A 56935-nucleotide genomic window follows, 5' to 3' on the forward strand; every position below is an offset into this window, starting at 1 on the left:
CAAGAGGCCTTTGCCGAGGGTTGAGGCAGGTTTGCTCTGTTCAGGCTATCATCATGTGGCACTTAATGATATCAGCGACGGGCTTGCCAGCGAATTAAATGAAATTGCCGAAGCGAGCCGTGTTTCCATTGACATATATAAAGAGATGATTCCGGTCCATTCGGATTTACATACACTGAACACAAAATGGGAAGAGTGGGTCCTTTTCGGCGGCGAGGATTTTGAACTCGTCGGTACGATTTCTAATGATCAATGGGAACGTTTTAGTCAGGAATGCTCTGAACGTCATGTGCCGGTTTATCAAATCGGCCGCGTCACACAACAAGGGCAGGCGGACGTGTTTTATCATAATGGACAGGACCGCGTTCTTCTCGAAAAAAAAGGATATAACCATTTTAAATAAGACAGGTGACAAGTAAAGTGAAAACGTTAGAGTGGAAAACGACAGAGCCTGAAGAGACAAAAAACATTGCCAGACTGGCAGCAAAGTATGTTCTGCCCGGTGATGTCATCACATTGGAGGGCGACCTTGGAGCAGGCAAAACGACTTTTACAAAAGGATTTGCCGAAGGGCTCGGAATCAAGCGGGTTGTCAGCAGCCCGACTTTTACCATTATCAAAGAATACCGGGACGGCTCTCTTCCGCTGTTTCATATGGATGTTTACAGAATGGAAGATGAAACGGAAGATCTCGGATTAGATGAATATTTTGAGGGAGACGGCGTCTGCCTTGTGGAATGGGCGCATTTGATTGAGGAGCAGCTTCCGAAAGAGCTCCTAGAGGTGGTCATTAAGCGGCTTGGCGATGATGAACGAAAGCTGACCTTTACCCCTAAAGGCAGCCGCTACGAAAATCTTTGCGAGGAGATCAGCAAACATGACGATACTTGCGATTGATACATCCAATTTAACGCTCGGCGTGGCATTAGTTAAAGACGGAAAAGTGATAGCCGAGCATATATCCCACTTAAAGAAAAACCATTCAGTCAGAGCTATGCCGGCGATCGACGAACTCCTTAAAGAGTGTGGTTTAGAGCCGAATGACCTGACCCAAATTGCAGTTGCCAAAGGTCCGGGTTCATATACAGGCGTGCGGATCGGTGTTACGATTGCAAAAACGCTTGCATGGTCATTAAATATTCCGATTAAAACCGTTTCAAGCCTTGAAGTGCTGGCGGCAAACGGCTGTTTTTTCCAAGGCTTGATTTGTCCGTTGTTTGATGCCAGACGCGGTCAGGTTTATACGGGACTATACCAGTATAGGGACGGTAAACTGCATGGCTTGGAAGAGGACCAAAACATTCTGCTTGAGGATTGGCTTAAAAAACTGAAAGCCATGGATCAGCAAGTCCTTTTCATAGGAAGTGACACAGAGATTCATCAGGAGATGATCGAACAGATTCTCGGTGAACAAGCGGTCATTTCTGGCCCTGCCCTGCAGCTTCCACGACCTTCAGAATTGGCTTTAATCGGAGAACTTAAAGAGGCCGAGCCTGTGCACAGCGTTGTTCCAAACTATATTCGTCTGGCCGAAGCCGAGGCCGTCTGGCTTGAAAAACAAAAGTAAACGGGTGAAGCCATGAACACGCAAATGGTCATACGCGATATGAATCCAAAAGATTTGGACCAGGTTTTTGAAATTGAAAAAAGCTCTTTTTCTTCTCCGTGGAAAAAAGAATCTTTTCATCATGAGCTTTTTCACAATATGTATGCTCATTACCTCGTTCTCGAAGTTGAGGAGCAAGTTGTCGGCTACTGCGGGATTTGGATCGTCATGGATGATGCCCAGATCACCAACATTGCCGTTTCACCTGCATATCGGGGCCGCCGTTTAGGAGAAGCTCTTTTGAAAGCCGCGATGAAGCTTTGCCGGATGAAAAAGGCGGTTCAGCTTTCTTTAGAGGTAAGGGTATCGAATCATATTGCACAAAGCTTATACAAAAAGCTCGGCTTTGAGCCGGGAGGAATTCGCAAAAATTATTATACCGATAATGGGGAAGATGCATTATTAATGTGGGTGAGACTAAATGAATCATAAAAAAGATCTGTATGTATTAGGAATCGAAACAAGCTGTGATGAGACGGCCGCCGCGATTGTCAAAAACGGAACGGATATCATTTCAAATGTCGTAGCGTCGCAAATCGAAAGTCATAAACGGTTTGGCGGCGTTGTTCCCGAGATCGCATCAAGGCATCACGTGGAACAGATGACGATCGTGCTTGAGGAAGCCTTTGCACAAGCGGACATGACATTTGATGACATTGATGCCATCGCAGTAACGGAAGGACCGGGGCTTGTCGGCGCTTTATTGATCGGCGTGAATGCCGCGAAAGCGCTCAGTTTTGCCCGGGGCATACCGCTCGTAGGCATTCATCACATTGCCGGTCACATCTATGCCAACAGACTTGTTCAGGACATTCAATTTCCGGCGATTGCCCTTGTCGTCTCAGGCGGCCACACCGAACTCGTGTATATGAAAGAGCACGGCTCATTTGAAGTCATCGGAGAGACGCTCGACGATGCGGCAGGCGAAGCCTATGACAAAGTGGCGAGAACGATGGGGCTTCCTTATCCGGGAGGACCTCACATTGACAAACTTGCGCAAAAAGGCGAGGCAAATGTGCCGCTGCCGCGCGCATGGCTTGAAGAAGGCTCTTATCATTTCAGCTTCAGCGGATTGAAGTCTGCAGTCATCAACACGCTTCACAACGCTTCACAAAAAGGTGAAACGATAGCTCCGGAAGATTTGTCAGCCAGCTTTCAGGAAAGCGTCATTGATGTCCTCGTCACAAAAACGGAACGCGCTGCGAAAGCTTATGGCGTCAAACAGGTGCTGCTTGCCGGAGGAGTTGCTGCAAACAAAGGGTTGAGAGCGGCGCTTGAAAAAACGTTCAGCAGCCATCCGGAGATTGAGCTTTTGATCCCGCCGCTTTCGCTGTGTACGGACAATGCCGCGATGATTGCCGCCGCAGGTACGGTTGCTTTTGAAAAAGGAATCAGAGGAAAATATGATATGAACGGTCAGCCCGGCTTAGATCTGACGTCTTATTAAAACCTCACGCTCTGTGAGGTTTTTTTGCCCGGGAATAGTTATTAACAGGTTATTAACATATATCCACAGTCTTGTGTATAATGTTAAAAACCTTAATTTACAGACCTTTTTTACCTGTTAATAATGTGTATAAATATTATGTTTTTTGTGGATATTGTGGGTAAATCGCTTTCTTTCTTTTAAATAAAGGATTTTAATTGTGGACAAAAAAACCGCTCCGGCTTGGAGCGGTTCATCCTTTATTCATTTGCAGAGAGTGTTTCCCATTCTGTTAACAGTTGTTCAAGCTCCTCATTCAGCCGTTCATTTTCAGAGTGGATTTCCTGGACCTTCTCATGGTCTTGGAAGACGGCGGGGTCACACAGGAGCTCCTCATTTTTTTCGATCTGTTCTTCAATGTCCGTAATTCTTGTTTCGATTTCTTCAATCCTTCGCTGCCGCTGGCGTTCTTTTCTTTTCAGCTCTTTTTCTTCCTCATAGCTCTTTTTTGCGCCAGGTTTTTCGGAAGCGTTTTTCTGATGCTCTTCCGTCTGTTTTTCTAGTTCTTTCAGTTCAAGCTGCTGCGCTTTTTTTTCTGTGTAATAATCGTAGTCGCCTAAATATTCTTCTGCTTTGTCGCGGGAAAGCTCCAGTACTTTTGTCGCGATCCGGTTGATAAAATAGCGGTCATGGGACACAAATAATATCGTTCCCGGGTAATCGATCAAAGCGTTCTCCAAGACTTCCTTGCTGTCCAGGTCGAGATGGTTTGTCGGCTCATCAAGAATAAGGAAGTTCGCTTTTTGGAGCATCAGCTTGGCGAGGGCAAGCCTTGCTTTTTCGCCGCCACTTAACGCGTGTACAGGTTTTAATACGTCTTCTCCCGAAAACAGGAAGTTGCCGAGGCAGGTCCGGATATCCTTTTCATTCATTTCCGGATAATCGTCCCAAAGCTCGTCAAGCACGCGTTTTGACGACGTCAATTCAGCCTGTTCCTGGTCATAGTAGCCGATTGAGACATGGGAGCCTGTCGCGATTGTTCCCGATACCGGCTGCAGCTTTTGAATCAATGCTTTTAAAAGGGTTGACTTGCCGATTCCGTTCGGTCCGACCAGTGCAACGCTTTCCCCGCGGGTAATGCGAAAGTTCAATGAACGGAGCAGCGGGGGCTGCTCCTGATAGCTTACTGTCAAGTCTTCCACCCGCAGTACATCGTTTCCGCTTTGCCTTGTAATTTCAAAGCGGAAAGACGCCGACTTTTCATCTCCGAGCGGTTTATCCATGATCTCCATCCGTTCAAGCTGCTTTCGTCTGCTCTGCGCCCGTTTCGTCGTCGAAGCTCTGGCCAGATTCCGGTCGACGAACTCCTGCAGCTTGGCGATTTCGTCCTGCTGCTTTTCATAAAGCTTTGTTTCCTTTTCCAGCTGTTCGGCTTTTAATTGGAGATAAGAGCTGTAGTTCCCGGTATATTTTTTGCTTTGGGACCGGCTGATCTCGTAAACTTGGGTAACCACTTTGTCAAGAAAGTACCTGTCATGGGAAACGATTAAAATCGCTCCGCTGTAATTTTGCAAATATTGTTCAAGCCATGTCAGGGTATCGATATCCAAGTGGTTTGTCGGTTCGTCCAAAATGAGGAGGTCGGGTTTTGTCAAAAGCATTTTTCCGAGGGCAAGCCTTGTTTTTTGACCTCCGCTTAAGTCCTGGACGCGGACGGAGTCGTCAAATCCCGCAAAGCCGAGCCCGTGCATGACGGATCTGACCTCTGCCTCATATTGGTAGCCGCCTTTGTCCTTGAACTCCTGCTGAAGCCTGTCATACGTCTTCATCAATGATTCAAGCATGTCCGGTCCGGCCTGCGCCATCTTTTCCTCGATCGCGCGCATTTCTTTTTCCATTTTTTTTAGAAAATCAAATACCGACAGCAATTCCTCTTTGAGCGTCAGCTTGGAATCGAGGCCGGAATGCTGGTCAAGGTAGCCCATCGTCAAATCTTTCGGCTTGATGATGTCCCCCTTTTCATATGAAAGTTTTCCTGCGATAATCTTTAGAAGAGTCGATTTTCCGGCGCCGTTGCGTCCGACGATCGCAATCCGGTCCCGAGATCTGACTTCGAGTTTTATATTCGTTAAAATCGTATCGGCTCCAAACGATTTTGAAAGTTGGTTCACTTGTAAAATCATCATGATCTTTCACCTCTTGTCTGCTATTTTAAGTGTAGCCTATCACTGCGCAGTCAGCAAACAATTAAGTGAAGTCTGGAAGATTTTAGCCAAAGAAAAAGACAGAATGAAAAAAATAGTGTATGATCGTTATAAGGAGAGTTCAGAACATGAATGAGTTTACACATTTTAATGAACAAGGCAGAGCCAAGATGGTTGATATAAGCGAAAAGGAAGCTTCAGTACGCACAGCTGCGGCTGTTTCAAGCGTGTCTATGAATCGAACAGTACATGAAAAAATCAAAAACCGGGAAATCGGAAAGGGCGATGTATTGGCGGTGGCGCAAGTGGCCGGAATCATGGCCGCAAAACAGACATCCGCCATCATCCCGATGTGCCATCCGATCGCTCTGAAAGGAGTCGACATCGCCTTTCGCTGGGAGGAGAAAGAACAGAAGAGCATCCTGCATATTCAATCTAAAGTGAAGACCAAAGGGAGCACAGGTGTGGAAATGGAAGCGTTAACTTCGGCCTCCGTATGTGCGCTGACCGTATATGACATGTGCAAAGCGGCGGATAAGGGAATGGTGATAGGACCGACCTTTCTTCTCGAAAAGACAGGCGGGAAAAACGGTGACTATAAAAGGGAAAAAGCTGATGTAGACATGGAGGATTAGTTTATGAACATGGATCATTCAAAAATTCCGCAAGCGACAGCGAAACGGTTGCCATTATATTATCGTTTTTTAAAAAACCTTCATGCATCCGGAAAACAGCGTGTATCTTCCGCTGAGCTGAGCGATGCCGTCAAAGTCGATTCTGCGACCATCCGCAGGGACTTCTCGTACTTCGGCGCGCTCGGAAAAAAAGGATACGGCTACAATGTCAATTATTTGCTGTCCTTTTTCAGAAAGACGCTTGATCAGGATGAAATGACGAACGTAACGCTCATTGGCGTGGGGAATTTGGGGACAGCCTTTCTCCATTACAATTTTATCAAAAATAATAATACAAAAATCGCCATGGCGTTTGACATCAATGAGGAAAAAATCGGAACCGAGGTCGGCGGTGTTCCCGTCTATGATCTGAATAGACTTGAAGAGCATATGACGGATGATATCCCCGTCGCCATTTTGACGGTACCGGCTCAAGCCGCACAGTCGATTACAGACAGGCTGGTGGAGCTTGGCATTAAAGGCATTCTTAATTTCACGCCGGCCCGCTTGAATGTGCCGGAACACATTCGCATTCATCATATAGATTTGGCGGTTGAACTTCAGTCGCTGGTGTATTTCATGAAACATTATTCAATGCAGGAAAAGTAAAACGGAAAACGAAAAATAAATAAAGGAAAGGGGGCAGGCTTTATGCCAATCGGTCCTGGAAGCTTTATTTTAATTGTCGTGGTGGCGCTTTTGATATTCGGCCCGAAAAAACTTCCCGAGCTGGGAAGAGCGGCGGGAAACACGCTGAGGGAGTTTAAGAATGCGACAAAAGGTTTGGCTGACGACGATTCCGATAAAAAGAAAGAAGATCAGTAGGATAGGATGACATTTATGAAGGAAAGAGAAATGTCGCTGATAGAACATATCACAGAACTACGCAGACGGCTTGTGATCACTTTTTTCTTTTTTGTTTTATTTGTTGTGGCAGGCTTTTTATTGGCAAAGCCGCTGATTATCTATCTGCAGCAGACGGATGAAGCGAAGCTGCTGACGCTCAACGCGTTCAAGCTGACCGATCCTTTATTTGTGTACGTGCAGTTCGCTTTCATCATCGGCGCCGTCTTGACTTCGCCGCTTGTTTTATACCAGCTGTGGGCTTTCATTAGCCCGGGGCTGTATGAAAAGGAACGAAAAGTGACGCTCAGCTATATTCCGATATCGATTATTCTTTTTTTAGGCGGCATTGCCTTTTCTTACTTTATTTTATTTCCGTTTGTCGTGGACTTTATGACGAGAGTCTCAGATGATCTGAATGTCAACCAGGTCATCGGAATACACGAATATTTTCAGTTTCTGCTTCAGTTGACGCTTCCTTTTGGCTTATTGTTTCAGATGCCTGTGGTCATCATGTTTATCACAAGGCTCGGCCTCGTGACGCCGATGTTTTTGGCGAAAATCAGAAAATACGCATATTTTGTGTTGTTCGTCATCGCGGCCCTCATTACACCGCCTGAGCTTTTGTCGCATTTAATGGTCTCAGTGCCATTGCTCATTCTTTATGAAATCAGTATCGTGATTTCAAGAATATCCTACAGGCAGGCGCAAAAAACAATGATTCAAGAGGAAAATCAAGCGTTTTTGAACGACCATACAAAATAAGAGCCATTCTTTTTCAGAATGGCTCTTTTCCTTCACAAAAAAGGCTATTGATCTTTTCGCTTCATCTTGCCGGCCAGGGCGAACATTTTAAAGGAAATGCTGATATTATAGGCTGCGAAAAGCATCAGCAGGATCGTGTAAAAAGACCACATGCTTCCGGGCGAGGTTGCCGCCAGATATGTAAACAGCACACCCGTTAATAAATAAATCGCTCCCCAGAATTTAGGGCTTCTCATCATAGAAATCCTCCAATAATCATTTGCATTTTCTCGGCGTGTTTCAAATATTCTTCAATAGGCTCCCGGAACGTCTGCAGTAAGACGACGAGCGTATTCATGGCGACATGGGCGAAAATAGGCACGATAATCCGGTTGGTTCTGACATATAAAAAGGCGAATGTGAATCCCATTGCTGTATAAATGAGCAGATGGCTGAAATCCAAATGGACGACCGAGAAGAGCACCGAACTGAACAAAGCGGCAATGAAAAAATTCGTTTTCTCATAGATTGCACCGAAAATGATCTTTCTGAAAATGATTTCTTCAAGAATCGGACCAAATACAGAAGAGACAAACACCATCAGCGGCAATGCGGTGATGATTTCCATGATCCGCTGCGTATTTTCCGATTCCGGGGTGACCCCGAACAAGTACATTTCGATCGAAGCGGCAATTGACTGCGAAAACAAAGCGAGAAAAACACCGGCTACCGCCCATCCGATTGATGCTCCAACCGATGCTTTCGGCCGGTTGCGAAGCGTCGTCTTCGGCACCGTCCGCAAAATCAGCAGCACGATAACGAGACAGAGGGTAAACGCGATGACAGACCAGACGCCTGTCAATGTAAGCTGGGCTTCAGCCTTTGGCTGTCCTTTGCCCACTCCCAAAAAGTAAAGAAGAGGCAAGCCGACAGCGGCCGACAATTGCATGAGAACGTATGCCAATATAATAAACCAGTATTGTTTTCTCAAGCTTTATGTACTCCTTTTCTAAAAATCTAATTCAGACTATGTTTATTGTAACACACTCTTTTTAAATTATAGGATGATAAGGACATGCGGAGAAATGTAAGCGCAAAAAAATTTGACCTTATCACTTGAAATTGCCTGGGAGATTCTTTATTATAAGAATTGTGTTAGCACTCACCGAGTGCGAGTGCTAAAATTACATATGAAAATATTGAGGAGGTTGTTTCATTGTTAAAGCCATTAGGTGATCGCGTTGTCATTGAGCTCGTTGAGTCTGAAGAAAAAACTGCCAGCGGAATCGTACTTCCTGACTCCGCAAAAGAAAAACCACAAGAGGGTAAAGTGGTTGCAGCCGGTTCAGGCCGTGTGTTAGAGAGCGGAGAGCGCGTTGCATTAGAAGTGAAAACAGGCGACCGCATCATCTTCTCAAAATATGCAGGTACCGAAGTGAAATATGAAGGTACTGACTACTTAATCTTGCGTGAAAGCGACATTTTAGCTGTTATCGGCTAAGTCATAAATAAAAACGAGACAATTATATAGGAGGTTCGAATAACATGGCAAAAGATATTAAGTTTAGCGAAGAAGCCCGCCGTTCAATGCTGCGCGGTGTAGATGCATTGGCGGATGCTGTAAAGGTAACTTTGGGACCTAAAGGACGCAACGTCGTTCTTGAGAAAAAATTCGGTTCTCCATTAATCACAAACGACGGTGTTACCATCGCGAAAGAAATCGAACTTGAAGACGCGTTCGAAAACATGGGCGCAAAGCTTGTTGCTGAAGTTGCGAGCAAAACAAACGATGTTGCCGGTGACGGTACAACAACAGCGACAGTTCTAGCTCAAGCGATGATTCGCGAAGGTCTTAAAAACGTAACTGCCGGCGCTAACCCTGTAGGCGTGCGCAAAGGTATCGAGCAGGCTGTGGCTGTAGCGGTTGAAAGCCTGAAAGAAATCTCCAAACCAATCGAAGGCAAAGAATCAATCGCACAAGTTGCTTCAATCTCCGCTGCTGACGAAGAAGTCGGAAGCCTGATCGCTGAAGCGATGGAGCGCGTCGGCAACGACGGTGTCATCACGATCGAAGAATCAAAAGGATTCACAACAGAGCTTGAAGTGGTTGAAGGTATGCAGTTTGACCGCGGATATGCGTCTCCTTACATGGTGACAGATTCCGATAAGATGGAAGCGGTTCTTGAGAACCCGTACATCTTAGTAACAGACAAAAAAATCACAAACATTCAAGAAATCCTGCCGGTGCTTGAGCAAGTTGTTCAGCAAGGCAAACCGTTGCTTCTGATTGCTGAAGACGTTGAAGGTGAAGCTCTTGCAACATTGGTTGTCAACAAGCTTCGCGGAACATTCAACGCAGTGGCTGTTAAAGCGCCTGGATTCGGAGACCGCCGCAAAGCGATGCTCGAAGACATCTCTATCCTGACAGGTGCCGAAGTGATCACAGAAGATTTAGGTCTTGACCTTAAATCAACTCAAATCAACCAATTGGGACGCGCTTCTAAAGTTGTTGTGACAAAAGAAAACACAACAATCGTTGAAGGTGCGGGAGATACAGAGCAAATCGCGGCACGCGTCAACCAAATCCGCGCTCAAGTTGAAGAAACAACTTCTGAGTTCGATAAAGAAAAATTACAAGAGCGCCTAGCTAAGCTTGCAGGCGGCGTAGCTGTCATCAAAGTCGGCGCTGCGACTGAAACAGAATTGAAAGAACGCAAGCTTCGCATCGAAGACGCCCTGAACTCTACTCGCGCTGCGGTAGAAGAAGGAATCGTATCCGGCGGTGGTACAGCTCTTGTCAATGTTTACAATAAAGTAGCTGCCCTTGAAGCTGAAGGCGACGAACTGACTGGTATCAACATCGTTCTTCGCGCTCTTGAAGAACCAATCCGTCAAATCGCGCACAATGCGGGTCTTGAAGGATCTGTCATCGTTGAGCGCCTGAAAGGCGAAGCTATTGGTGTAGGCTACAACGCTGCAACAGGCGAATGGGTGAACATGATCGACAAAGGTATCGTTGACCCTACAAAAGTAACACGCTCAGCTCTGCAAAACGCAGCATCTGTAGCGGCTATGTTCCTGACAACTGAAGCAGTTGTTGCCGACAAGCCTGAAGAAAACAAAGGCGGCGCAGGAATGCCTGACATGGGCGGCATGGGCGGTATGGGTGGAATGATGTAAGCCCAGCGTCCAAAACGCTGATATATCAAGGAAAAGAGGCTCTTTTGAGAGCCTCTTTTTATTTTAACTTGCGATGACATATAATTACTACTTTAATCCATTGTGGTATAATTGGAACCTGGATTTTTAACAGAAAGGTTAAACAATTATGTCGCACAACAAACTAATGTTTTTGCTTTTATCATTTTCATCTATTATACACCTGCTCGGTACAATTTCTGACCCTGCGTCCAGCTGGAAGTCCTGGTTGGTGAACATTGCTTTCATTTTATTGGCCCTTCTATTTTTAAATCTCACTTTAAAAGAAAATCAACAGAACAAGTAATTGTATGCCCTTCTCAAAGAGAAGGGCATATACTTTATATTACTAGAAGAATGAACTCTGGTAAGAGTAGCCTTAATAAATGTCCCTCTAATTCTGCATCTGATATTGGGGCAAATGTGCAAATGGCATTAAAATCGCAAGACCATGGGGGTTTTAAAAATGGTCAAAAAAATTGTGAATCGATTGAATTCATTTTCCCTGCTGGGGACAATCTTTTTTATCGGCAGTTATTTGACGTACAAATTAATTTAATGGCATAGAGCTAGTTGGGTTCCTGTACTCAGGCATCACTTTTTTGATAATCCTGATAGCCACCACCATAATGTTAGTCAGGCTAAAAAGAAAAGGAATCAATGAAAATAAACAGGCTTAATACATGCTTTTTCTTATTTTAGCTTCTCTCCATTAGTGTACCTTTTCAATCCGAAAATATAGATCATCATGAAAGCATCACACGTCCAGTACATCAAATGTCATCTCCTGTTCATACTAATAGCGGGAGGTACATCGACTTATGCTGAAAATTTGGATGACTGGACTTTTACTATTAGCGCAGCCCGCGGGGCTTTCTGACAGCTTAACGATCACCCAGCAAGGGAAGAAAGTGGCCGTTGTGAACCGCGAAGATTTTACAATGCCGCTTCCCGGGACACCGTTGATTGATGATAAAAAATACGCCGAGTTCGTTGACAGGCTTGAGCGGAAAGTACACAAGGATCCCGTCAACGCCGTGATCAATGATCAGGGAAGGATCGTTCCCGGCAAGGTTGGCTACAGCCTTTCCAGGAAGGGGGTTAGAGAGCAGTTTTATGCGTATTTTTATGGGGATGGTCCGTCCACGATAGAAGTGCCTGAATTGAACATTTACCCGAAAGTGGACAGCGAACTGCTTTCCCATATCCGGACACAGCGGATCGGTCAGTATGTGACGTATTTTAATTCCGGGAATAAAAGCAGGACGCACAACATTTCACTCGCAGCAAAAGCGATCGACAATCATGTTGTGTTTCCTAATGAGACGTTTTCATTTAACAAAGTTGTCGGTATGAGGACGCCGGACAAGGGGTATATGAAGGCTCCGGTGATCGTGAGAGGCGAATTGTCTGAAGGGGTTGGCGGAGGCATTTGCCAGGTTTCGTCAACATTGTTTAATGCGGTTGACCGGGCAGGACTGGAGATCGTCCAGCGCTATTCCCACAGCCGGCGTGTCCCTTATGTTCCGCCGGGGCGCGACGCGACGGTCAGCTGGGGCGGACCTGATTTGCGCTTTCAAAATAAATATAACCAGCCGGTATTGATCAGGGCGAAACGGCATGGAGGAACGATGATTGTTACACTTTATTCTTCTGATGTGGTCAATCATCAGCTGCGGAAAGTTCCGAAGGCTCCTTCTGAAATCCCAAAAGAAGAGCATCAGGGCGGGGATCACTGAAGGCGAATGTTCATCTGGGCTGCACTTGTTCACACAATGTACAATAAAATCCTTTAGTCTGTATGATAGGATGAATCAAGGACATCTTTAAATTTCAGACAAGAGGAGATGATCGAGTGACATGGCTTATTGTAACCTTTTTGGTTATCTTCAGTCTTTTTAAAATATTGGTCACTTGCCTTCCGAGCGGTGTCGTAGAGTGGCTGACCGGCAAATTTCAAGTTCATGTTAAGCTTGAGGAAGCGAATGTTACAGTGACGTTCGGAGGAGAGCGTTTAGAGGGATCTGACAAGAGTCAATTTATTCAAAACTTTAATGAGGCCGTATTTATGGAGCGGTATTACATCTACCCGGGAGACGAGCCGCTTTTTGTAAATCCGAAAAACGCCGGGACACCGTTTGTTATCGAAACAAAAAGAGGGAAAAACGCTGTGAAGCTGTTGGTTTACAGATACGATGATCATATAGACGTCGTTAAACAATATAAGAAAAAGACGGCCGCTTATTGTCTGCGTTCTGACGGTCTGCAAAAATGCAGGGGGCTCAAAACGGCGGATTTGGTTTGAAAAGCAGGGAAAACCTGCTTTTTTATTATGATATGAAATAAAGCCTGACAGCGCTGTAACCGATCAAAAATAAACAAGCAGCGATCGTAAAGATAAATTCTCCTTTTTTATTCTTTTTCAAAAGAACGAATGAACGCACACCGATGTTCAGTCCAAACAGGATGAATCCCACATTCAAATAAACGGGATTGAACCCGGATGGAATGATGAGAAGAAATATCCCGGCAAGCGTGATATAATGGAATGCTTTTCCAAGCGGCGGTTCTTTTTCCCGCGCTGTACGGCTGTCCATTTCACCATCACCTTTCATTAACAATAAAACCCTTGTATTGAATATTATTCTAATTTAAAATGTGGTTGATGAAAAGTCTTGCAAAGGGAGAAACGCCATGACTATACATATTCAACAGCTTGATGCCCCTCTGAAGCCTGAGTTTGTTGATGAACTGATTAATTTGTGGAATGATAATGCATTGGAAACGGCTGATTGCACATTGGATGATCAAGATAGAGAAATGATACAGCAGCAGCTGAAACAATATGTTCAATCTGCATACGGAGCGGTTTTTGCCGTCGTGAATGAGAAGCAAGAAGCGGTCGGATACGGGCTGGCCTCTATTAAGAAAGATTTGGTCAGCGATTGTCTGAGCGGGCAAATCGATGAAGTGTACATAGCCCCGGTCTATCGAAGAAACAAGCTGGGAAAGCTTGTTGTAGATCGTATGATGGATTGGTTTGAAAGGCATCAAGTGTCTCACGTTCAAGTATCGGTTGATATCGATAATCAATCGGCGCTGCGTTTTTGGGAAGGCATCGGCTTCAGCAGTGAATTTTACCTTTTGACACAATAAATATTTTTAGAATCATGGAGGCGGTGCCCTCACCATTATGACCCGGCCGCCTCGCTAAAAAGCCCCTTTTAAGGGGCTTTTTTGATGAGCTCAGGAGAATTATGATGCGGTGAATTGACGAGAGGCGCGACTTCATACGCTTCCATCTCTTTTGACGCATATGGTTTTAAAAGGCTTTCTAAGTATGCAAGGTCTTGATTTTTCGGATTCAGCCATTCTTTTTCAGCTTGACGATCAAGAATGACGGGCATGCGATCATGAATATCTTTCATTAAATCGTTGGGCATTGTCGTAATGATTGTGCATGTATAGACGGGCTTGCCGCCGGCAGGCTGCCACTTCTCCCAAAGCCCCGCAAACGAAAACAGTCCATTTGTTTTGAGCTTGATCCTCATCGGCCGCTTTGTCTTTGCATCGGTCCGCTTCCACTCATAAAAACTGTCTGCCGGAATGAGACACCTTTGTCTGATCAGCGGCTTTCGAAAGCTCGGCTTCTCAGCCAAAGTCTCAGCGCGCGCATTGATCATTTTATAACCGATTTTCTCATCCTTTGACCACGGCGGAATCAATCCCCACCGCAGCCGCCCTAGACGGTTATGGGAACCGTCGCTGACGACGGCGAGGATGAACTGGGAAGGCGCAATGTTATAACTGGGGCTGTAATCTTCAACCGTCATTTGATCAATCTCGAAACGGTCAATAATCTCATCAAATTCAGAAAAGAGCGTAAACCTGCCGCACATCTTAGTCACCCTTGTTTGTTTATTGAAAGTTTGAGGCTTTTATATATAAATGGCCAACAAGGCCGCTGAAACAGCCATGACAAAGCAGTCATCGCCCGTCATGGCCACGCCGTTTTTGATGAATACGCTGCAGGTCCAGTTGAGCGCCGATCCTTCTGCGGTCCGGTCAATCAGCTTTTTACCCGCTGTGTAAACACATGCTTTAAATAAAGAAAACGAAATGGAACATAAAATAAAGAGCAAAATAAACTTTACCACCAACATCAGCATTGGCTTTTCACCCCGGCATATTTTGTAAGCTCCACCTTCATTTTACCAATAAATTCATATGTTAAAACCATATTCTTGTTTTATTTTATTGACCGACTGGTCAGTAAGCGCTGCAATTTATACTAACCGATTGGTCAATAACGAAAAGGAATGATGATCAATGCCTTTACAGCTTTATGAAAAAGAACAAATACTCGATGCCTGTTTGGAGGTTTTTGCCCGGCACGGCTATGCAAAGACTTCGACCGGAATGCTGGCGGAAGCGGCCGGTATTTCAAAGGCGCTGATTTTTCATCACTTTAAAAGCAAAAAAATTCTGTACTTAACTGTGCTCGATTATTGTATTGAAAAGGTAAAGTCGCGCCTTTCCCTTGATGACCTGTCGTCTTATCATGATTTTTTTGAAGCGAAAGAAAAAATAAGTCTGGCTAAGCTTGAGTTTTTCGCGGATTATCCAAACGTATATAAGCTCACGAAAGAAGCCTTTTTTTCGCCGCCTTCCGAATTAAAAGAAGAAATCGCCGCAAAGTATGGGGAGCAATTTGCCGTTAGAAATCGTATTCTAAAACAGCTTTTCGCAAAAGTTCCGTTGAGGAAAGGAGTCGATCGTGAAGAGGCGTTCGAACTCATCATGGTCATGATGGGGCATTTTGAACAAAAGTTTCTAGCGAAAGTAACGGCTGAGAACGATTATGATCCAGCCTGGAGCAGACGTCTTCTTGAAGAACGAAAACGGTTTTTGGATATGATTCGTTTCGGTATTGAAGGCGAATAAAAAGGGGGATTTCTGATGGGACGCTATGTATTGGGCTTTCATGAGGTCGATCGAGCCGATTTGCCGCTTGTCGGGGGGAAAGGGATGAACTTGGGCGAATTGTCCAAAATGGGCGGCATTCAAGTGCCTCACGGCTTTTGTGTAACCACAAAGGCATATGAAAGGATGATTGGCGAAAACGGCAGAGTCAGTGAACTGATTGATCAGCTGTCACTTTTGAAAGTGATCGATCGAGAGCAGATTAACGAACTCGCCCTCCAGATCCGCAATGGTATTGAAAGGGCCGAAATCGCCGAAGAGATCAAAGAAGCGGTTAAAAGCGCTCACTCAAATGCTGGCGGCGGTGCATATGCCGTCCGATCAAGCGCTACGGCGGAAGATTTGCCTCATGCCTCTTTCGCCGGGCAGCAAGATACGTATTTAAATATAAAAGGAATAGAGGCGATCTTGAAGCATATCAGCAAATGCTGGGCTTCATTGTTTACAGAGCGGGCCGTGATCTACCGGATTCAAAACGGTTTTGACCACCGTAAAGTTCAATTATCGGTCGTCATCCAGCAGATGGTGTTTTCGGAGGCGTCCGGCATTTTGTTTACGGCAGATCCCGTTACATCCAACCGGAAGGTCACCTCGATTGATGCGAGCTTTGCTTTGGGGGAGGCGCTTGTATCTGGTATGGTTTCGGCAGACAACTACAAGGTTCGCGAAGGAGAGATCGTTCAAAAAACGATTTCCGAGAAAAAGACGGCAGTCTATTCTTTGGAAAGCGGCGGCACTGAGGCGCGCGAAGTCGAAGCGGAACGCCGGAAAAAGCAAACATTAACAGATGAACAGATCATACAGCTTGAAGCACTGGGAAGGAGAATCGAAGCTCATTTCGGTTTTCCGCAGGATATTGAATGGTGTCTGGCTGATGGCGAATTTTTCTTTGTCCAGAGCAGGCCTGTAACGACATTGTTTCCTCTCCCGAAACAGAGCGATGACAAGCTGCGCGTCTATATGTCTGTCGGGCATCAGCAAATGATGACAGAGCCGATCAATCCGCTTGGGATATCGTTTTTCGGGTTGATCTCGGGTTATGAGCTGACCTGTGCCGGCGGAAGGCTTTTTATTGATTTATCACACGATTTGGCATCTTTTGCTGGTCGGAAAGTCGTCCTCAGCACGGCGGGGAAAAATGATCCTTTCATGCATAGCGCTCTTGTGAATTTTTTGAAAAGAAAGGAGCTTGTCAAAAACCTGCCTAAAGGGAAGCGGATGTTTAGATTAGGGGCTGAGGGGCTGTCATGGTCGCTGCCTGGTCATGCGCTGAAGATTTACCGGAAAAACGACACAGGTGTAGTCAAACGGCTCATGTCCAAAGCGGAAGCATCCATTCATGAGGCTGAACAGCGATTGAAAAATGCATCGGGTGAAACGTTATTTGCACAGATAGAAGAGGATCAAAAAAACTTGAAAAAAGTTCTCTATGATTCAGAGAGCATGGCTGTGATTATGGTTGGTTTATATGCGGTATACTGGCTCAATCGAAAAATGGAGAAATGGCTTGGTGAAAAAAATGTCGCCGATACCCTTTCTCAATCGGTATTGCACAATGTCACATCTGAAATGGGATTGGCGCTTTTGGATGTTTCCGATGCTGCCAGAGGATACCCCGAGGTTCAGAAATATTTAGCGCATGCCAATGATGAAACCTTTTTCGAAGATCTCAAACAGCTTGACGGCGGTCCCGCTTTTATCAGCGCATTGCGGGCATTCCTTGAGAAATACGGCATGCGCTGCACCGGTGAGATCGATATGACCAAGACGCGCTGGAGCGAACGCCCTTCCATTCTTGCTCCAGTGATTTTGAGCAACATCAAAAACTTTGAACCTGGTGCGCGAACGGTCAAGTTTGAACAGGGGCGATTGGAAGCGGAGCAAAAGGAGAGGGATCTGTTAAGCCGTCTGCAACAACTAAAGGGAGGCAGACAAAAGGCAAAAAAGACAAAGAAGATGATCAGCGTTTTGCGGAATTTTATCGGTTATCGGGAATATCCCAAATATGCTCTGATCAAACGCTATTTTATATATAAGGAAGCGTTGATGAAAGAAGCCGCCGTTTTGCAGCGAAAGAAGCTGATTCAAGCGAAGGAGGATATTTATTATCTGTCTTTTGATGAATTGAGAGAGGCCGTTTGCGCTAATCGTCTCGATGTGAAGAAGATCGAGGAAAGAAAAGCAGAATATCAGCATTATGAAAAATTAACGCCTCCGCGAATGATGACTTCAGAAGGCGAGGTCATCACGGGAGAAGTTCTGGGAGACCACATTCCGGCGGGAGCATTGGCGGGCGTTCCTGTTTCATCGGGAGTCATCGAAGGTAGGGCAAGAGTGATTCTGAAATTGGAAGAAGCCGATATCGAAGAGGGGGATATCCTTGTCACGCCTTTTACAGATCCGAGCTGGACACCGCTGTTTGTCTCAATCAAAGGTTTGGTGACGGAAGTGGGCGGCCTCATGACACATGGCGCCGTCATTGCGCGGGAATACGGGCTTCCGGCGGTGGTGGGGGTTGAGCATGCGACGAAAGAAATTAAAGACGGACAGAAGATCAGGATTAACGGATCGGAAGGCTATGTTGAAATACTCGAATCATAAAAGTGAGCGCAGCTTCAAGCTGCGCTTTACTGTTTATAAAGGTCGGCGGACAACATCCAATCCATCAAATGCTGATACGGATAATAGGTTGTGCCATTTAATTCAATTTTAGGTATGTCAGGATATTTACTCAGCATTTCTTTCGTTTCTACTTTACTTAAACCTAAATAATAATGTAAATCGCCTTCTTTAACTAAATAGGGATAGCCTGAATAACTCCCTTTTGGGTTTTTAAAGTTTTTCAAGCCGTCACCGATAAAATAGCCTAAAGCCGCTAAACCAAGCCCGATCCAAAACAGGTTCATTTCCATGTTTACCATCCTTTTCGCATATTGCTTTATCTGTCATACGAAAAGCGTTGAAAAAAGTTTCAAGGTTAAAGGCTTTGCCGGTTCAGCATCTCATAAAGAACGACGGCATGGTTATGGCGCTCATCCTTTGCACCGTAAAGCAGAATAACGGTTTCGTCCGCAGCCATTTCTTTTAATTCCTTGAAGCTTCTCTGTTTTTCAGGCTGTTGTTTGATTTCATTTTGATAGGCTTCTTTAAACGATTCGAATTTTTTCGGGTCATGACCGAACCATTTTCTTAAATCAGGACTTGGAGCGATTTCTTTCATCCAGCAGTCAAGGTTCGCTTTTTCTTTTGAAATGCCGCGCGGCCACACACGGTCGATTAAAATGCGGCGTCCTTCTGCTTGCTGGTTTTCCTGATAAATGCGCTGGAGAATAAACGGCATTTGGATCACTCCTTCTCATTTTATGATAAAACGGCCGTCTGGAAGGAACAACCTCTATTGAAATGACAATGCCAACATTCCTTTTATTCGATGGAATGTTTTAAAGAACTGTACATTTGGCTGACGCTTTCATCGATTTCATCTCTTGACATCCGCAAGGCTTTTTCCGATCTGGCATAGCCGATTTCTAATCGGCCTTCTTCCAGCCCTTTAAAAATCTCATCGGCAAATTCATCCAAAGGAGCTCCGGAATCATGCAGTCCGACACCGCCCAGATCTGTATTGACCGCGGGAGGAGCGACCTCTATGACCTCAACGCCGGCCTCGGAAAGCTGATGTCTCAAACTCATCGTAAAAGAATGGAGAGCGGCTTTTGTCGATGAGTAGATCGGTGCGATCGCCATCGGTGTAAACGCCAGGCCTGATGTCACATTGATGATCGCTGTTTTCCCCGGTTTTTTGGCAAAGTATTGGCTAAAGAGCATGGCCAGGTGGATCGGTGCCTCCATGTTGACGGTGATTTCTTTTTTGTAGTCAGCCCAATTGTCTATGACATCTGCTTTTAAAATGTGGTAGCGCTGCTGTATACCCGCATTATTCACAAGTACGTTTACGCCAGGGTGACGTTCTTTGACCCATTCAAATAATGCCAGTCGTTCCGTTTCATCGGTTACATCGCATATACGCGTGATCAGCTCCGGATATTTTTCCTTTGCTTCTTTCAACTTGCTTTCCCTTCTCCCGCAGACGATGACCGTATTTCCCGATTTCATAAATCGTTCGGCAAAAGCAAAGCCGATTCCTGATGCGCCGCCTGTGATCAGTACTGTGTGTCCCGACAGTTTCATTGAAATCCCTCTTTTCCGTCAAATTTTCAAACAATAAGTTGAACATCTCTTCTGATCCTATACTAGACCCTTCATTTTCCAAAATGCAAGTATTCCGATTAGACGGTATCGTCCGATTCCATTATCATTGAAAAGTGAAAGGGGTGGAATAAAATGTATGAAACGACTGTCCAAACGTGCTTTGGAAAGCTGAAAGGCAGAACGGAAAACGGTGTCCGTATCTTTAAAGGCGTACCTTTCGCAAAACCTCCCGTCGGCAAGTTAAGGTTTCGGGAACCGCAGCGAATTGAAGCCTGGGAAGGTGAGCGGGAGGCTTTTCAATTTGGTCCGGTTTGTCCGCAGCCTGACAGGGGGTTGCCTGGTGAGTCAACGGGGGTTGAAAAGTCTGAGGATTGCCTTTATTTAAATGTGTACGCACCTGAAGAGGCGGATGGGGATCTGCCTGTTATGGTGTGGATTCATGGGGGCGCTTTTTATCTCGGAGCCGGCAGTGAACCGTTCTATGACGGGACTCAGCTCGCAAAGCAGGGAAAGGTGATCGTGGTCACCATCAATTATCGCCTCGGTCCGTTCGGTTTTTTGCATCTTTCTGCAATTGATGATTCCTACACAAGCAACCTTGGCCTCTTGGATCAAATCGCGGCCCTTGAGTGGGTGAAAGAAAATATCGCTTTCTTTGGCGGAGACCGTCATCATATTACGGTATTTGGAGAATCGGCGGGATCGATGAGCATCGCTTCGCTCTTGGCGATGCCGAAAGCAAAGGGGCTTTTTCAACAGGCCATTATGGAAAGCGGGGCCGCCGCAACATTGTCTGAAAAGCTTGCGAAAGCCGCAGCAGAAAGATTCTTAACGATTCTCGATATTGATCATCATCATCTGGAGCGCCTTTGCGATGTATCTGATCAAGAACTTCTTCAAGCCGCCGATCAGCTGCGTACTTTAATGGGAGAAAATATTTTTGAATTGATCTTTCAGCCTGCACTTGACGAAAAAACCCTCCCGCTGAAGCCGGAGGCCGCCGTCGCGAAGGGTGCGGCAAAAGGAATCGGTCTATTAATCGGAACAAACTGCGATGAAGGCGCTTTGTTTTTTGCCTCTGCTTCGGAACTTTTGCCTGAGAGGAAGATTAATGAGATTTTAGAAGAATACATGGGAAAAGAGGCCGCTGAAGCCGCCGCGCCTCTGTATCCGAGATCATTGAAAGGCCATGTTGATATGATGACAGATCTAGTCTTTTGGCATCCGTCCGTTGTGTTCGCTTCGGCTCAATCACGACATGCATCTGTCTTTATGTACCGGTTTGACTGGCATGCCGATTCGGAGCATCCGCCGTTCAACAAAGCGGTGCACGGCTTAGAGATTCCGTTTGTATTTGGCAATATGGACAGTTTGGAACAGCTGACAGGTACGAAGGCTGGGGAGGAAGCGCATCTGCTTGCTAAACAGATCCAGGCTGCCTGGGTGTCTTTTGCCCGCTCCGGAAATCCGAGCACCGATGATGTCAGCTGGCCTGATTATGATGAAGATTCACGGAAAACGCTGATTTTTGATCAAGAGATCGCGATTGAAAACGACCCGTATTCAGAGAAGAGGAAGCTGTTGACAGCCTCAAACCTGCAGGTTTAGAACAAGCGGCTGACCACAGGTCAGCCGCTTTGGTGGTAGCGTTCGCTTTGAATGGCTTCAAGCGATTTGCCGCGCGTTTCCGGCGCCATACGGAGCCCGATGATCATATGAATGACGAGAAATGCAATCATGACGGCGCCGGCTGTTTTAAAGCCCAATCCCGTAATCATCGCAGGAACGATCAATGAGATGAGCCCGACGCCGATGCGGACGATGAAGAACATAAAGCCTTGGGCGAGCGCCCTGTATTTCGTATGAAAAAGTTCTGCCGCCCACAGTCCGTAAAACGCCTGCGCTCCAAATCCCGCAGAAATGCCCCACAGGCATACGAATAATAAAAGCTCCGTGATGTTCATCGTACCGAAGGTGAGGATGACCCATGCGGCGGTTGCCATGGCTGCTCCTATGCCAAAAAGCGTTTTCCGATTGACTTTATCGCCGAGACGGATAAAGACGAAGTATGTGGACGCCACTGTCAAAATCCATAAAAATGCCTGCAGCAGGTTGGCTTGCGCCGCTGTTAAACCGCCGACCGTCTCATAAATATACGGCATGAAATATCCCATTGTTCCGGCAACAAGGTTCCAAAACGCGTAAATTCCGATAAGGAGAATCATGGCGTGGAGGTTCGCTTTGTTGGTCAACAGCTCTTTGATCGATGCCTTTTCTGCAACTCCTTTTGCTTTGTCTTCAGCTTCTTTTCGCTTTTGCTCCTCCCAGATGGACGATTCGTGAATCTGCTGCTGCAAAATCCACGTGATGACCGCGACAACGAATAATTGCGCAAAAATCAACCGGCTTCCCAGCAAACCAAGCGGTGCCAAGGCAACCGATAGCAGCAGCGTAAGCGCCGGTCCGACCGACCATGCCAGCTGCCCCCAGCCGACGCGTCCGGCGCGTTCGTGATCAGGCGCCTCCTCGGCAATATAAGTCCAAGCAGCCGGAATCGCTGCGCCCACCGCAATTCCCGTCACGATGTAACCGGTTAAAAGCATCGGAAAATTAAACGACAAGGCAATCAGCAAAACGCCAAGCATATAGACTAATAGATCGTACTTGTATATGAATTTTCTCCCGTAACGGTCGACTAAAAAACCGCCGAGAAAAGCGCCGATCGCCGCGCCGAAACCATTTGCGCTTAAGGCGCCGAGAAGCCCGACCCGGGCGTCGTCCAACCCTAAATATTCAACCCATAACGAAAGCCCGCCGGCCCCTGCGACGATTGATCCCGCCTCCAAATAGTTGGACATGGCAACCGTGATCGTCGACTTCAAACTGCCTTTTTTTCTCCCTGGCATGATTCGCTCCCCTTTCAAATCAGAATTCTTTTCTGACAGAAGCCGGATTGATGCGTTGAATGCTGGATTTTTCTTTCGTGAGTCACGCGAATATGTAAGCGCTGTCATTTTCTGGTGATACCGACCCTGCATCCGTTCCAGCTTGCATGCTGTTCCGAATGTTTTTCATATAGTATTACTTTATTCCGAAATCAAAAATAAATCAACATATAAATCAGAATATTCCGTCTGAATATTTTTGTTTTTGTTTGAAAATTTTTCTCGAAAAACTGCCATTATATCAATTTTTTATTAAAAAACCGAAACTTTTCCTCTGGAAAAATAGTATATTTAAACTAAGTATATTTTACTATGAGGAGGAGTCTTTAGATGAGTATATTAAGCAGGTTCAAAGACATTATGGCCAGCAATATTAACGCTTTGCTTGATAAAGCAGAGGACCCGGAAAAAATGGTGGATCAGTACGTCAGGAACTTAAACAGCGACTTAAACAAAGTAAAGGCGGAAACGGCGTCTGTCATGGCGGCCGAGCAAAGGGCAAAAAGAGAACTGGCGGATTGCCGGGCGGAAATCGACAAGCTTGAGCGCTATGCAATGAAGGCATTGGAAGCCGGCAGCGAGGCGGATGCCCGAACATTTTTAGAAAAGAAAGCGATGCTGGAAACGAAGGCGTCCGAATTAGAAACTGCATTACAAACGGCGTCATCCAATGCGCTTCAAATGAAAAAAATGCACGATAAGCTTGTTTCAGATATCGGAGAGCTTGAAGCGCGCCGGGCCGCGATCAAAGCGAAATGGACAGCGGCGAAAACACAGGAAAGAATGAATAAACTCGGTGCATCTGCAGCGAATGCCAACCATTCAATGTCCGCTTTCGGCAGAATGGAAGAAAAGGCCAACCGGGCGCTTGATGAAGCGAATGCGATGGCTGAACTGAACGCCGCTCCTCAAGATGACATAGAAGACCTGAAAGCTAAATATGACAGCCCCTCTGGTGTGGATGATGCGCTTGCCGCACTGAAAGCAAAAATGGCGGGTCAAAAGTCATAACAATTTGAAATGAATAAAGTGAGAGGTTAAGAGACATGGTGATTTCTTATAAATGTCCGGGCTGCGGGGATGACATGGCCTTTGACGCTGACTCCGGCACGCTGGCCTGCCGGAGCTGCGGGAGACAGGACAAGATTGAAAACATTCCGGAAGAATTAAAAACAGCGAGATTTACTGAAGACGAAGCAACAGAATATCATTGCCAAAACTGCGGCGCTATTTTGATCACTGAAAAAGAAACGACGGCTACCTCCTGCAGCTTTTGCGGGGGAGCGGCTGTGATCGCCGACCGCCTGTCCGGAAACCTTGCCCCGGCAAAGGTCATTCCTTTTACGATCAGCAAAGAGGAAGCGGCAGACGCGTTTCGCAAGTGGTGCAGAAAAGGGCTGTTAACACCAAAGGGCTTTATGTCGGCGGACCGGATTAAAAGCATCACAGGCATGTACGTTCCTTTCTGGATGTACGATTTAAACAGCAAAGTGCAGGTCAGCGCCCGCTGCACAAAGGTACATAGGTATACACAGGGCGACTACATCTATACGAAGACCGAACATTATGATGCGTTTCGCGATATCAATCTCGACTACATCAAAGTCCCGGTGGATGCATCAGAAAAGATGAACGATGAATTGATGGACAAATTGGAGCCTTATCCGTATGATCAGCTGAAAGATTTTAAAACGGCCTATTTGGCAGGCTACATCGCTGAAAAATATAATTACGATGATGAAGAGCTTTTTCCGCGGGCGAAAAGCAAAATCAGCGGCTACATCGAGTCATATATCGATTCCACCTTATCCGGATACAGCTCCGTCGATGTGAAAACGAAACACGTCGATACGCAAAAAATGAAAAGCTTTTATGTGCTTTTGCCCGTCTGGATGGTCAATTACAACTACAAACAAAAGGATTACATTTTTGCGATGAACGGACAAACGGGAAAAGTCGTCGGCAAGCCGCCGATCAGCTCATTTAAAGAAAAGATGTGGTTTAGCGGACTGGCTGTCTCCATATTTGCGGTCTGGAAAATCATCGCTGCTGTGATGGGAGGCGGGGCATGATGAGAAATTTATTGAGAAGCGCAATGATCCTATGTATGATTTTCCTTGTCTTCATCCCTATAGCCTCCGGTGCGGCAGCCTCTGAACAGAAGCGGTATGTTTATGATGAAGCCGGGCTTCTGACCAAACAGGAAATCGAGAAGCTGGAGACGCTGGCAGCCAAATTGGGGGCCGAACGGGAAACCGACTTTATCATTGTGACGACCGATGATACGAATGGCCGCGATGTAAAGAAATATGCGGAGGACTTCTATGACGAAAAAGCGCCCGGCTATCAGAAGAAGCATGGAAATGCAGCCGTGTTAACGGTTGATATGGAGCATAGAGAAGTCTATCTTGCCGGCTTTAAAAAGGCTGAAGAATATTTGAATGACGCCAGACTGGACAAAATTAGAGAAAAAATCACGCCGGATATATCTGACAATCATTATGAGGCCGCATTCGAAATGTTTATGAAGGCGGCGTATGATGATATGGAGAAGAAACCATGGGCGGACAGCATCTTTTTTAAGACATGGTTTCAATTGCTTGTGTCAGCAGTCATCGCGGGAATTGCCGTCGCGATTATGAAATACAATTCAGGCGGCAGAGTGACCGTAAGTGCAAACACGTATATGAACGGTGATACATCCGGAGTGATCAGAAAGAATGACGAGTACATCAGAACGACCGTCACAAAACAAAGAAAACCGTCCAATAATAAAAGCTCAGGCGGCGGAACGACGAGCGGAGGACATTCGCACAGCGGCAGCCGGGGAAGCTTTTAGAAAGGGAAAGGAAGAGCTCAATGGTGTTTTTTAAAAATCAATTTGCAAATGTAGTAGAATGGGATGAATTTCGCGATGATATGATTTTCTACAAATGGAACAACCGCGAAATCAAAAAGGGGAGCCGGCTGATCATTCGTCCCGGTCAGGATGCCGTCTTTTTAAACAATGGAAAAATCGAAGGCATATTCCAAGATGAAGGCGACTATGATATTGAATCTGAAATTATTCCTTTTTTATCTACTTTAAAAGGTTTTAAATTTGGCTTTAACAGCGGGATGCGCGCCGAAGTCCTGTTTGTCAATACGAAGGAGTTTACCGTCAAATGGGGGACGAAGAATGCCATCAATATCCCGGCTGCAGGACTACCGGGCGGCATGCCGATCAGAGCGAACGGCACATTTAATTTTAAGGTGAATGATTATGTCGCATTAATCGATAAAATTGCCGGTGTGAAAGATCAGTATGTTGTGGAAGATATCAAAATACGGATCACATCTATCCTTGATCAGCTTTTGATGAAGTGGATCACAAAAGAAGGAAAAGATATGTTCAACCTTCAAGCCAACGCCTTTGATATCGCAAAAGGGATCAAGGAAGACCTTGATATGGAGATTGTCAGCGACGGCATGACGATTACAGGCTTTAACATCATGAGTTTCAATTATCCGAAAGAAATCCAGGACATGATCACGAAGAACGCTTCCCACGGCATGGTCGGCGATCTGAACAGATATCAGCAGATCTCCATGACAGACGGCATGGCGTCAGGAAAGATGACAGGCGGCAGTGCCGCATCCGATATGGCCGGCATGATGATGGGAATGAACGTAGCGAACCAAATGATGAATCAGATGAACCAAAATCAGCAGGCACAGACACCAACGCCCCAAAGCACGCCGCAGGCAGGGGCAAAGCCGAACTTCTGTCCAAACTGCGGAACGAAAACGGGTGAAGCCAACTTCTGTCCGAACTGCGGGCAGAAGCTAGTGTAAGCTGGTATCTTCTTTGTGAATGCATGAATACCAGACCGGCATGATTGCGGCAGACCAAGCTGGAAAACAAATGGAGCAGAAGCTGATCCTGATTCACAAGTCGGATCAATTGCATGATCAGAACGCCCGCCGTATTCTATATATAATAATGTGAGTGCCGGGTGAAAAGAATACGGCATACATCAATCAATGATGTACAGAATAATTAAAGGAAACAATGTGGAGGAAAAGCGACATGGAATTAGGCATCAGCACCTTTGTAGAAACGACCCCTGATATCAAAACCGGAAAAGCCATCAGCCATGCAGAGCGGCTGCGCGAAGTAGTGGAGGAGATCGTCCTTGCCGATCAGGTGGGCTTGGATGTATTCGGAGTTGGAGAGCATCATCGTCAAGATTACGCAGCTTCTTCTCCTGCCGTCGTCCTGGCCGCAGCGGCTGCACAGACGCAGCGCATCAGATTAACGAGCGCGGTCACCGTGCTGTCGTCGGCTGATCCCGTCCGTGTTTTTCAGGATTTTGCGACGCTCGACGGGATTTCAAACGGCAGGGCGGAAATCATGGCGGGCCGAGGGTCTTTCATCGAATCCTTTCCGCTGTTTGGATATGATTTAGATGATTATAATGAGCTCTTTGAAGAAAAGCTTGATCTGCTGCTCGAGCTGCAAAAGTCGGAAAGGGTCACATGGAGCGGCAAACATCGTCCGGCTATTCAAAATACAGGCGTGTACCCGCGCCCTGTGCAGAATCCGCTGCCTGTATGGATCGGAAGCGGCGGAAACCAGGAATCCGTCGTGCGCGCCGGCCTGCTCGGCCTGCCGCTGGTTCTCGCGATTATCGGGGGGAGTCCGCAGCATTTCGCCCCGCTTGTTGAGCTTTATTACAAAGCGGCGGAACATGCAGGGCATGATGCCTCAAAGCTGACAGTCGCTTCCCATTCCCACGGCTTTATTGCGGAGGATACCGAGACGGCCGCCGATCGGTTTTTCCCTTCCACCCAGCAGGCTATGAATACACTTGCGAGGGAGCGGGGCTGGGGGCCGTACAGCCGGTCGAGCTTCGATGCAGCCAGAAGCTTTGAAGGGGCGCTCTATGTAGGCGATCCCGAGACGGTGGCGGAAAAAATTATTCACCTGCGCAAGAATGTCGGGATCACCCGCTTTTTGCTTCACGTTCCGGTCGGTTCGATGCCGCACGAAGATGTCATGAAGGCGATTGAACTTTTTGGAACAAAAACGGCGCCGCTCGTCAGGGAAGAAGTATCCCGCTGGGAGGCAACCGAAAGATCATAATTATAAAAGGCCCGCGCTTTCTTTGCGCGGGCCTTTTATTTCATATAATGCTTTTTGAAATCCGGATGAATCGAAAATTTTCGGCGCAAATGGATCAGGTTTTCGCCGAAACTTTCCTCCAATACCTCTCTGTGCTTCTTCATAATTTCCATCAGATACAGATCATGAATCATCACTTCGGTAATCGGCATCACCAAGCCTACATGCATCGTCCAGGCTGCGCGGCTGTCTTTCCCGTGCGAGACAATGCCGGCCACGACTTCCGAATCGTCGACGCTGAATACAAGCCAGCGTCCGTCGTACTCTTCTGTAATTTGCGTGCTGCTGTCATGGAGATAGACATTGGCGAAATCAGCTTCAATGTCGCCGTACGCAATGATGGTGACGATGACGCCTTTTTTTGCGGCCTGCTTGAGTTCCGGCTCCAATTCAGGAAAATCCTCTTTCCAAATTTCGAGGAGAATCCTTTTTCCGGCTGATGATATGCAAGCCTTTACTTTATCGATAATCTCGCTTCGTCCGGTGATGTTCCAAATATTTTCCCGGTCATTTGCAGTGCGCTCAAACTTCTCGAAATATTTTTCTGCCTGTTCAAAAGTCTCTTCCGCTTTCAGCCGCCGGTTTTTAATCAGTTCCTTGGCGGGAACGGGGATGTACTGCGGTGTGCCGCCGTAGCTGACAAAGATATCGCCGCGGATCACGAGGCTCTCCAGCACTTCGTATATTTTCGACCGGGGAACACCCGATTTTTTTGCCACCGCATAGCCTGTCAGCGGCGATTCTTCCAAAAGCGCCAAGTATGCTTTCGACTCATACTCGGTGAAATTCAGGTTTTTCAGTACGTCTAATATGTTTTCCTTCATAAGCCCTCCAGCTTCAACAAGAGTCGCTACCTTTGTCACTCATATTTTGCTGGATGTATTGATTTATTTCAAGTCCGCTGATACACTTTTTGATAAGTGGTTACTAAAGTAGTCACTATATAAACCAGTATGGGGAGGAGACATCTGATGGATAGCCTGCTGTCATACATATCGATTGCCGCCATGATGGTGGTGATACCAGGAGCAGATACGATGCTTGTGGTGAAAAACACGCTTCGCTACGGGCCGAACGCCGGGCGCTGCAATGTTCTCGGTTTGGCGACAGGGCTTTCTTTCTGGACGCTGATTGCCGTTCTCGGCTTAGCGGTGGTGATTGCGAAATCGGTGATTCTGTTCAATACGATCAAATACTTGGGGGCGGCCTATTTAATATATTTAGGCATTAAAAGCTTTTTCGCGAAAAAAATGTTTTCTTTGGAGGACATACAAGCCGAGAGGAACAAAACCGAAAACGCATCAAGCCGGCATTATAAGGATTCGTTTATGCAAGGATTGTTCAGCAACGTTCTCAATCCGAAAACTGTTTTGGTTTATATCACGATTATGCCTCAATTTATTAATTTAAGAGAAAGCGTCAACCAGCAGTTGATCATCCTCGCTTTAATCCTTACCTTTCTTGCTGTGTTTTGGTTCCTCATCCTCGTATATTTGATCGATTTCGCAAAAAAATGGCTGAGAAGCGTGAAATTCCAGAAGGTCTTTCAAAAAGCCGCGGGGCTGGTGCTTGTCGGGTTTGGCGTTAAAACGGGTTTGGATTGATATCGGATAAGGAGTGAGTTTTGACTCGCTCTTTTTTTGTTTATTTGTCAACAATTATAGGGTGGAATAAGTGAGATAAAACAGATGTCTATGGTTATTCGTTGACATTTTGACAACGGTTCTATATATTTATACCGACTTGGCCTTTTGGCTGATAGATTGATACATTTTTAGTGTGAGAGGAGAAAGGCTCGTGGATGAACAAAAGAAAAATCAGCTGGGGGCGCTGCTGAAAGAGCATTTGCGAAAAAGATCATTATCTTTAAGAGAATTGAGCGAACGCACTCAAATCGATAAAGCGACCATCTCAAGAATCATCAATGGCAAAAGAAAAGCAAACCTGAACCATTTGCAAAGGTTTTCAGAAAGTCTCGGCGTTTCTTTTGATGAGATGATGACAGCGGCCGGCTATGCGATCGAGAAGACGAGGGAAAGCGAACGTCAGGATATTCACTCGTCAGTTGCCGAAATTGAAGATGTTTTGCAAACCTCAAATGTCTATGATCGGTCCTTTACCACGGAAGAACTGAAAAACAAATTGAATGAGTACGAACAATATTCCCAGACGGAGGAAGGAAAGCGTACCATTCTGGCTGAGTTTGAATCCAAAGTCGAGAAAGTCGCCGGCATTGGTCCTTTTCTGACCCGTTTGCACGACATGTACAGCCGATTTACCTCAGGGCGGGGGACGCCGCGTGAATTGCTGCTGATGGGCGGCGCTTTGCTGTATTTCATCGTTTCTGTTGATGTCATACCGGATTATATTTTTCCAATCGGCTATATTGATGATGCCGCAGCGGTTCAATTCGTTTTCAACCAGCTGTCACATAAATCATGATGGAGCATGTTACAGATGAAAAGAAAGCCTATCAACATTGACGTCAGCCTTCTGCTCATTCTATTTTGTTTGTTTATCATCAGTCTGCTGGCCGTTTACAGCGGGTCCGGCCAGTATGAAACACAGGACCCTTTTTATTTTGCGAAACGGCAGGTTTTTTGGTATCTTGTCGGGTTTGGCGTCATGGCGGGAACGGCCTACATCGACTATGAGCTGCTAGAACGATTGGCGCTTCGTTTATTTGCGGGAGCCGTTTTTCTTCTGATTCTCGTTCATTTTTTTGGAACTTATAAAAATGGTTCACAAAGGTGGATCAGCTTCGGAGTCATCGAAATCCAGCCTTCAGAATTTATGAAGATCATTTTGATTCTTCTGTTGGCTTCGATACTCAACCAATTTCAGCATAAAAGGTTCTCCTTCACGGAGAGCATCATACCGACGGGGAAAATCATGGTGTACACGGTGATTCCGTTTTTCTTCATATTGGTACAGCCTGATTTAGGGTCAGCATTGGTGATTTTGTCGATCGCATTCACGTTGATGCTTGTCTCGGGGATTTCGGGGAGAATGATCATGTCCCTGTCGCTTGGATTCATGGGATTGGTCGCCTTTTTGACGTATTTGCACAATCATTACTTTGAGATTTTTTCAAAGATAATTAAGCCTCACCAGCTTGACCGGATATACGGCTGGCTCAGTCCTCATGAACATGCTTCTACATATGGATACCAGCTGACGCAGGCGTTATTGGGGATCGGATCGGGCCAGATGTCAGGAAGCGGCTTTACTCATGGAACCCAAGTGCAGGGAGGGAAGATTCCGGAGGCTCATACCGATTTTATTTTCGCCGTGATTGGTGAAGAATTCGGCTTTTTAGGTGCCGTCACATTAGTCTGTCTCTATTTTCTGATGATCTACAGAATCATCAGGATCGCGATCTCGTCCAACAGTCTGTTCGGTCTTTATATATGTGCGGGGGTTGCGGGGTTGATTGTATTCCAAGTGTTCCAAAATATCGGGATGACGATCGGGTTAATGCCGATCACAGGGCTCGCTCTTCCGTTTATCAGCTATGGCGGCAGCGCGCTGCTGACCAACATGATCGCCTTAGGTCTCGTTTTCAGTGTGAATATCAGATCTAAACATTACATGTTTGGGAATGACTGGGGATGAAGGTGCGCAAAATGATTCTTTTCCATCTAAAGAAACTGGATTATGTATTGATTGCTTCGGTTCTGTTTTTATCCTCGTTTGGCTTGCTGATGGTATACAGTGCCGGCTACCCCCTCGGATATATGAAGTATCATGATGGCAGCTATTTTTTTATGAAGCAGCTGCAGTGGCTGCTCATCGGTTTGACCTTTTTTTCGGCTGCCGTCTTTTTCCCTTACAAAGCTTACAGCAAACTCATCCGTTTTTTGGTGAAGCTTTCTTTTTTGCTGCTGATTCTCGTTTTGCTGCCGGGAATCGGGATGGAGAAAAACAATTCTCAAAGGTGGATTCAACTCGGTTCGCTCATGATCCAGCCGTCCGAGGCTGTGAAGCTTGTGATGGTTATTTATTTCGCCTATGTGTATGCAAAAAAGCAGAGATACATCGCCGATTTTGGAAAGGGCGTCATGCCGCCGCTGATCATTTTGGCCGCTGTGTTTTTTTTGATTTTAAACCAGCCCGACTTGGGCACCGCTGTTTCGATCCTGTTAAGCTGCGGAGCGGTTCTGTTGTGCGCCGGTCTCAGAATACGGCACTTGCTGCTTCTCGGAACAATGGCAGGGGCGGGCATCGCATATTTTGCTATGACAGCGTCGTACCGGTTAAAAAGGCTGACATCGTTCAGCGATCCTTTTCAAAATGAAAACGGAGACGGCTACCAGTTGATCAATTCCTACCTTGCCATTGATTCGGGCGGGGTATGGGGGAATGGATTGGGGAACAGCGTTCAAAAGCTGGGGTTTCTTCCTGAAGCCCATACGGATTTTATCATGGCGGTCATCAGTGAAGAACTCGGCGGTGTCGGGCTGTTGATGATCATCGGGGCCTACCTGTTGATCATGTTCAGAGGTGTTAAGATCGCTGCGCAAATCGATGATCCGTTTGGAAAGCTGCTGGCGGTCGGCATTACATTCCAGATCATGATTCAGGCATTATTTAACCTGGGCGCTGTTTTCGGCCTTCTTCCCATTACCGGAATTCCTCTTCCGTTTGTCAGCTACGGAGGTTCTTCGTTAATGTTCATGCTGACGTCAGCCGGGATATTGGTCAACCTCTCCTCACATGTGAAGCGGGGAGTAAAAAAAGAGGGGCCTTTCTGATGTAGAAAGGCATTTTCCCGATTTTGAAGTTACGATTGACCAGATGATCCTGTCATCAGGAATTTATCTTCTCATATCGCATTTGACCGTGACTCCATTTTTATATAAACGCATCCATATTGATAAATAAAGGAAATCGTGATATATTCAAGGTGTGAAACAGAATAATCTTTAGATGAATGCGTAAACTGAAAAAAACCGGAAGATGCGGCAACATCTCCCGGAAGCAACAGAGAGGCTCCGTAAAAAGGAGTCGGCTCTATTTTTAGATCCCAATTAAAAAGTAAGATCGTCTTGGTGTGGGAATCAAGGGCGATCTTACTTTTTTTTGTCGTTCGATGACAGAATTGCCACGACAAGAATGCCGAAAGAGACCATAAGTTGCAACGCCTCTGATACTGTCACATGCTCACCCCCTTTCTCTCCAAGAGATGGAGGGTGAGCCGACCGCCCTTATATAGAACCGAACTGTTGCTACCCCTTATTATACCAAAAAGAAGAGGCGTTTCCATAAATGCCCTTTGTCAAGTGAATTTGAAAAAACGCAGTTTTTTAAATTTTTGTGGTCAAATACCGCTTTTTAGCCAAAAAACCCTGAAAATTTTTCCGTGCAAAAAAGGCCGGTTCATGAAACCCGGCCTTTTTTGATATGTCTCATTTGTTCATTTATGCGGGACGCGCGGCAAAAATTTGAAAGGTAACGCCGAACGGATCGGTGACAATGCCGTAAGCGGGACTGAAATAAGTCTCCTTCAGCTCAAGCTTGACCTCGCCCCGCTCGCTCAGCTTGCCAAACAGCCGCTTGGCCGAAGAAACGTCAGCTGCCGTTACGCAAATGGACAATTGGTTTCCACTTTGGAAAGGCAGTTCAGGAATGATGTCGGCGATCATCATGACGGCGTCGCCGATTGTCAAAACGGCGTGTGCGATGAAAGCCAATTCGCCATCCTTAAAATTCGCCGCCTCATCTGCGGGGCCTTCGCCAATCGTCTGACTGAACTTTACTTCAGCCTCGAGTACATCACGATAATAATCAATCGCTTCCTTTGCTCTTCCATTCATCAGGATGTAAGGTGTAAATTGCGTTTTCATAGAGCGAACATCTCCTTTTTTTGTTGATCTAAGAAGATTGTATATTATAATGGTGACAACTTATGTCATGGTTAAAAAATGATTGGAGGTTTTCATGTCTAAAGCGAAACGATTGAATGAAATGATCATGATGGTAAACCGGAAAAAACGATTTACGGTCGGGGAGCTGGCGCAGGAATTCGGCGTTTCCAAGAGAACGGTTTTAAGGGATTTGCAAGAGCTCAGCGAAATGGGGGTGCCCCTCTATTCTGAAACCGGCCCCCACGGAGGGTATCAAGTGTTAAATGAAAGGATTCTTCCTCCCATCGCCTTCAGCGAGAACGAAGCGATCGCCATCTTCTTTGCGATCGATGCGCTGAAGCATTATATATCCCTGCCGTTTGACGCTCAGTACGACTCCATCAAAAAGAAATTTTATTTGAACCTTACAGGAGACATCCGGGATGCGATTGACAGTATGAAGGATCGCGTTGCTTTTTATACGCCTTATGAGCAAAAAGACGACATTCCGGTCTTAAAGGTGCTGCTTGAAGCGGCAGTTCAGCAAAAGGTGTTGATCATCGAATATGAAGCAAACGGTGCAGTAAGCAAGAGAAACATTCAGCCGATCGGAATCTATGCCAATCAAGGGAAGTGGTATTGCCCGGCTTACTGTTTTTTAAGACAAGACTACCGCATCTTCAGGTGTGACCGGATTAAGCGGGCCGAGCTTGATGAACATACGGCCCCGCTTGATTTGACCGGTCTTAATTTAAAGAACCGTTTTTCAGCTGTGTCCCGGCCAAGGGAGACATTGGAATTATCAGCGGAGCTGACAAAAAAAGGAGTAGAACGGCACGGTTCACTCAAATGGCCACACCTTGAGCTGGATGTAAAAGAAGACGGGTCCGGCGTGCTGAAAGGAGAGATCGCGCCGAAGGATATTGATTTTTTTGCGGATTATTTCATTTCATTCGGCCGGGAAGCAATTATTCAGAAGCCTTCCGAATTAATCGAAAGGATGAAGCGGACATTATCCGACATGCTGAAACAATACGGCTAAAATGAAGACTCCGGTCAGACTGATCACGAAGACCCCAGCCTGCGTTTTTCCTGCATTTACAGCCCCTCAAAAAAAGCGTGAAGACGCACGTCTCATTCATCATTCCGTTAACGACACTCTCAGGAATTGAGAGTGTCTTATTTTTGCCGTCAGAAGAAATTTTTACCCAAAAAAGTTGACGGGGGATTTAAAAGTGGGTATCATTACAAATATGAAATAAATATTACATTTGTGTTACAAAAGAAAATGATATGTTACGAGTTTAAAAGAAGATTGACAAAGGAGCATGCTTATGAAAAAAGCGATGGCTATTTTAGGATTCCTTGTACTCACAGCATCGCTGCTATTCATCATCAATAAAGGAACATCTCAAATAAACGCTTCACAAAATAGAAAAGCCGCGATTCACACGGAATATTACAAAGACATCAGTTCGCTTTCTTTTCCGGTATTCAGCGATTTGAAGGAAGAAGATGCCCAGCTGGCCAACGAAGCGGTAAAACATCATTTAAAAAACTCTTATAAAGAATTTCAAAAAATCGTTAAAGATGCCGAAAAGAAGGATAAGGACGAGGAGAACGTCTATGAAACGTCCTACAAAGTCAAATACAACGAGGAAGGCAAACTGAGCTTTTTAATCTATGACTATCAGTTCTCCGGCGGCGCGCACGGCATGTACACCGCTACATCCTACAACTTTGACTTTGACAAGCGCAAACAAGTCGTGCTGACTGACGTATTAAACAATCAGGCAAAAATCGAAAAAGCAAAAAACTATATTTTCAGCTATATCAACGAACATCCGGAACAGTTTTATTCTGATCTTAAAAAGAGCGATATCCGCTTGGATGAACACACGGCTTTCTATTATACAAGCAGCGGAATTTCAATTGTATTTCAGCAGTATGATATCGCCCCGTATGCGGCCGGAAATCAGGAAATAAAGCTTCCGTCGACGCTTTTATATTAGTCCCGGTATGAGAAACAATATTTGTAATAGAAACAGAGAAAGCAAGTCATGAAACAGGAGAGTGAGCAGCGATGTCTGGCAAACCATCATTTCGATGGGTTAAAATGTTGATTTTTTTAACGATATTAATAGGTTTGGCGGGGTACTCTTACAATAAGGTGTCAAGCAACAGTCAAGAGCCCCCTCAACCAAAAAAAGACGGCGGACAATCCGGCCTCGGCGTCGAATCCATGGTCAGCGACAGCAAACAAGAGCGGTATGCCATCCACTATCCGGTATTTCGCATAAAAGAAATCGATGAACAAATAAAAGATTATGTGAATCAAGAATTGGCCAGTTTTAAAGAGGATAATGCAAAGGCCCAGGCTCAGCATGAAGACGGGCCTTTTGAACTGAACATCAAATATAAGGTTGTCTATTACACAAAAGATGCAGCCAGTGTGGTGCTGAATCAATACATAGAGGCCGGGGGCGTTTCGGGTACAACGTCTGTCAAGACGTTTAACGCCGATTTAAAACAGAAAAAGCTGCTGTCCCTTCAAGACCTGTTCGAAGAAAATTCAGATTTTCTGAACAGGATTTCAAGCATTGCCTATCAGGAATTGAAAAATCGGAATCCGTCTGCCGACACGGCTTTATTAAAAGAAGGGACAAGCCCTCAGGAAGAGCATTTCAGCCGCTTCGCGCTTCTGGAAAACGAAGTCGAATTTTATTTTGAGAAAAAACAAACCGGTCTTGAGCAGTCTGTAAAAATAAAAAAAGAATGGGTAAAAGATATTTTAAAAGACCAATATCAGGATATGAAAAAGAGCCGTCTTCAGGCCAAACGAGAGCAGGAGCCTGTCCCCCTTCCGAAACAGGCGAAAATAAATCCTGATGAAAAAGTGATTGCTCTCACATTTGATGACGGCCCGAATCCCGCTACAACGAATAAAATATTGAATGCTTTACAAAAGCATGAAGGGCATGCGACCTTCTTTGTGCTTGGAAGCAGAGCCCAATATTATCCCGAAACGATAAAACGGATGCTGAAGGAAGGAAACGAAGTCGGCAACCATTCCTGGGACCATCCGTTATTGACAAGGCTGTCAAATGAAAAAGCGTATCAGGAAATTAACGACACGCAAGAAATGATCGAAAAAATCAGCGGACACCAGCCGGCACACTTGCGCCCTCCATATGGCGGAATCAATGATTCCGTCCGCTCGCTTTCCAATCTGAAGGTCTCGTTGTGGGATGTTGATCCGGAAGATTGGAAGTACAGAAATAAACAAAAGATTGTCAATCATGTCATGAGTCATGCGGGAGACGGAAAAATCGTCTTAATGCACGATATTTATGCAACGTCCGCAGAAGCGGCGGAAGAGATTATTAAAAAGCTGAAAGCAAAGGGCTATCAATTGGTAACTGTATCTCAGCTTGAAGAAGTGAAGAAGCAGAGAGGATATTGAATAAATGAGAAGAAAGCGCCATATCGGCGCTTTTCTGTTGCAAGAAAATATAGGGAAAACGATATTTGTTAAAAATTCCAAATATTTATACAATAGCATGTGTTTCACTTTGAAAGGGGAGAGGAAAATCATGAAACAACACAAACGGCTTTATGCCCGATTGCTGCCGCTGTTATTTGCGCTCATCTTCTTGCTGCCTCACTCTGCAGCAGCGGCGGCAAGTCTTAATGGGACGCTGATGCAGTATTTTGAGTGGTACATGCCAAATGATGGCCAACATTGGAAACGCTTACAAAATGACTCGGCATATTTGGCTGAACACGGTATTACTGCCGTCTGGATTCCCCCGGCATATAAGGGAACGAGTCAAGACGATGTAGGCTACGGCGCTTACGATCTGTATGATTTAGGGGAGTTTCATCAAAAAGGGACGGTTCGGACAAAGTACGGCACAAAGGGAGAACTGCAATCTGCGATCAACAGTCTTCATTCCCGGGACATCAACGTTTACGGCGATGTAGTCATCAACCACAAAGGCGGCGCTGATGCGACCGAAGATGTAACGGCTGTTGAAGTCGATCCCGCCGACCGCAACCGCGTAACATCAGGAGAACAGCGAATCAAAGCGTGGACACATTTTCAATTCCCGGGGCGCGGCAGCACATACAGCGATTTCAAATGGCATTGGTACCATTTTGACGGAACCGATTGGGACGAGTCCCGAAAGCTGAACCGCATCTATAAGTTTCAAGGAAAGGCATGGGATTGGGAAGTTTCCAATGAAAACGGCAACTATGATTACTTGATGTATGCCGACATCGATTATGATCATCCTGATGTCACGGCAGAAATAAAGAGATGGGGAACGTGGTATGCCAATGAGCTGCAATTGGACGGATTCCGCCTTGATGCCGTCAAACACATTAAATTTTCTTTTTTGCGGGATTGGGTCAATCATGTCAGGGAAAAAACAGGAAAGGAAATGTTTACGGTAGCCGAATATTGGCAGAATGACTTAGGTGCGCTGGAAAACTATTTGAACAAAACAAACTTTAATCATTCAGTGTTTGACGTGCCGCTTCATTACCAGTTCCATGCTGCATCGACACAGGGAGGCGGCTATGATATGAGGAAATTGCTGAACGGAACAGTCGTTTCCAAGCATCCTGTGAAAGCGGTTACGTTTGTTGATAACCATGATACACAGCCGGGGCAATCGCTTGAGTCGACTGTCCAAACATGGTTTAAGCCGCTGGCTTACGCTTTTATTTTGACAAGAGAAGCAGGCTACCCGCAGATTTTCTACGGGGATATGTACGGGACGAAAGGAGCCTCGCAGCGCGAAATTCCTGCCCTGAAACACAAAATCGAACCGATCTTAAAAGCGAGAAAACAATATGCGTACGGAGCACAGCATGATTATTTCGATCATCATAACATTGTCGGCTGGACGAGAGAAGGCGACAGCTCGGTTGTAAATTCCGGTTTGGCGGCGTTAATAACAGACGGACCCGGCGGGACAAAGCGAATGTATGTCGGCCGGCAAAACGCCGGTGAGACATGGCATGACATCACCGGAAACCGTTCCGATTCTGTTGTCATCAATGCAGAAGGCTGGGGAGAGTTTCACGTAAACGGCGGATCGGTTTCGATCTATGTTCAAAGATAGAAGAAAAGAGTGATAGGACGGATTTCCTAAAGGAAATCCGTTTTTTTATTTTCTCCTTCTTATAAAATTTCTTTGATTCCATCTTATAATTAATTTTAACAAGGTGTCATCAGCCCTCAGAAAGGACTAGCTGACAGTTTGAATCGTATAGGTAAGGCGGGGATGAAATGGCAACGTTATCTGATGTAGCAAAGAAAGCAAATGTGTCGAAAATGACGGTATCGCGGGTGATCAATCATCCTGAGACTGTGACGGATGAATTGAAAAAGCTTGTTCATTCCGCAATGAAGGAGCTCAATTATATACCGAACTATGCAGCAAGAGCGCTCGTTCAAAACAGAACACAGGTCGTCAAGCTGCTCATACTGGAAGAAATGGATACGACTGAACCTTATTATATGAACCTGTTAACGGGAATCAGCCGCGAGCTGGATCGTCACCATTATGCTTTGCAGCTTGTCACAAGGAAATCTCTCAATATCGGCCAGTGTGACGGCATTATAGCGACGGGGTTGAGAAAAGCCGATTTTGAAGGGCTGATTAAAGTATTTGAAAAGCCTGTCGTTGTATTTGGCCAAAATGAAATGGGCTATGATTTTATTGATGTTAACAATGAAAAAGGTACCTATATGGCAACACGCCACGTCATTGGGCTGGGCGTCCGCAATGTCGTCTTTTTTGGAATCGATTTGGATGAACCCTTTGAACGGTCAAGGGAAAAAGGCTACCTTCAGGCGATGGAAGGCAGTCTGAAAAAAGCGGCGATTTTCCGGATGGAAAACAGTTCGAAAAAAAGTGAAGCACGCGCACTGGAAGTGCTGGCATCCCTTGATGCACCGGCAGCCGTGGTTTGCGCTTCCGACCGCATCGCGATCGGGGTCATCCGCGCGGCGCAATCGCTCGGCAAAAAAATTCCGGAAGATGTCGCGGTTACCGGCTATGACGGGGTGTTTCTCGACCGGATCGCTTCGCCTCGCCTGACGACGATCAGACAGCCTGTTGTTGAAATGGGAGAGGCTTGCGCCAGAATCCTGCTGAAAAAAATCAATGAAGACGGAGCGTCGCAAGGCAATCAATTTTTTGAGCCGGAACTTATTGTCCGGGAATCGACTTTGTAAGGGTCTCATTCTGTTACCGGTAACAAGCTGAAAATGATTGTTCCTGTTATGCCGTCATGATAATTTCAGAATAAAAGCCGGTTTATCACAGCCGGACAACCAAAAAGGGGGAAACATGATGGAATATGCAGCGATTCATCATCAGCCTTTCAGCTCTGATGCCTATTCTTACGATGGAAGGACATTGCACATCAAAATCCGTACAAAAAAGAATGATGCCGATCACGTACGCTTCATTTGGGGAGATCCTTACGAATACACCGGTGGCACATGGAAAGCGAACGACCTTGCGATGGCGAAAATTGCCGCGACAAGCACGCATGATTACTGGTTTGCCGAAGTGGCGCCACCATTCAGGCGTCTGCAATACGGGTTTATCCTTACAGGCGCTGATGGTCAAGACACTTTTTACGGAAGCAGTGGTGCCTGTCCGTTTGCCGGAAAAGCGGCAGATATGGCCAAGTACTGTTTTAAATTTCCGTTTGTTCATGAGGCAGATACGTTTAATGCACCTGACTGGGTCAAATCAACCGTCTGGTATCAAATTTTTCCGGAGCGCTTTGCCAGCGGCCGAGAGGATTTGTCTCCGGAAAACGCTTTGCCGTGGGGAAGCAAGGACCCCGAGGTGGCCGATTTTTTCGGAGGGGATTTGCAGGGGATCATAAACAAACTGGACTATCTGGAAGACTTGGGGGTAGGCGGCATTTATTTGACGCCGATCTTTGCCGCGCCTTCCAACCATAAATACGATACATTGGACTATTGCTCGATCGATCCGCATTTTGGCGATGAGGGACTCTTTCGCACGCTGGTCAGCCGGCTTCACGAGCGGGGAATGAAGATCATGCTTGACGCTGTTTTTAATCACATCGGCAGCGCTTCGCGAGAGTGGCAGGATGTCGTCAAAAACGGTGAAAAGTCCCGTTATAAAGACTGGTTTCATGTTCATTCTTTCCCTGTTAAAGAAGGCGGCTACGATACATTTGCGTTTACGCCCGAGATGCCGAAGCTCAATACCGCCAACCCGGAAGTTCAGGCTTATTTACTTGATATCGCGCTGTACTGGATACGCGAATTTGATATCGACGGCTGGCGTTTGGATGTGGCGAATGAAGTCGATCATGCGTTTTGGAAGAAGTTCCGTCAAGCCGTTACTGCAGAAAATCCCGACATTTTTATATTGGGCGAAATCTGGCATCAGGCTGATCCGTGGCTTAGAGGAGACGAATTTCATTCGGTTATGAACTACCCGTTCACAGAACCGATGATTGACTATTTTGCAGACGGATCGATTTCAGCTTCGCAAATGGCGAGCCGCATCAATTCGCATCTCATGAGCGGGATGAAGCAGGTCAATGAGGTGATGTTTAATTTGCTGGACAGCCATGACACGAAGCGGATTTTGACAAGATGCGGAGGAGATGAGAAAAAAGTACGCTCTCTTTTGGCATTTATGTTTGCTCAGACAGGCTCGCCGTGCATTTATTACGGAACCGAAATCGGGCTGGACGGCGGGGATGACCCATTGTGCCGGAAGTGCATGGTTTGGGAAGAAGAGAAACAGAATCAAGAGATGCTCACATTTATGAAACGGCTGATCGCTTTGCGAAAACAAGAAAATGATGTATTGACATATGGAGCGCTCGAGTGGAGGCTGGTTGACGACGAAAACGATTTTGTCAGTTTTTCCCGAACGGATGAAGGAAAAGAGCTGATCTACTTCTTCCACCAGGGCAGCGAGGTGCGCCGTGTCAGATTGCGGGATTTGAAGATTGCAAGCGACAAAAGAATATATGATGTGTGGTCGGAAGAAGCGCTCCATCATGATGATGCGGTCGACATACAGCCAGGCGGGTTTTTCATTTTGGGGGCGGTTTAAATTCTGTTACCGGTAACAGAATTTAAACTATTGTAACCGCTTTCTATCGAGGATTACAATTGTCTCAGATTCTAAGATAGAAGGGGGAAAAAAGATGCAACATTTAAAAAAAGGATTTTTAGCGATGCTGGCGACAGTTCTGCTGTTCGGTCTTGCCGCCTGTTCAAGTTCAAAGGAAACGGGGGGCAACGGCGGGAAAAAAGTGCTGACCGTGTCTGTAGAAGAGGTCTATAAACCTTACGTTGAAAGCATAAAGGAAGGTTTTGAAAAAGAGAATGATGTGACAGTCAAAATTGTTGAAAAGCCAATGTTCGATCAGCTTGAAGCGCTTCCTCTTGACGGCCCGGCAGGCAATGCGCCCGATGTCATGCTTGCGGCATACGACCGTATCGGCGGCTTAGGACAGCAAGGGCATTTGCTGGAAGTCAAACCGTCTGAGACTAAAAGCTTCGGCGACAAAGAAATGCAGCAAGTAACAGTTGACGGAAAAGTCTACGGAATCCCGCTTGTTATTGAAACTCTCGTACTCTATTACAATAAAGACCTGTTAAAAGCGCCGCCAAAAACCTTTAACGAGCTTGAGGATTTAACAAAAGACAAGAGGTTCGCTTTTTCTTCGGAAAAAGGAAAATCGACCGCTTTTCTCGCAAAGTGGACGGACTTTTACATGTCATACGGTTTAATGGCGGGATACGGGGGATATGTATTCGGAGCTGACGGCACGGATTCCGGAGACATCGGTCTGAACAACAAGGGGGCCGTGGAAGCGGTGGAATACGCCGAGAAATGGTTCAGTGAATATTGGCCGAAAGGCATGCAGGACAATACGAGCGCTGACGATTTTATCCAGCAGACCTTTATGGACGGAAAAGCAGCTGCTGTTATCGGAGGTCCATGGTCGGCTTCCAATTATAAAGAAGCCGGTTTGAACTACGGTGCCGCGAAAATCCCGACATTGCCAAACGGAAAAGAATATGCTCCGTTTGCAGGCGGAAAAGGCTGGGTCGCCTCTAAATATACGAAAGAGGCAGAGCTTGCTGAAAAGTGGCTGCAATATGCCGCAAATGACGAAAATGCTTACCGTTATTATGAAGATACGAGCGAAGTTCCGGCCAACCTCGCCGCACGAAAAAAAGCAGGGGAGCAAAAAAGCGAGCTGACGTCGGCGGTCATCACACAATACGAAACGGCGACTCCGACTCCGAACATTCCGGAGATGGCCGAGGTGTGGACAGGTGCAGAAAGCCTGATATTTGACGCGGCAGCAGGGAAAAAATCGGCACAGCAATCAGCGGATGATGCCGTCCGTGTAATTAAAGAAAACATTAAAGAAAAGTATGTGAAATAAAACGGCGGTTTTAGCGTCCGGAAGAATAGAGGGCGAAAAAAATGAACAAAGACCAAACACTTGCAAAACGGAGCCGGAAGGCAGCGCTGTTATCGATTATTCCCGGTGCTGGCCAGATTGCAAACCGGCAGTTTTCAAAGGGGATCCTTTTTCTTGTCATCACAGGCTTGTTTATTTGTGAGTTAGCGGTTTTCGGTTATCAGGCGCTGATCGGCCTCGCGACGCTGGGGACTGTCCCGGGAGAAGATCACTCGCTGTTTCTGTTGATAGAGGGCACGCTGCAATTGATATTGACGCTCGTTTTTCTGATGTTTTACATCTTTAATCTGTATGATGCCCGGAAGACCGCCGCGATGAAAGCGGCGGGTTTGAAAATCAGCGAGACGGCCGGGGACATGATCAGAAATGCAGGTGACAAAGGGTTTCCGTATTTATTTACGCTGCCGGCATACCTCATGATGGTGTTTGTAATTATTTTTCCGGTGCTGGTGACTCTGTTTATCGCGTTTACAAACTACGATTTTTATCATATTCCGCCTAACAGTCTCATCGACTGGGTCGGCTTTAAAAATTTCATGAATATCTTTTTCCTTGGCTCGTATCGGCAAACATTCGCCGATGTACTGGGCTGGACGATCATCTGGACGATCTGTGCGACAACGCTGCAAATTGTTCTCGGCATCGTGACAGCGTTGGTCGTCAATCAAAACTTTATTAAAGGCAAGCGGATGTTCCGGATCATTTTCCTGCTTCCGTGGGCCGTTCCGGCATTTATTACGATTATGAGCTTTGCCAACATTTTTAATGACTCGGCGGGCGCGATGAACGTCCAAGTGATCCCGCTTTTGAACCAGCTCCCGTTCGTCGATATCCCGGCTGTCGCATGGAAGACCGATCCGTTCTGGACGAAGACGGCTTTGATTATGATTCAGACGTGGCTGGGTTTTCCATACATTTATGTCATGGTGACAGGGGTGCTTCAGGCGATTCCCGGAGAGCTTTATGAAGCGGCAAAAATTGACGGCGCGACATTTATTCAGCGCTTTAAACACATTACGCTGCCGATGATTTTATTTGCGACCGCACCGGTGATGATTACCCAGTATACGTTTAATTTCAATAACTTCTCGATCATCTATTTATTTAATGAGGGCGGTCCGGGAAGTGTGGGGGCCGGAGCCGGGTCAACCGACATCTTAATATCCTGGATCTATAAGCTGACGACGGGAACGTCGCCGCAGTATTCCGTGGCGGCTGCTGTCACACTGCTCATTTCTTTCATTGTCATCGGGGTTTCCCTGATTGCTTTTAAGAAATCGAATGCCTTTGGCAATGAGGAGGTCATGTAGATGAGAGGGATTTTCAAAAATACGCGGTTCACCGGGATGCTGAACAAGGTTTTGACCTATATATTTTTAACGTTTTTAAGCATCGTGATTATTTATCCGCTTTTGATTACGGCATCATCCGCATTTCGGGTCGGGAATGTAGCGGCTTTTACACTCGATTTTTCGGGCCAATGGACATTGGACCACTTTAAGCGGCTGTTTGAAGAGACGCTTTACCTCAACTGGTACGGAAATACGCTTGTGATCGCGCTGTCTGTCATGGTGTTCCAGGTGACGATTGTGACGCTTGCCGGCTATACGTACAGCCGCTACCGGTTTGCGGGCCGAAAAAAGAGTCTCATTTTCTTTTTGATCATTCAAATGGTGCCGACGATGGCGGCGCTGACCGCTTTTTACGTCCTGGCCATGCTGATCGGAGCTTTGGACCAATATTGGTTTTTAACTGCAATCTATATCGGCGGCGGAATTCCGATGAACACATGGCTGATGAAGGGCTACTTTGATACAGTGCCTAGAGAAATCGATGAAGCGGCGCGGATTGACGGAGCGGGGCACCTGCGGATCTTTGCTTCGGTCGTTCTGCCGCTTGTGAAACCGATGCTTGCTGTCCAGGCGCTGTGGGCGTTTATGGGGCCGTTCGGCGACTATCTGCTGGCGAAATTTCTGCTTCGCTCGCCGGAAAGCCTGACCATCGCCGTCGGTTTGCAGACATTCATCTCCAATCCGCAGCAGCAAAAAGTCGCGCTGTTTGCAGCGGGCGCGATTCTTGCGGCTCTGCCGATTTGCATCTTGTTCTTCTTTCTCCAAAAGAACTTTGTGTCCGGTTTGACATCCGGCGGAACGAAGGGATAAACCGATGAACGACATGAGACACGAAAAGCTGATCGTCCGCTTTCTTAAAGCAGCGGCATCACCGGCGGGCGTCATGCGCTGCAAACATACATTCAGCTGGCTCGAAATTTCTTTTCTGTTTATGTTTTTGACAGCTTGCTTAACGGCGCCCGTGTCGATTGCGTTGATGAAAATGGACCGCTTCAACGCCGGGAATTTGCTCCCAAACGTTGTTCAAAAGGCTGACGCGGCATTCATCAAACAATTAAAAGGCTACCAATTGACAAACGGGAGATTGACAGGCACAGACGAGCTGTACCGTGTGGAGAAAGAGAAAACCTTGCTGGCGGTCGATTTGAAGCATGAATTGAAAACAAGCGGTGAGAACGGCCGGATAAAGGCGGAAGGCGGCTATCAAAACGCGCTCATCTTTCAGTCAGATCATCTGATTATCAGCGATCAAAGCGGAGCGGGGTTTTCTGTCCGCTATCCGGCAAAGGCCGGGCTGAATGATCTAGATGCCGATCATGTAGGGGATTTTATCGGTGCCATGTGGTTTGCCCAATATAAGCCGCTTATCATCATGCTGGCCTGTTCCGCGGTTTTCATCATTTCGCTTTTTGTAACGGCCGTTCTGACGGGAGGCATCTGGATCTCCAAAAAATCCAACATGACCGGGATAAGGTCGTTTAAGGAAGCGGCCGCAGCGGCGGTGTGCGGATCAGCGCTTCCGGCAGCGGCTGCAATGGCTTTTGGTATGATCCGCTTTGACTTCATCATGATGCTGCTCATCCATTCGTGCGGAAGCGCTTTGATGGTCTCTTTCATCTTCAGGCATATATTCAAAACCCGCCATCACAACGAAAATCTTCAGTCAGGAGGAAATCATGGTAAATCAGCGGCTATTTGAGATCGACCAGTGGAAAATCAAAACAAACCAATTTGAAAAAGAACATAAGCGGCTTCAGGAAAGTCTGACATCCTTGGCGAACGGCTATATGGGGATCAGGGGGAATTTTGAAGAAAGCTATTCAGGCGAAAGTCTCAAAGGCACATATATCGCAGGGGTTTGGTTCCCGGACAAAACGCGTGTCGGCTGGTGGAAAAACGGCTATCCCGAATATTTCGGGAAAGTGATCAATGCGATGAATTTCATCGGAATTGATGTATATGTAGACGACGAAAAAGTCGACCTCAATCAAAACGGCATCGAATCGTTTGAATTGGAGCTCAATATGAAGGAAGGCATCCTGCGGAGAAGCGCTGTCGTTCGCGTGAATCAAAAGGCTGTCAAAATTTCGTCGGAGCGCTTTCTTAGTCTTGATGTCCAGCAGCTGTGCGCGATTCATTATGAAGCGGAATGCCTGACCGATGAAGCTGTTATTACACTTGTCCCTTATCTTGATGGCCATGTCGCAAATGAGGATGCCAATTTCGAAGAGCGGTTTTGGCAGGAAGAAGCGAAAGGCGCCGAATCTCATCGCGGTCATCTTGTGACAAAAACGATTGAGAATCCGTTTGGAACGCCGCGTTTTACGGTGGCTGCTTCAATGTGCAATGTGACAGAAGGATATGTCAGCGAGCATTTTCAAACGGATGCGATGTACGCGGAAAACCGCTTCTGTTACGAAGTGAAGCCGGGAACAAAGGCTTCTTTAAAAAAATTGATCATTGTCACAACGTCCCGGGACTTTGAAGAAGCAGAGCTTTTAGTAAAGGGCAGGGCGCTTTTGGCTGATGTTCTTCAGCAGGGATATGAAGAAGCGAAGCGGAGGCATACCGAACATTGGATGGAAAGGTGGGCAAAGGCTGACATTGAAATTAAAGGGGATGATGAGCTTCAGCAGGGCATCCGGTACAACCTCTTTCAGCTTTTCTCGACATACTACGGAACCGATTCGCGCTTAAACATCGGGCCGAAAGGATTCACGGGCGAGAAATACGGAGGAGCCGCCTACTGGGATACTGAGGCGTACGCCGTTCCTGTGTATTTGGCGACGGCCGAGCCGGAGGTGACAAAGAATCTGCTTTTATACCGATATCATCATTTGGAGGCAGCTAAACGGAATGCGGCCAAACTGGGGCTGAGGGGAGCCCTTTATCCGATGGTGACCTTCACAGGCGATGAATGCCACAATGAATGGGAGATCACCTTCGAAGAAATTCACCGCAATGGCGCAATCTGTTATGCGATCTACAATTATGTCAATTACACAGGCGACCGAGACTATATGAAAGAATACGGGATAGACGTTCTCGTGGAAATCAGCAGATTTTGGGCTGACCGTGTCCACTTCTCAAAACGTAACAACAAATATATGATCCACGGCGTTACAGGGCCGAATGAATATGAAAACAATGTCAACAACAACTGGTATACGAATTTGATTGCGTCGTGGACGCTTGAGTACACGCTCGAAAACCTCGCTGTCCTCCCGGAGGAAAAACGCCGCCGGCTTGATATACGGGAAGCCGAAATCGAGAGGTGGAAGGATATCATTGCGAAAATGTACTATCCATACAGTGAGGAATTAAATGTTTTTATTCAGCATGATACATTCCTGGATAAAGAGCTTCAGGCAGCGGATGAGCTTGAACCGGATGACCGCCCGCTCTATCAGAATTGGTCATGGGACAAAATTCTCCGCTCCAGTTTTATTAAGCAGGCGGATGTTCTGCAAGGCATTTATTTCTTTAATCATCGATTTACGACGGAAGAAAAACGGCGCAACTTTGAATTTTATGAACCGATGACGGTTCATGAATCGAGCCTTTCGCCGTCTGTCCATGCGGTGCTGGCGGCTGAACTCAAAATGGAAAAGAAAGCGCTTGAACTGTATAAGCGTACAGCGAGGCTTGATCTGGATAATTACAATCATGACACAGAGGAAGGGCTTCATATTACATCGATGACCGGAAGCTGGCTCGCGATCGTGCAAGGATTTGCCGGCATGCGGACCCAAGATGAGACGCTGTCGTTTGCTCCGTTTTTGCCGAAGGAATGGGACGGTTATTCGTTCAACATCAATTATCGGAACCGGCTAATCAATGTGCAGGTAGAGGAAAACAGCGTCGCCTTCAACCTTGTAAAAGGAGAACCGCTTTCCATGACAGTTTATGGAGAGCAAATCGCACTGAACGGACGGTATGAAAGGAGGATGCCCGATGAGCCAATGGTGGAAAGAGGCAGTCGTGTATCAAATTTACCCGCGGAGTTTTTATGATTCCAACGGAGACGGATTCGGTGATTTGCAGGGCGTGATTCAAAAGCTCGATTACATTAAAAGCCTCGGAGCCGATGTTATCTGGCTGTGTCCTGTGTTTGATTCCCCGCAAGATGACAACGGCTACGACATCAGCGACTACAGAAGCATATACGAAAAGTTCGGGACGAACGATGATATGTTTCAATTGATTGATGAAGTGCATAAACGCGGAATGAAAATCATCATGGATCTTGTCGTGAACCACACGTCTGATGAACATGCCTGGTTTGCCGAAAGCCGCAAGTCAAAGGACAATCCTTACCGTGATTATTATTTTTGGAAAGATCCAAAGGCGGACGGTTCAGAACCGAACAATTGGGGATCGATCTTTTCAGGATCGGCGTGGACATTCGATGAGCGGACAGGGCAGTATTATCTTCACTACTTTTCGAAAAAGCAGCCTGACTTAAACTGGGAGAATGAAGCGGTTCGCCGGGAAGTATACGATTTGATGACGTTTTGGATGGACAGAGGCGTTGACGGCTGGCGGATGGATGTGATCGGTTCCATTTCCAAATATGTCGACTTTCCCGATTATGAAACAGATGACAGCAGTCCTTATGTCGTCGGCCGCTATCATTCAAACGGCCCCCGTCTGCACGAATTTATACAAGAGATGAACCGGGAAGTGCTGTCCCGTTACGACTGCATGACGGTCGGCGAAGCAAACGGCTCAGATGTTGAAGAAGCGATAAAATACACGGATCCAAGCAGACATGAGCTGAACATGATTTTTACATTTGAACATATGGACATCGATACAAAACAACATTCGCCGAATGGGAAATGGCAGATGAAGCCGTTTGATCCGATCGCTTTAAAAAAGACGATGACGAGGTGGCAGGCCGCTTTAATGAATGTCGGCTGGAACACGCTCTATTTCGAAAATCATGATCAGCCGAGGGTCATATCCCGCTGGGGCAATGACCGCGAACTGCGCAAACAATGCGCCAAAGCATTTGCAACGGTCTTGCACGGGATGAAGGGAACCCCGTTCATTTATCAGGGAGAAGAAATCGGCATGACAAACAGTGAAATGCCGCTCGAGATGTATGATGATCTCGAAATCAAAAACGCATACCGCGAACTTGTCCTCGAAAATCAAACGATGACAGAGGAAGACTTTCGAAAAGCCGTGGCGAAAAAAGGGCGGGATCACGCGAGAACGCCGATGCAATGGGATGACGGAAAACACGCGGGCTTCACAGATGGAGAGCCTTGGCTGGCGGTAAATCCCCGCTATCAAGAAATCAATGTGAAAGAATCGCTCTCAGATGAAGATTCGATTTTCTATTATTATCAGAAGCTCATCGGGCTGCGCAAACAACATAAAGTTATCGTACATGGAGATTACCAGCTGCTGCTTGAGGATGATCCGCAAATCTTTGCGTATATCCGTGAATACCGGGGCGAAAAGCTGTTAGTCGCCGTGAATTTGTCAGAAGAAAAGGCGCTGTTTCATGCTCCGCCGGAATTGCTTGAAGACAAGTGGGATGTGCTGTTATCCAATTACGCCCGCGAGCGGCTTGATATAAGCGGCAGCATGGACATGGAACCCTATGAAGCTTTTATGATGATCAGCCGGGCAAAGGGTTCGACATTATGAAAGCGGTCATTTTTGACTTGGACGGCGTGATCACGGATACGGCCGAGCATCATTATCTCGCTTGGAAACATACTGCCGAACAAATCGGCATTGAGATTGACCGGAGCTTTAATGAACGGCTGAAAGGCATCGACAGAGAGCAGTCGCTTAACACGATTTTGATTCACGGCGGTGCGGCCGGAACGTATCGGGAGGCGGAGAAACAAGAGATCATGCGCCGGAAAAATCAATACTACCAACAGCTGATCCAAAACTTGACACCGCATGACCTGTTGCCGGGAATCGCCGGGCTATTTGCCGAATTGAAAAGGGAAAATGTAAGCATCGCGTTAGCTTCGTCAAGCCGAAACGCGCCCGCTATTTTGGAACGGCTCGGGCTCATGGACGAATTTCATGCTGTCGTTGACCCGGCTGCGCTTGCTCGCGGAAAGCCCGACCCCGAAATCTTTTTGACGGCCGCAGCGCTGCTCGGTGTGCCTCCGTCTCAGTGTGCAGCAATCGAAGACGCTGAAGCCGGGATCGCCGCGATCAAATCCGCAGGGATGTTTGCGGTGGGAGTCGGTGATGAGACATCGCTGAGCGGGGCTGATTTGATCGTGCCCGACACAAACGAGCTGACATTTGAGCTGCTGAAGGAAGGATGGCAGCGCTGTTGCTGCATAAGAGAAGACAAATGAATCGTAAAATGGCAGGCCGCCTCTGGCGGCCTTATTTGCAATCAGAGAGGAGAAGGCAAAATTAAGATCAAGGTGTTCGGGAGGCCGTTCGGATATGCTTTTCGAATCGAAACCATCAGGCGATTGAATACCGACCTGTTGCAAATTCTAACGCCTGCGCTTTTCATGAAAAACAGCCTAATCGATCCTTTTAAAAGGATGATTAGGCTGAATGTTTATTGAGACATTTGCAATTTGACAAACTTCCGTTTGCCGACTTGGATAATCATACCGTGTTCGACCGCCACATCCGCATGAATCGATTCTGCTTTGATGCCGTTGATTTTAACGCCGCCGTTTTGGATCATTCGGCGGGCTTCGCTTTTGGAAGGGAGGAGTCCGAGCGTCACCAATAAATCGGTGACAGGCACCGTTCCGTCACCTTGCCAGTGTACAGGCGTTATATTGTCCGGCGCGCTGTTTTGCTGAAAAACCTTTTTAAACTGCTGTTCGGCCGCTTCGGCTGCCTCGCTTCCATGATACATGTTGACGATGATTTTCCCGAGAAGCATTTTCGCATCTCGCGGATGAACGGCCCCCGTTTCCAAATCTTTGACAAGTCGTTTTTTATCTTCCGCCTCCAGGTTGGTCGCAAGATGGATATATTTTTTCATCAAACTGTCCGGAAGCGACATCGTTTTTCCGAACATTTCATGAGGGTCTTCATCAATGCCGATGTAATTGTTCTTTGATTTCGACATTTTTTCAACCCCGTCAAGTCCTTCAAGCAGCGGCATGAGAATGACGACCTGTTTTTCTTTTCCGTACTTTTCCTGAAAGTGTCTGCCCATGAGCACGTTAAAATGCTGATCCGTTCCGCCCAGTTCGATATCGCTGTCGAGAACGACCGAATCATATCCCTGCATCAACGGGTAAAAGAATTCATGAAGCGAAATCGGCTTTTGCATGGCAATTCTTTCTTCAAAATCATCGCGTTCCATTAAACGGGCGACGGTAATTTTGCCCGCGAGCGCAATGACGTCTTCCAAGGTTAATCGTTTCAGCCATTTTGAGTTGTAGTGAAGCTCGACTTTGTTCTGATCAAGCACTTTTCCAAACTGTTGAAAGTATGTTTCGGCATTGCGGCGGACTTCTTCGTCCGTCAGCTGTTTCCTTGCGGCGGATTTTCCTGTCGGATCGCCGATTTTTCCTGTGAAATCTCCGATCAGGAGCTGGACGATATGCCCGTTTTCCTGAAATTGGCGCAGCTTATTCAAGACGACAGTGTGGCCTAAATGAACGTCAGGCGCCGACGGATCGAGACCAAGCTTAATTTTCAGCGGTTCGCCGGTCAAAATCGATTTGGCCAGCTTTGCCCGCAGTTCTTCCGGGGGAATGACCTCCTCCGCTCCGTTCATATATAAGTGAAGCTGCCTTTCGACTTCCCGCTTCTCGGCAGTTGTCAGTTGATCAAATTGTTGTTGCTGCATGATAACTCCTCCTTTTTTGTATAAAAAAAGAGCCTCATCCCGATAAGGGACGTGGCTCAAATGCACGCGGTACCACCCTGGTTGAAGACCTCCGTCTTCCGCTCTATTTCAGATAACGGTTTCCCGTTCTTTGCTACTTGAAGGTTCACAAAGAAAGCTCAGGGAGGTAATTCGCGTCTGCCTTTGTACCGGCTCGCACCAGCCGCCGGCTCTCTGGAACAGGGAGACAGCCCGCTACTTGTTCCCGTCGTTGCTTATGGTTTATGAAGATTGTCGTTCACTTTTCGAAGGAGCTCGATCAATGTATTCTGCTCCTCTTTTGTCATGCCTTTGATCAGCATTGTTTCCCCTTTGTGGAACGCCGGATAGAGCTCTTCAATAGCGGCTTTTCCTTCAGGGGTGATCTCGGCGTATACGTGTCTGCGGTCTCTCGGATCCGTGCTTTTTCCGCAAAAGTTCTTTTTTTCAAGCGTTTTAATGACATTGCTCGCAGTGGCTGTTGAAATGCCTGACAGTTCAGCGAGTTTTCTCGTTTCAAGCCTGCCCCATACCCATAGATCGTAAAGAATCGAAAAAGCCGTCCATGACAATTGATATGAGGAAAGGATCTCGGTCTCCATTTTGACGCGGAGCTTTTGCGCTGACCGGTAAAGGTTGGTGGCAACCGAAATGGCTTCAAGATTCAAGGACTCGATCGGCATGCGTTTCAGCTTGATGAGTGTGTCGTGTTCTTCCTGTCGAAGATGGGGGGATCTATCCAAATCGTGACGCCTGCCTTTTTATTTTCAGAATCATTAGCTATGAAACGAATTTTAACAGATGGTTTTCATCCATGCAAGCCCTTTTTTGATATGACGAGAAAAGCCGGCATCATGATGATGACCGGCTCTTGTTTCAGCTATTTTTTGGTGATCTGTTTGCGGCGCACTTCAACCCGATCCCCTTTTTGAATGTTGTCATACTGTTTTTTCGAGACGAGGACGGCATGTTCTTTTCCGTTTTGATCTTCAATCAACAGCCAATATCTTTTTTCATTTCGTTCAGAGAGCGCTTTTTCTTTGATTCCGGCGGTGCGGAGCATGCTTTTTTGTTCTGCTGTATATCCGCCCGCGTGGAAGATCATCCAGTATGGAAAGTAGTAATTCAAAAAGGTTGATCCAGCAGGATTTTGATTGAGTGTTTGCTTGATGCTTCCTTTGAATAGGGCATTGGACGGCAATGTCCGCTGGATGGCGTTGAACTGACTGCTCTTGTTTAAATATTGTCGGCTCGCAGACTGATTCATATAACTGCGCATTCTCTGGTTGACTGAACCCGGACGTGTTTTTAAAGAGCTGTTATTAGCCGAGGAACTCGAAGCCTTGGCTCCGGATGTTCCATTGCTGCCTGTTGCCTCTGCTTGAGCAAAAGGCAGCAAGAGAGACAGCGCCATGATCAAAATAAGAGGAGCGCTTTTTTTCTTCATTGTTCATCACTGCTTTTTTGTTCCACTTTATCTTTGACGACGCCCTCAAGCGGCTCCTGGTCATATTTGATGTATGGGGGACGGTAGATGAAGGCTTCATGATCACGGATTTTAATGTAAGGCTGTTCGACATTTTCCACATTTTCTACATATTTTTTGAAAGTCTCCGTCTTGTCTTTCCCATTTTTCACGTATGATGCTTTCAGTAAAGGTGCTTTGTCGGATTCGCTGTCATTCACGTAATCAAACCATACGAGATCGTATTTTTGAATGGATTGGTCTTCTGAGACCTCCTGTGAACGGTCTGAAGCGGATGATGAACATCCAGATAGGGGAACGGCGAAAAGCATCGCAGCCGCGGATAACGAGATCAGTTTCGATTTTTTCACTGTGATCATCCTATTCATTTCGGTTTCTCTTTTATATACGAACGATCCTGGCAAAGGTGTCATCTGTTCTTGATAGTTTGGTAGAAAACTGGGCGTAATAATTGCATTTTAAACGTAAACAAACTGTAAAATACCATTTCTATGAAAAAAGGTATAATTTGAATGTCAGAAAAAAATCCCATTCACGGAGGATATTTTTATATGAAGAAGATACTTTTTTCTGTTTTTGTTTTGGCAGGCAGCTTGCTATTGGCATTCAATTTTGCCGGTGAGGCGAGTGCTAAAACGAAAAAAGTCAGCGGCTACATCACTTGGTACAACGGCGTGGGCAAAGTCGGCGCTGACGGCAAAAGGCTCGGCCATTGGGACTGCGCCACAAAGATGGGCTTCGATGTTCCGAGAAAAGGCACAAAAATAAGAGCCTATTCTAAAGCAAAACCAAAGAAAGTCATTACAGTCTATAAATATGATGTCGGCAGAATGCCGGGCGCTGTGTTGGATGTAAGCCCGAAAGCTTTTAGAGCTTTGGGATTTCCGACAAGCAAAGGAAAGGTAGCCGGACATTATACATATAAAAAATAGGAGAAAAGAAGCAAGGAAAATCGTTTTCTTGCTTCTTTCAATTGGCGGGGGCGAATATGAAAAAAGTCTTTGTGTTTTTGTTGGCGGCCGTCATTTTAGCCGCAGGCGCATTTGCGGCCTTCCGCTATTTCGTCCCGGAAAAAGCGGAGCCGGCAAAGGGCAGCGGTTCGGACCTGCTCGTATCGATAACCGATCAGAAGCTGATGACCGCTTACTATGAAAATCAAAATAAGCTGTATGAAGAAAAGATGACGGATTACCCGGCTGCGGCATTAGACCGGAAAAAACGCATTCTTTATTATACGAACACCGATAACAGCAATATGAAGCATTTGATCAGGCTGGATTTGCAGTCGGGCGAAAAAACAACCCTATATTCAGGGGATGAATATGTCGACGGACTCAGTTTATCGGCGGACGGTTCGAAGCTGTTCATGCGATACAACCTTGCGGAGGAGAGAAATTTTCACCTCGCTTCCTTTGATTTAAAACAAAAGGCGTTTCACGTCATTTATCCATCGTTAAACAACAAGGACGAGAGCGTCAGCTACTATCAGTACAACAAAGCGAACAATCAATTCGTTATGCTGCATTATTCATTGAAAGAAGACTATCAAAAAACAGATGAGGCCAACAGCAAAGGAGTGCCGCCCAAACCGACGAATATGAACATTTCCCTGGCGGATGAGAAAGATCAGCACCAGGTGAAAACGATCGCAAAATTTATCAATGACACGGCAATTTCGCCGGATGGCAAAACGATCGTCTTTACAGAATCGGCTGATGATCAGAAGTCGATTTATGCGATGGATGCCGAAACGAAAAAATATAAAGCGATCATTTCAGATCAGCGGGCATTTTCATTAGTCGACTCAGCACAGCCGCAATTCTCGAAAGACGGGAAAAAACTTTACTTTCTCGCTGAAGCAAAAGATGCGAAGCTGCTTGAAGATGAAACGGGGAGCGAAGCAAGGGTGAGAACGATTTATTCGTATGATATGGATACGAATAAAGTGAGCAAAGTCTGGGAAAAAACAAACGGGATTATCAACACCTTTTCCGTTATTGACGAATAATGAGCATCAGCCGGCACAAACAGTCTGTGCCGGCTGATGTTTTATCATGAGCCGTTTGCCTGAGATGCCGCAGCCGAGCTCGTCATAATGGCGATTGCTGCCGTCTGTTGTGCTTGAATAACGGCTTCAAGCGTTTGATAAAGTCCTGTTTCCAGAAGCGTCGGATCTTCCGTTTTTTCGCTCATGTACAAATTGACAGCCGTTTTCAGATTCATGTCTTTCTGCCACCTGAACAGTTTATCGCTGTTCAATGCGCCTGCCATGATTGTGATGGCATCTATGTCTTTTTCACCGTTCTCAAGCAATGCAAGCAGTCCGATTTCCGGGTAATGGACAGGCTTCGGTCTTCTATGCTTTTTTGTCAATTCATCGTATATCCGAAGGGAGCGGGCGACAAGCTGATCGGAATCCCGCTCCGGCAAAAGCGAGAGGATGTGGCTGAGAAACTGCAAATCGTTCCCTTTGCGAAAACCCGCTTGGTTCAGCTTTTGGTAAAACGCTTCGATATAGTCGATCAGTTCACCTGTTTCCATGTCTGAACCGGCCAAAAGCACGGCGAGCGGGTAATCGCCGGCCGATGTTAAAAAGACGTGCTTGTCCTTCATTCCTTTGTAAATAGACAAAGCCCGATTGATTTTGTCTTCATGATCATGCTCATCAGGATATTTTGTCAAAAGGATAAGTGCGGACAAGTAGGTGAAAATGCTTTTTTTGAATCCGTTGCCGGTCAGTTTTTCGTAAATAATGAAAAAAGGTCTGATATGCGTTTCAGGTTCTTCGAAGCGCACGTCAAACATAGCGGCGAATGTATAGCGATGGGCCGACTTTAACGGCGAAAATGTCCCGGCGGCCTGTTTGACGGCCTCACTAAGCGTTAAAAACCGTTCTTTATTAAAAGGCCGCTTG

Annotated in this window: 59 protein-coding genes and 1 other annotated feature (2 of these 60 running past the window's edge); of the genes, 41 read left to right on the forward strand and 18 right to left on the reverse strand. The window is 46.3% G+C overall.

The features are described from left to right. The 5 genes in view from thiL to tsaD are tightly spaced (at most 17 nt apart) and all read left to right on the forward strand, a layout consistent with a single transcriptional unit that may run on beyond the window. Nucleotides 1–403, forward strand: the 3' portion of a protein-coding gene (gene thiL, locus MKZ04_RS20230) for a thiamine-phosphate kinase (protein ID WP_023855530.1). The gene continues 572 nt to the left of window position 1, outside the view; only the last 403 of its 975 coding nucleotides appear in the window; its start codon lies beyond the left edge, outside the window; it ends in the stop codon at nucleotides 401–403. A gap of 17 nt (nucleotides 404–420) precedes the next feature. Further along, the gene (tsaE, locus tag MKZ04_RS20235) at nucleotides 421–897 is read left to right on the forward strand and encodes a tRNA (adenosine(37)-N6)-threonylcarbamoyltransferase complex ATPase subunit type 1 TsaE (protein ID WP_043054090.1); all 477 of its coding nucleotides are present in this window, start codon (nucleotides 421–423) and stop codon (nucleotides 895–897) included. Continuing rightward, a complete protein-coding gene (gene tsaB / locus MKZ04_RS20240) occupies nucleotides 878–1567 on the forward strand; it encodes a tRNA (adenosine(37)-N6)-threonylcarbamoyltransferase complex dimerization subunit type 1 TsaB (protein WP_341046873.1) in 690 nt (229 codons plus the stop codon). The genes tsaE and tsaB overlap by 20 nt, the downstream gene beginning before the upstream one ends. A gap of 12 nt (nucleotides 1568–1579) precedes the next feature. Further along, nucleotides 1580–2038, forward strand: coding sequence for a ribosomal protein S18-alanine N-acetyltransferase (gene rimI, locus MKZ04_RS20245; protein ID WP_023855532.1), 459 nt, complete (start codon nucleotides 1580–1582; stop codon nucleotides 2036–2038). Further along, entirely contained in the window at nucleotides 2028–3053 is a 1026-nt protein-coding gene (tsaD, locus tag MKZ04_RS20250) for a tRNA (adenosine(37)-N6)-threonylcarbamoyltransferase complex transferase subunit TsaD (protein ID WP_026578976.1), read from the forward strand. The genes rimI and tsaD overlap by 11 nt, the downstream gene beginning before the upstream one ends. A 239-nt stretch (nucleotides 3054–3292) precedes the next feature. Here tsaD and MKZ04_RS20255 read toward each other — a convergent pair whose 3' ends face one another. Beyond that, a complete protein-coding gene (locus tag MKZ04_RS20255) occupies nucleotides 3293–5218 on the reverse strand; it encodes an ABC-F family ATP-binding cassette domain-containing protein (protein WP_341046877.1) in 1926 nt (641 codons plus the stop codon). A gap of 146 nt (nucleotides 5219–5364) precedes the next feature. Here MKZ04_RS20255 and moaC point away from each other — a divergent pair, with 146 nt between their 5' ends. The 4 genes from moaC to tatC are packed head-to-tail and all read left to right on the forward strand — an operon-like array spanning nucleotide 5365 to nucleotide 7518. Next, complete coding sequence (gene moaC / locus MKZ04_RS20260; RefSeq protein WP_026578974.1) at nucleotides 5365–5871, forward strand: cyclic pyranopterin monophosphate synthase MoaC; 507 nt, start codon at nucleotides 5365–5367, stop codon at nucleotides 5869–5871. Nucleotides 5872–5874: 3 nt separating this feature from the next. Next, nucleotides 5875–6519, forward strand: coding sequence for a redox-sensing transcriptional repressor Rex (locus MKZ04_RS20265; RefSeq protein WP_020450329.1), 645 nt, complete (start codon nucleotides 5875–5877; stop codon nucleotides 6517–6519). Nucleotides 6520–6561: 42 nt separating this feature from the next. Beyond that, nucleotides 6562–6735, forward strand: a complete 174-nt coding sequence (locus tag MKZ04_RS20270) for a twin-arginine translocase TatA/TatE family subunit (RefSeq protein ID WP_020450330.1) — start codon at nucleotides 6562–6564, stop codon at nucleotides 6733–6735. Nucleotides 6736–6741: 6 nt separating this feature from the next. Next, nucleotides 6742–7518, forward strand: a complete 777-nt coding sequence (tatC, locus tag MKZ04_RS20275) for a twin-arginine translocase subunit TatC (protein WP_095293002.1) — start codon at nucleotides 6742–6744, stop codon at nucleotides 7516–7518. A 44-nt stretch (nucleotides 7519–7562) separates the two neighbouring features. Here the strand turns inward: tatC and MKZ04_RS20280 are convergent, their stop codons facing one another. Both MKZ04_RS20280 and MKZ04_RS20285 read right to left on the reverse strand, forming a co-directional pair. After that, on the reverse strand, nucleotides 7563–7754 hold the full coding sequence (locus MKZ04_RS20280; RefSeq protein WP_023855536.1) for a YdiK family protein: 192 nt from the start codon (nucleotides 7752–7754) through the stop codon (nucleotides 7563–7565). Then, nucleotides 7754–8488: a CPBP family intramembrane glutamic endopeptidase gene (locus MKZ04_RS20285; protein WP_026578972.1), complete on the reverse strand. Its 735-nt coding sequence runs from the start codon at nucleotides 8486–8488 to the stop codon at nucleotides 7754–7756. Before MKZ04_RS20285 ends, MKZ04_RS20280 begins: the two co-directional genes overlap by 1 nt. A gap of 225 nt (nucleotides 8489–8713) precedes the next feature. Between MKZ04_RS20285 and groES the strand changes: the two genes are divergently transcribed. The 4 genes from groES (at nucleotide 8714) to MKZ04_RS20305 (ending at nucleotide 13000) form a co-directional block, all read left to right on the forward strand. Further along, entirely contained in the window at nucleotides 8714–8998 is a 285-nt protein-coding gene (gene groES / locus MKZ04_RS20290; RefSeq protein WP_003179248.1) for a co-chaperone GroES, read from the forward strand. Nucleotides 8999–9042: 44 nt separating this feature from the next. Next, nucleotides 9043–10677: a chaperonin GroEL gene (gene groL / locus MKZ04_RS20295; RefSeq protein ID WP_020450334.1), complete on the forward strand. Its 1635-nt coding sequence runs from the start codon at nucleotides 9043–9045 to the stop codon at nucleotides 10675–10677. A gap of 839 nt (nucleotides 10678–11516) precedes the next feature. After that, a complete protein-coding gene (locus tag MKZ04_RS20300; RefSeq protein ID WP_341046881.1) occupies nucleotides 11517–12434 on the forward strand; it encodes a VanW family protein in 918 nt (305 codons plus the stop codon). Between the two features lie 116 nt (nucleotides 12435–12550). Next, nucleotides 12551–13000: a YfmQ family protein gene (locus MKZ04_RS20305; protein WP_341046882.1), complete on the forward strand. Its 450-nt coding sequence runs from the start codon at nucleotides 12551–12553 to the stop codon at nucleotides 12998–13000. 25 nt (nucleotides 13001–13025) lie between these two features. Here the strand turns inward: MKZ04_RS20305 and MKZ04_RS20310 are convergent, their stop codons facing one another. After that, nucleotides 13026–13292 carry a hypothetical protein gene (locus MKZ04_RS20310; protein WP_025811980.1) on the reverse strand — a complete coding sequence of 89 codons (267 nt, stop codon included), beginning with the start codon at nucleotides 13290–13292 and terminating at the stop codon, nucleotides 13026–13028. 97 nt (nucleotides 13293–13389) lie between these two features. On the opposite strand from MKZ04_RS20310, the gene MKZ04_RS20315 reads away from it, so the two are divergent. Continuing rightward, on the forward strand, nucleotides 13390–13851 hold the full coding sequence (locus tag MKZ04_RS20315) for a GNAT family N-acetyltransferase (RefSeq protein ID WP_262723264.1): 462 nt from the start codon (nucleotides 13390–13392) through the stop codon (nucleotides 13849–13851). 68 nt (nucleotides 13852–13919) lie between these two features. Here the strand turns inward: MKZ04_RS20315 and MKZ04_RS20320 are convergent, their stop codons facing one another. Both MKZ04_RS20320 and MKZ04_RS20325 read right to left on the reverse strand, forming a co-directional pair. Further along, nucleotides 13920–14594, reverse strand: a complete 675-nt coding sequence (locus MKZ04_RS20320; RefSeq protein ID WP_262723265.1) for an SOS response-associated peptidase — start codon at nucleotides 14592–14594, stop codon at nucleotides 13920–13922. Between the two features lie 39 nt (nucleotides 14595–14633). Beyond that, entirely contained in the window at nucleotides 14634–14864 is a 231-nt protein-coding gene (locus MKZ04_RS20325) for a hypothetical protein (protein WP_020450373.1), read from the reverse strand. 160 nt (nucleotides 14865–15024) lie between these two features. Between MKZ04_RS20325 and MKZ04_RS20330 the strand changes: the two genes are divergently transcribed. After that, nucleotides 15025–15639 (forward strand): TetR/AcrR family transcriptional regulator, encoded by a 615-nt coding sequence (locus tag MKZ04_RS20330; protein WP_026578969.1) that lies wholly within the window; start codon nucleotides 15025–15027, stop codon nucleotides 15637–15639. A 15-nt stretch (nucleotides 15640–15654) separates the two neighbouring features. Beyond that, nucleotides 15655–18279 (forward strand): phosphoenolpyruvate synthase, encoded by a 2625-nt coding sequence (gene ppsA, locus MKZ04_RS20335; RefSeq protein ID WP_149169526.1) that lies wholly within the window; start codon nucleotides 15655–15657, stop codon nucleotides 18277–18279. A 26-nt stretch (nucleotides 18280–18305) separates the two neighbouring features. On the opposite strand, the gene MKZ04_RS20340 is transcribed toward ppsA, so the two are convergent. The 3 genes from MKZ04_RS20340 to MKZ04_RS20350 all read right to left on the reverse strand — a co-directional run bounded on the left by MKZ04_RS20340 (nucleotide 18306) and on the right by MKZ04_RS20350 (nucleotide 19866). Further along, the gene (locus tag MKZ04_RS20340; protein ID WP_020450376.1) at nucleotides 18306–18590 is read right to left on the reverse strand and encodes a hypothetical protein; all 285 of its coding nucleotides are present in this window, start codon (nucleotides 18588–18590) and stop codon (nucleotides 18306–18308) included. A gap of 65 nt (nucleotides 18591–18655) precedes the next feature. Further along, on the reverse strand, nucleotides 18656–19018 hold the full coding sequence (locus MKZ04_RS20345) for a DUF488 domain-containing protein (protein ID WP_035337100.1): 363 nt from the start codon (nucleotides 19016–19018) through the stop codon (nucleotides 18656–18658). Nucleotides 19019–19101: 83 nt separating this feature from the next. Next, a complete protein-coding gene (locus tag MKZ04_RS20350) occupies nucleotides 19102–19866 on the reverse strand; it encodes an SDR family oxidoreductase (RefSeq protein WP_035337097.1) in 765 nt (254 codons plus the stop codon). 153 nt (nucleotides 19867–20019) lie between these two features. On the opposite strand from MKZ04_RS20350, the gene MKZ04_RS20355 reads away from it, so the two are divergent. After that, complete coding sequence (locus tag MKZ04_RS20355) at nucleotides 20020–21495, forward strand: carboxylesterase/lipase family protein (protein ID WP_105979238.1); 1476 nt, start codon at nucleotides 20020–20022, stop codon at nucleotides 21493–21495. A gap of 20 nt (nucleotides 21496–21515) precedes the next feature. Here the strand turns inward: MKZ04_RS20355 and MKZ04_RS20360 are convergent, their stop codons facing one another. Then, the gene (locus MKZ04_RS20360) at nucleotides 21516–22793 is read right to left on the reverse strand and encodes an MFS transporter (RefSeq protein ID WP_026578966.1); all 1278 of its coding nucleotides are present in this window, start codon (nucleotides 22791–22793) and stop codon (nucleotides 21516–21518) included. Nucleotides 22794–23162: 369 nt separating this feature from the next. Between MKZ04_RS20360 and MKZ04_RS20365 the strand changes: the two genes are divergently transcribed. The 5 genes from MKZ04_RS20365 (at nucleotide 23163) to MKZ04_RS20385 (ending at nucleotide 27957) form a co-directional block, all read left to right on the forward strand. Continuing rightward, a complete protein-coding gene (locus MKZ04_RS20365; protein ID WP_149169527.1) occupies nucleotides 23163–23843 on the forward strand; it encodes a PspA/IM30 family protein in 681 nt (226 codons plus the stop codon). Nucleotides 23844–23878: 35 nt separating this feature from the next. After that, nucleotides 23879–24904, forward strand: a complete 1026-nt coding sequence (locus MKZ04_RS20370; protein ID WP_149169528.1) for a TFIIB-type zinc ribbon-containing protein — start codon at nucleotides 23879–23881, stop codon at nucleotides 24902–24904. Then, nucleotides 24904–25671 carry a TPM domain-containing protein gene (locus MKZ04_RS20375; RefSeq protein WP_023855550.1) on the forward strand — a complete coding sequence of 256 codons (768 nt, stop codon included), beginning with the start codon at nucleotides 24904–24906 and terminating at the stop codon, nucleotides 25669–25671. Before MKZ04_RS20370 ends, MKZ04_RS20375 begins: the two co-directional genes overlap by 1 nt. 20 nt (nucleotides 25672–25691) lie before the next feature. After that, entirely contained in the window at nucleotides 25692–26666 is a 975-nt protein-coding gene (locus MKZ04_RS20380) for an SPFH domain-containing protein (protein WP_101561712.1), read from the forward strand. Between the two features lie 235 nt (nucleotides 26667–26901). Next, nucleotides 26902–27957, forward strand: a complete 1056-nt coding sequence (locus MKZ04_RS20385) for an LLM class flavin-dependent oxidoreductase (protein WP_039073308.1) — start codon at nucleotides 26902–26904, stop codon at nucleotides 27955–27957. Between the two features lie 35 nt (nucleotides 27958–27992). Here the strand turns inward: MKZ04_RS20385 and MKZ04_RS20390 are convergent, their stop codons facing one another. After that, nucleotides 27993–28820: a TrmB family transcriptional regulator gene (locus MKZ04_RS20390; RefSeq protein ID WP_020450386.1), complete on the reverse strand. Its 828-nt coding sequence runs from the start codon at nucleotides 28818–28820 to the stop codon at nucleotides 27993–27995. 147 nt (nucleotides 28821–28967) lie between these two features. Between MKZ04_RS20390 and MKZ04_RS20395 the strand changes: the two genes are divergently transcribed. The 4 genes from MKZ04_RS20395 (at nucleotide 28968) to ftsW (ending at nucleotide 32750) form a co-directional block, all read left to right on the forward strand. Next, entirely contained in the window at nucleotides 28968–29600 is a 633-nt protein-coding gene (locus tag MKZ04_RS20395) for a homoserine/threonine efflux transporter (protein WP_149169529.1), read from the forward strand. 193 nt (nucleotides 29601–29793) lie between these two features. Next, on the forward strand, nucleotides 29794–30438 hold the full coding sequence (locus MKZ04_RS20400; protein WP_020450388.1) for a helix-turn-helix domain-containing protein: 645 nt from the start codon (nucleotides 29794–29796) through the stop codon (nucleotides 30436–30438). A 15-nt stretch (nucleotides 30439–30453) separates the two neighbouring features. After that, nucleotides 30454–31611 carry a rod shape-determining protein RodA gene (rodA, locus tag MKZ04_RS20405; RefSeq protein WP_020450389.1) on the forward strand — a complete coding sequence of 386 codons (1158 nt, stop codon included), beginning with the start codon at nucleotides 30454–30456 and terminating at the stop codon, nucleotides 31609–31611. Next, nucleotides 31608–32750: a putative lipid II flippase FtsW gene (gene ftsW / locus MKZ04_RS20410; protein ID WP_065643588.1), complete on the forward strand. Its 1143-nt coding sequence runs from the start codon at nucleotides 31608–31610 to the stop codon at nucleotides 32748–32750. The genes rodA and ftsW overlap by 4 nt, the downstream gene beginning before the upstream one ends. 318 nt (nucleotides 32751–33068) lie before the next feature. Here ftsW and MKZ04_RS21850 read toward each other — a convergent pair whose 3' ends face one another. Together MKZ04_RS21850 and MKZ04_RS20415 are read right to left on the reverse strand one after the other, a co-directional pair. Then, a complete protein-coding gene (locus MKZ04_RS21850; protein ID WP_003179417.1) occupies nucleotides 33069–33155 on the reverse strand; it encodes a putative holin-like toxin in 87 nt (28 codons plus the stop codon). 261 nt (nucleotides 33156–33416) lie between these two features. Next, nucleotides 33417–33842, reverse strand: coding sequence for a VOC family protein (locus MKZ04_RS20415; protein WP_026578960.1), 426 nt, complete (start codon nucleotides 33840–33842; stop codon nucleotides 33417–33419). Between the two features lie 94 nt (nucleotides 33843–33936). Here MKZ04_RS20415 and MKZ04_RS20420 point away from each other — a divergent pair, with 94 nt between their 5' ends. The 13 genes from MKZ04_RS20420 to pgmB all read left to right on the forward strand — a co-directional run bounded on the left by MKZ04_RS20420 (nucleotide 33937) and on the right by pgmB (nucleotide 51048). After that, the gene (locus MKZ04_RS20420; RefSeq protein ID WP_026578959.1) at nucleotides 33937–34884 is read left to right on the forward strand and encodes a helix-turn-helix transcriptional regulator; all 948 of its coding nucleotides are present in this window, start codon (nucleotides 33937–33939) and stop codon (nucleotides 34882–34884) included. A 292-nt stretch (nucleotides 34885–35176) separates the two neighbouring features. Next, nucleotides 35177–35854 carry a DUF3298 and DUF4163 domain-containing protein gene (locus tag MKZ04_RS20425; protein ID WP_035337087.1) on the forward strand — a complete coding sequence of 226 codons (678 nt, stop codon included), beginning with the start codon at nucleotides 35177–35179 and terminating at the stop codon, nucleotides 35852–35854. Nucleotides 35855–35925: 71 nt separating this feature from the next. Next, nucleotides 35926–37305: a polysaccharide deacetylase family protein gene (locus MKZ04_RS20430; protein WP_105979234.1), complete on the forward strand. Its 1380-nt coding sequence runs from the start codon at nucleotides 35926–35928 to the stop codon at nucleotides 37303–37305. A gap of 130 nt (nucleotides 37306–37435) precedes the next feature. Then, a complete protein-coding gene (gene amyS, locus MKZ04_RS20435; protein WP_341046898.1) occupies nucleotides 37436–38974 on the forward strand; it encodes an alpha-amylase in 1539 nt (512 codons plus the stop codon). A 167-nt stretch (nucleotides 38975–39141) separates the two neighbouring features. Next, complete coding sequence (locus MKZ04_RS20440) at nucleotides 39142–40092, forward strand: LacI family DNA-binding transcriptional regulator (protein ID WP_023855561.1); 951 nt, start codon at nucleotides 39142–39144, stop codon at nucleotides 40090–40092. Between the two features lie 115 nt (nucleotides 40093–40207). Further along, a complete protein-coding gene (locus MKZ04_RS20445; protein WP_341046899.1) occupies nucleotides 40208–41971 on the forward strand; it encodes a glycoside hydrolase family 13 protein in 1764 nt (587 codons plus the stop codon). 94 nt (nucleotides 41972–42065) lie between these two features. Further along, nucleotides 42066–43319, forward strand: coding sequence for an extracellular solute-binding protein (locus MKZ04_RS20450; protein ID WP_341046901.1), 1254 nt, complete (start codon nucleotides 42066–42068; stop codon nucleotides 43317–43319). A 41-nt stretch (nucleotides 43320–43360) separates the two neighbouring features. Continuing rightward, nucleotides 43361–44668, forward strand: a complete 1308-nt coding sequence (locus MKZ04_RS20455) for a carbohydrate ABC transporter permease (RefSeq protein ID WP_095292988.1) — start codon at nucleotides 43361–43363, stop codon at nucleotides 44666–44668. Continuing rightward, complete coding sequence (locus MKZ04_RS20460; protein ID WP_023855564.1) at nucleotides 44669–45520, forward strand: sugar ABC transporter permease; 852 nt, start codon at nucleotides 44669–44671, stop codon at nucleotides 45518–45520. A 4-nt stretch (nucleotides 45521–45524) separates the two neighbouring features. Continuing rightward, nucleotides 45525–46409 (forward strand): DUF1189 domain-containing protein, encoded by an 885-nt coding sequence (locus MKZ04_RS20465; protein WP_065643607.1) that lies wholly within the window; start codon nucleotides 45525–45527, stop codon nucleotides 46407–46409. Then, complete coding sequence (locus MKZ04_RS20470; protein ID WP_212110067.1) at nucleotides 46387–48723, forward strand: glycoside hydrolase family 65 protein; 2337 nt, start codon at nucleotides 46387–46389, stop codon at nucleotides 48721–48723. The genes MKZ04_RS20465 and MKZ04_RS20470 overlap by 23 nt, the downstream gene beginning before the upstream one ends. Next, nucleotides 48665–50371, forward strand: a complete 1707-nt coding sequence (locus MKZ04_RS20475; RefSeq protein WP_341046905.1) for a glycoside hydrolase family 13 protein — start codon at nucleotides 48665–48667, stop codon at nucleotides 50369–50371. The genes MKZ04_RS20470 and MKZ04_RS20475 overlap by 59 nt, the downstream gene beginning before the upstream one ends. Next, nucleotides 50368–51048 carry a beta-phosphoglucomutase gene (pgmB, locus tag MKZ04_RS20480; protein ID WP_341046906.1) on the forward strand — a complete coding sequence of 227 codons (681 nt, stop codon included), beginning with the start codon at nucleotides 50368–50370 and terminating at the stop codon, nucleotides 51046–51048. Before MKZ04_RS20475 ends, pgmB begins: the two co-directional genes overlap by 4 nt. 215 nt (nucleotides 51049–51263) lie before the next feature. Here pgmB and tyrS read toward each other — a convergent pair whose 3' ends face one another. The 4 genes from tyrS to MKZ04_RS20500 form a co-directional block, all read right to left on the reverse strand. After that, complete coding sequence (tyrS, locus tag MKZ04_RS20485) at nucleotides 51264–52517, reverse strand: tyrosine--tRNA ligase (RefSeq protein ID WP_316072854.1); 1254 nt, start codon at nucleotides 52515–52517, stop codon at nucleotides 51264–51266. Between the two features lie 42 nt (nucleotides 52518–52559). Continuing rightward, nucleotides 52560–52777, reverse strand: a binding site (T-box leader). Continuing rightward, on the reverse strand, nucleotides 52772–53218 hold the full coding sequence (locus MKZ04_RS20490; RefSeq protein WP_223254891.1) for a MarR family transcriptional regulator: 447 nt from the start codon (nucleotides 53216–53218) through the stop codon (nucleotides 52772–52774). It overlaps the preceding feature by 6 nt. Before the next feature lie 197 nt (nucleotides 53219–53415). Continuing rightward, nucleotides 53416–53982, reverse strand: a complete 567-nt coding sequence (locus MKZ04_RS20495; RefSeq protein WP_341046907.1) for a hypothetical protein — start codon at nucleotides 53980–53982, stop codon at nucleotides 53416–53418. After that, nucleotides 53979–54380, reverse strand: a complete 402-nt coding sequence (locus tag MKZ04_RS20500; RefSeq protein WP_328067189.1) for a hypothetical protein — start codon at nucleotides 54378–54380, stop codon at nucleotides 53979–53981. The genes MKZ04_RS20495 and MKZ04_RS20500 overlap by 4 nt, the downstream gene beginning before the upstream one ends. A 192-nt stretch (nucleotides 54381–54572) precedes the next feature. Here MKZ04_RS20500 and MKZ04_RS20505 point away from each other — a divergent pair, with 192 nt between their 5' ends. After that, entirely contained in the window at nucleotides 54573–54953 is a 381-nt protein-coding gene (locus tag MKZ04_RS20505; RefSeq protein ID WP_020450411.1) for an RlpA-like double-psi beta-barrel domain-containing protein, read from the forward strand. A gap of 56 nt (nucleotides 54954–55009) precedes the next feature. Further along, on the forward strand, nucleotides 55010–56029 hold the full coding sequence (locus tag MKZ04_RS20510) for a hypothetical protein (RefSeq protein ID WP_341046910.1): 1020 nt from the start codon (nucleotides 55010–55012) through the stop codon (nucleotides 56027–56029). Between the two features lie 44 nt (nucleotides 56030–56073). On the opposite strand, the gene MKZ04_RS20515 is transcribed toward MKZ04_RS20510, so the two are convergent. Then, on the reverse strand, nucleotides 56074–56935 hold the 3' portion of the coding sequence (locus tag MKZ04_RS20515; protein WP_035337070.1) for a DUF4003 domain-containing protein. 131 nt of this gene lie beyond the right edge of the window; only the last 862 of its 993 coding nucleotides appear in the window; its start codon lies beyond the right edge, outside the window; it ends in the stop codon at nucleotides 56074–56076.

This window comes from Bacillus sp. FSL W7-1354 (genome assembly GCF_038002405.1).
GTDB lineage: Bacteria > Bacillota > Bacilli > Bacillales > Bacillaceae > Bacillus > Bacillus paralicheniformis.

Coding starts and splice junctions, on each gene's coding strand:
- tsaB (WP_341046873.1), top strand. CDS start 878: ATGACGATACTTGCGATTGATACATCCAATTTAACGCTCGGCGTGGCA.
- rimI (WP_023855532.1), top strand. CDS start 1,580: ATGAACACGCAAATGGTCATACGCGATATGAATCCAAAAGATTTGGAC.
- tsaD (WP_026578976.1), top strand. CDS start 2,028: ATGAATCATAAAAAAGATCTGTATGTATTAGGAATCGAAACAAGCTGT.
- MKZ04_RS20255 (WP_341046877.1), bottom strand. CDS start 5,218: ATGATGATTTTACAAGTGAACCAACTTTCAAAATCGTTTGGAGCCGAT.
- moaC (WP_026578974.1), top strand. CDS start 5,365: ATGAATGAGTTTACACATTTTAATGAACAAGGCAGAGCCAAGATGGTT.
- MKZ04_RS20265 (WP_020450329.1), top strand. CDS start 5,875: ATGAACATGGATCATTCAAAAATTCCGCAAGCGACAGCGAAACGGTTG.
- MKZ04_RS20270 (WP_020450330.1), top strand. CDS start 6,562: ATGCCAATCGGTCCTGGAAGCTTTATTTTAATTGTCGTGGTGGCGCTT.
- tatC (WP_095293002.1), top strand. CDS start 6,742: ATGACATTTATGAAGGAAAGAGAAATGTCGCTGATAGAACATATCACA.
- MKZ04_RS20280 (WP_023855536.1), bottom strand. CDS start 7,754: ATGAGAAGCCCTAAATTCTGGGGAGCGATTTATTTATTAACGGGTGTG.
- groL (WP_020450334.1), top strand. CDS start 9,043: ATGGCAAAAGATATTAAGTTTAGCGAAGAAGCCCGCCGTTCAATGCTG.
- MKZ04_RS20300 (WP_341046881.1), top strand. CDS start 11,517: ATGCTGAAAATTTGGATGACTGGACTTTTACTATTAGCGCAGCCCGCG.
- MKZ04_RS20310 (WP_025811980.1), bottom strand. CDS start 13,292: ATGGACAGCCGTACAGCGCGGGAAAAAGAACCGCCGCTTGGAAAAGCA.
- MKZ04_RS20315 (WP_262723264.1), top strand. CDS start 13,390: ATGACTATACATATTCAACAGCTTGATGCCCCTCTGAAGCCTGAGTTT.
- MKZ04_RS20320 (WP_262723265.1), bottom strand. CDS start 14,594: ATGTGCGGCAGGTTTACGCTCTTTTCTGAATTTGATGAGATTATTGAC.
- MKZ04_RS20325 (WP_020450373.1), bottom strand. CDS start 14,864: ATGCTGATGTTGGTGGTAAAGTTTATTTTGCTCTTTATTTTATGTTCC.
- MKZ04_RS20330 (WP_026578969.1), top strand. CDS start 15,025: ATGCCTTTACAGCTTTATGAAAAAGAACAAATACTCGATGCCTGTTTG.
- ppsA (WP_149169526.1), top strand. CDS start 15,655: ATGGGACGCTATGTATTGGGCTTTCATGAGGTCGATCGAGCCGATTTG.
- MKZ04_RS20340 (WP_020450376.1), bottom strand. CDS start 18,590: ATGGAAATGAACCTGTTTTGGATCGGGCTTGGTTTAGCGGCTTTAGGC.
- MKZ04_RS20345 (WP_035337100.1), bottom strand. CDS start 19,018: ATGCCGTTTATTCTCCAGCGCATTTATCAGGAAAACCAGCAAGCAGAA.
- MKZ04_RS20350 (WP_035337097.1), bottom strand. CDS start 19,866: ATGAAACTGTCGGGACACACAGTACTGATCACAGGCGGCGCATCAGGA.
- MKZ04_RS20355 (WP_105979238.1), top strand. CDS start 20,020: ATGTATGAAACGACTGTCCAAACGTGCTTTGGAAAGCTGAAAGGCAGA.
- MKZ04_RS20360 (WP_026578966.1), bottom strand. CDS start 22,793: ATGCCAGGGAGAAAAAAAGGCAGTTTGAAGTCGACGATCACGGTTGCC.
- MKZ04_RS20365 (WP_149169527.1), top strand. CDS start 23,163: ATGAGTATATTAAGCAGGTTCAAAGACATTATGGCCAGCAATATTAAC.
- MKZ04_RS20370 (WP_149169528.1), top strand. CDS start 23,879: ATGGTGATTTCTTATAAATGTCCGGGCTGCGGGGATGACATGGCCTTT.
- MKZ04_RS20375 (WP_023855550.1), top strand. CDS start 24,904: ATGAGAAATTTATTGAGAAGCGCAATGATCCTATGTATGATTTTCCTT.
- MKZ04_RS20380 (WP_101561712.1), top strand. CDS start 25,692: ATGGTGTTTTTTAAAAATCAATTTGCAAATGTAGTAGAATGGGATGAA.
- MKZ04_RS20385 (WP_039073308.1), top strand. CDS start 26,902: ATGGAATTAGGCATCAGCACCTTTGTAGAAACGACCCCTGATATCAAA.
- MKZ04_RS20390 (WP_020450386.1), bottom strand. CDS start 28,820: ATGAAGGAAAACATATTAGACGTACTGAAAAACCTGAATTTCACCGAG.
- MKZ04_RS20395 (WP_149169529.1), top strand. CDS start 28,968: ATGGATAGCCTGCTGTCATACATATCGATTGCCGCCATGATGGTGGTG.
- rodA (WP_020450389.1), top strand. CDS start 30,454: ATGAAAAGAAAGCCTATCAACATTGACGTCAGCCTTCTGCTCATTCTA.
- ftsW (WP_065643588.1), top strand. CDS start 31,608: ATGAAGGTGCGCAAAATGATTCTTTTCCATCTAAAGAAACTGGATTAT.
- MKZ04_RS20415 (WP_026578960.1), bottom strand. CDS start 33,842: ATGAAAACGCAATTTACACCTTACATCCTGATGAATGGAAGAGCAAAG.
- MKZ04_RS20420 (WP_026578959.1), top strand. CDS start 33,937: ATGTCTAAAGCGAAACGATTGAATGAAATGATCATGATGGTAAACCGG.
- MKZ04_RS20425 (WP_035337087.1), top strand. CDS start 35,177: ATGAAAAAAGCGATGGCTATTTTAGGATTCCTTGTACTCACAGCATCG.
- MKZ04_RS20430 (WP_105979234.1), top strand. CDS start 35,926: ATGTCTGGCAAACCATCATTTCGATGGGTTAAAATGTTGATTTTTTTA.
- amyS (WP_341046898.1), top strand. CDS start 37,436: ATGAAACAACACAAACGGCTTTATGCCCGATTGCTGCCGCTGTTATTT.
- MKZ04_RS20440 (WP_023855561.1), top strand. CDS start 39,142: ATGGCAACGTTATCTGATGTAGCAAAGAAAGCAAATGTGTCGAAAATG.
- MKZ04_RS20445 (WP_341046899.1), top strand. CDS start 40,208: ATGATGGAATATGCAGCGATTCATCATCAGCCTTTCAGCTCTGATGCC.
- MKZ04_RS20450 (WP_341046901.1), top strand. CDS start 42,066: ATGCAACATTTAAAAAAAGGATTTTTAGCGATGCTGGCGACAGTTCTG.
- MKZ04_RS20455 (WP_095292988.1), top strand. CDS start 43,361: ATGAACAAAGACCAAACACTTGCAAAACGGAGCCGGAAGGCAGCGCTG.
- MKZ04_RS20460 (WP_023855564.1), top strand. CDS start 44,669: ATGAGAGGGATTTTCAAAAATACGCGGTTCACCGGGATGCTGAACAAG.
- MKZ04_RS20465 (WP_065643607.1), top strand. CDS start 45,525: ATGAACGACATGAGACACGAAAAGCTGATCGTCCGCTTTCTTAAAGCA.
- MKZ04_RS20470 (WP_212110067.1), top strand. CDS start 46,387: ATGGTAAATCAGCGGCTATTTGAGATCGACCAGTGGAAAATCAAAACA.
- MKZ04_RS20475 (WP_341046905.1), top strand. CDS start 48,665: ATGAGCCAATGGTGGAAAGAGGCAGTCGTGTATCAAATTTACCCGCGG.
- pgmB (WP_341046906.1), top strand. CDS start 50,368: ATGAAAGCGGTCATTTTTGACTTGGACGGCGTGATCACGGATACGGCC.
- tyrS (WP_316072854.1), bottom strand. CDS start 52,517: ATGCAGCAACAACAATTTGATCAACTGACAACTGCCGAGAAGCGGGAA.
- MKZ04_RS20490 (WP_223254891.1), bottom strand. CDS start 53,218: ATGCCGATCGAGTCCTTGAATCTTGAAGCCATTTCGGTTGCCACCAAC.
- MKZ04_RS20495 (WP_341046907.1), bottom strand. CDS start 53,982: ATGAAGAAAAAAAGCGCTCCTCTTATTTTGATCATGGCGCTGTCTCTC.
- MKZ04_RS20500 (WP_328067189.1), bottom strand. CDS start 54,380: ATGATCACAGTGAAAAAATCGAAACTGATCTCGTTATCCGCGGCTGCG.
- MKZ04_RS20505 (WP_020450411.1), top strand. CDS start 54,573: ATGAAGAAGATACTTTTTTCTGTTTTTGTTTTGGCAGGCAGCTTGCTA.
- MKZ04_RS20510 (WP_341046910.1), top strand. CDS start 55,010: ATGAAAAAAGTCTTTGTGTTTTTGTTGGCGGCCGTCATTTTAGCCGCA.